We start from the raw sequence: 44,571 nt of genomic DNA on the forward strand, positions 1-44,571 counted from the left end.
GCCATGCCGATGCCGAAGCCGCCGATGATGCGCCACATGGCGAGGTCCCAGAGGGCGAACGGCAGGGCGGAGCCGATGGCGCTCGCGGTGAAGAGGACCGAGGCGATCTGCATGCAGCGGATCCGGCCGATCCGGTCGGCGATGCGGCCGGCCGTGGCCGCGCCGAAGGCGCAGCCGATCAGCGCTGCCGCGATCACCTGGGCGAGGACGGCGGACCCGACGTCGAAGCGGTCCCGGATCGCCTCGACCGCGCCGTTGATGACGGAGCTGTCGTATCCGAAGAGGAATCCGCCCATGGCCGCGGCCGCGGTGATGAAGATGACGTGCCCGAGGTGCTCGGGGTGCGAGGGGCTGGGCCCGCCGGGCGCCGGTGTCTTCGCTGTGCTGCTGGTCAAGGTGTGCTCCGTGGGGGTTTCGTCCGTTCTCCTAGTGGCGCACAGGTCAAGATCGGGCACCACCGGAAGACCGGGAGACAGCGGAGCGAGCCTATGCGTTCATTTCCTGAAGTCAATAGTTGGCGTGAAGGTCGCGTTAAGCGGCCTGCCGGGACCTTGATTTCACTTCTTGAAAACTGAAGGGGTTTAGCGCAGCCGCTGGCTGATCACCTTCGAGACGCCGTCGCCCTGCATCGAAACGCCGTAGAGCGCGTCCGCGACCTCCATCGTCCGCTTCTGGTGGGTGATGACGAGCAGCTGCGAGCTCTCCTGGAGCTCCACCATGATCCGGATCAGCCGCTGGAGGTTGGTGTCGTCCAGGGCCGCCTCGACCTCGTCCATCACGTAGAACGGACTGGGCCGGGCCTTGAAGATGGAGACCAGCAGCGCCACGGCCGTCAGCGAGCGCTCGCCGCCCGACAGCAGCGACAGCCGCTTGACCTTCTTGCCCGGCGGGCGGGCCTCGACGTCCACGCCGGTCGCCAGCATGTCGTCCGGGTCGGTGAGCACGAGCCGGCCCTCGCCGCCGGGGAACAGCCGTGAGAACACGCCCTCGAACTCGCGGGCGGTGTCGTGGTAGGCCTCGGTGAAGACCTGCTCCACCCGCAGGTCCACTTCCTTCACCACTTGAAGGAGGTCGGCCCGCGTCTTGCGCAGGTCGTCGAGCTGCTCGCTGAGGAACCGGTGCCGCTCCTCGAGCGCCGCGAACTCCTCCAGCGCGAGCGGATTGACCTTGCCGAGCTGCTGGTAGGCGCGCTCGGCCGCCTTCAGACGCTTCTCCTGCTCGGCCCGGACGAACGGACCGGGCCGGTTGCGGGGGTCCCGCGGGTCTTCCGGAAGGACCTCGCCCTCGGCCGGCGGGGACGGCGGGACCGGCTGCTCCGGCCCGTACTCCGCGAGCAGGGCCGTCGGCTCCACGCCCAGCTCCTCCAGCGCCCTGGTCTCCAACTGCTCGATCCGCAGCCGCTTCTCGGCGCCCAGCACCTCGCCCCGGTGCACGGAGTCGGTGAGCTTGTCGAGCTCGGCCTTCAGGTCACGGCCCCGGCCGCGGGCCTCGCCGAGCTCCCGCTCGCACAGCCCCTTGGCCCCCTCGGCCGCCGTACGCTCCCGGTCCGCGCGGCCGATCGACACCTCCAGGTGCGCCAGCAGCTGCCGCGCGCCCTCGGCGACGGCCCGGCCCACCTCGGCCTCGTGGCGCAGCCGCTGCCGGCGCCGTTCCGCCCGGGTCCGGGCATCGCGTTCCGCGCGGGCCGCGCGGTCCAGCCCGTCCGCGCGGCCGGCCAGTGCCTTGACCCGCTCCTCGTGGGTGCGCAGTTGCAGGCGGGCCTCCATCTCGGTCTGCCGGGCGTTCGCCCCGTCGGCCGCGAGCCGGTCCCGTGCCGAGGTGTCGGGTTCCCGCTCCACGGGCATCTCCTCCACCGCCGCGAGCCGCTCCGCGCACTCCTCCACCTCCACCCGGGCCCGTTCCAGCGCCTCCTCGGCCTTGGCCGCGGCCTGGGCGCTGCGTTCGGCTTCGCCGAGGGCCCCCTTCGCCTGCCCGGCCAGCCGCCCGAGCTGCTGCGCGACCCCGGCGCGGGCCTGCTCCCCGGCCCGGCGCCGCTCGGCGAGCTCCTCGACGAGGGCGGCTGCCGCCGCCCGGCGGGCCCGGGCCTCCGCCTCGGCCCCGGTCAGCTCCCGGCACTCCCCGTCCAGCCGCTCCAGCTCCGCCGCCGCCTCGTCGACGGCGGCCCGCACCTCGATCAGGCTGGGCGCGCCCGCGGAACCGCCGTGCGCGAGGTGCTCCCCGAGGACGTCCCCTTCGGTGGTCACCGCGACCAGGCCGGGGTGCCCGGCCACCACCGCTTCGGCCTCCTCCAGGGTCCCGACCACGACGTGGTCCCGCAGCACCCAGGCCACGGCCCGGCGCACCTCGGCGTCCCCGCCCACCAGCGCGGCGGCCTCCCGCCATGCGGGCCCGCCCGCGGTCAGGACCGGAGCCTGCGGCGCCCTCGCCCCGGGCTCGGCATCGCGGCCGACGGCAGCGGCGGGGGCCGGGTGGGGGACGTCGTGCGGACCCCGGTCCCGTACGGGCAGGGCGCCACCGCCGCCGAGCGCGGGAGCCGCGTCCGGGACCGCCGCGCCCGGAGCCTGACCCGGGACCGCCGCGTCCACGACGCGGCCCGGTGCGGGGATCGCTCCGCCGCGGGCCGGGCCCGGACCCGGGACCGCCGCCGGGGCCACCAGGAACGTGGCGCGGCCCGCGTCGGCGGCCCGCAGGTGGCGGATGGCCAGGGCCGCCGCCGCCGGGGAGGCCACGGCCACCGCGTCGGCGGCGGCCCCGAGCGCCGCCGCCACCGCCACCCCGTACCCGGGAGCCACCGTCACCCGCTCGGCGGCCGGCCCCAGCAGTCCGGCCAGACGTTCGCGCGCCGCGAGCAGCGCCCCCGTCCCGTCCTTGCGCCGCAGCCCCAGCGCGAGCGCCTCCCGCCGCGCCGACACGGCGGCCCGGGACCGTTCCGCCGAGGTCAGCGCCTCCCGGGCGGCGGCCAGCGCGGCCTCCGCCCCGGTCAGCGCGGCCCGCGCCGCGTCGTACTCGGCCTCCACCGCCGGGTCTTCGAGCCCGCCGACCTCCTCGGCCAGCGCCTCGTACTCCTCCCGGGCGGCCTCCGCCCGGACCCGTGCCTCGTCCCGGGCGGCCACGAGCCGGTCGATCTCGGCCTCGGCGGCTCCGGCCCGGGAGCGGGCCGCGCCCAGCCGCCCGGTCAGCCGGGCCAGTTCCTCCCGCCGGTCGGCGATGGCCCGAGCCGCGTCCCGCAGCCGCCGTTCCTCCTCGGCGAGGGCCCGCTCCAGCCCGGCCCGGTGCTCGGCGGTGTCCTCCAGCGCGCGCTCGGCGGCCTCCAGCGCGGCGGTGAGCTCCGCCTCCTGCTCCCGGATCCGGGCGGCCTCCCGTTCCAGTTCCTCCGGGTCGCGGCCGCGCCGTTCGTCCTCCACCGGGGCCGACGCGCTCTTGATCCGCGCCACCGCCAGGGACTCGGTCCCCCGCACCCGCTCGGCCAGCTGGGAGAGCTCGTGCCAGGTCTGCTGCGCCCGCTGGAGCCGGGGCGCGAGGCGGCGTACCGATTCCTCCAGCGCGGCCTCCTGCCGCAGCGCCCCGGCCAGGTCACGTTCGGCGGACTCCTTGCGCTCCTTGAGCGCGGCCTCGTCGGAGATCTCCGCGTCGAGGGCTCCCCGCAGCGCCACCAGGTCGTCGGCGAGCAGCCGCAGTCGCGCGTCGCGCAGGTCGGCCTGGATCACGGCCGCCCGCCGGGCCACCGCCGCCTGCCGGCCCAGGGGCTTGAGCTGGCGCCGCAGTTCGTCCGTCAGGTCCTGCACCCGCGCGAGGTTGGCCTGCATCGCGTCGAGTTTGCGCAGCGCCTTCTCCTTGCGCTTGCGATGTTTGAGTACCCCCGCGGCCTCCTCGATGAAGGCGCGCCGGCCCATCGGGTCGGCGTGCAGGACGGAGTCGAGCCGGCCCTGCCCGACGATGACGTGCATCTCGCGGCCGATGCCGGAGTCGGAGAGCAGCTCCTGGATGTCGAGGAGCCGGCAGGTGTCCCCGTTGATCTGGTACTCGCTGCTGCCGCCGCGGAACATGATCCGCGTGATGGTGACCTCGGCGTACTCGATCGGCAGCGCGCCGTCGGAGTTGTCGATGGTGAGGGAGACCTCGGCCCGCCCCAGCGGGGGGCGGCCCGTGGTCCCGGCGAAGATGACGTCCTCCATCTTCCCGCCGCGCAGGGATTTGGCTCCCTGCTCCCCCATGACCCAGGACAGCGCGTCCACCACGTTGGACTTGCCCGATCCGTTGGGCCCCACGACGCAGGTGATGCCCGGTTCGAAGCGGAGGGTGGTCGCGGAGGCAAAGGATTTGAAGCCACGCAGGGTCAGGGACTTGAGGTGCACGCCGCCGGACTCTACCTTTCACGTTCGGTTTCGCCCATGAAGGTGCAGGGCACATCAGACGTTAAAGGAATGGGCCCCCCACCTGGCCCCGTGCGGGCTCCCGGCGGGAAGGCGGCGGAGAAGGACGCGGAGCGGGACGGCGCGTCGGTGAAAGAAAGAAGGGACGCCGGAGCGTCCCTTGCAGATCATGCGGGGCTGGAGTGGAACGACGAATAGCGCGGATCAGGTGAGCGCAGGCTCCGCCTGGGGTACGTCGAGGTCAATGCTGTCCAGCAGCGAGTCTCCGTGCTGAGCGGCGGCAGCGTTCAGTGCGTCGTTCTCGGACTGGATCCGTCCGAGCTCGGACTCGAGGTCCTGGACGCGCTGCTGAAGCCGTCGCATCTCGGCGAGGAGTCGCGGGTCGGAACCGCCGACGTAACCGAGAAGCGCCTTTGCCATGATGGATGGTCCTCCACACTGAGTGACCGACCGAAGCGGTGTGGGTCGTGAGGGAATCGCACCCGCGGATGTCCGGCAGCGACCGTTAGTCACTGCGCTTACTACTGCCAGCACTGCCAAACAGCTCAGGTGCGCGGGGCTTCCAGCGTCTCACCAAAAAGTTTGACGGTCAACACGATCACGCCCCGTATCGGCGGGCGGTCCGGCCGGCTCGGGCGGCGGGGAGGTCGGCCTCGGTTCCGAGCCTTCCACGATTCGATCTCCCCGGCAACGGCTCGACGGCGAATGCGCAGTTCCGACCGTGTGTGGTCCATCCGGCGATGCGATCAGTCCATGATCGGTCGATCGGTCACCGGATCTCGAAGCCGTCGTAGCCGCCGCGCGGTGTGCCCCAGATCTCTGTCACCCCGTCCACCCGCCCGGGCGTGTCGGCGGAGCGGAGCCAGTCCAGCAGCCGGTGGCAATTCTCACGTTGACCTTCCGCCACCACCTGCACTCGGCCGTCGTCGAGATTGAGCGCGAAGCCGGCCATCCCTCCGATCTCCAGAGCATTGGCCCTGGTGAACCAGCGGAAGCCCACTCCCTGTACTCGGCCGCGTACCCAGGCGGTCAGCCGGACGTCTTCATTCATGCATGAACGCTAACGGGGCAAACGATTCCGGAGCACACCGCCCCCCTGGACATATCGGCTACAGTCCCCCACCAATGCTTCACCCGTTCGGGCGAGCAGGGTCGATCTTGCGAGGGAAGGCAAGCCGCCGATGGGACGCCACCGACTCCACGCCACGCCGCGCCGCGGCGTCCGGCGCCGCACCGTCGTGCTGGGCGGGGTGCTCGGCGTCTCCGTGGCGGTGGGTCTCGGCACGGCGGCCGTCACGACCGGTTTCGTACCGGTCGGCGGCTCCTTCCCCTACGTGGGCACGGACTCCGGGAGCCGGACGGAGGCCGGGGCGCAGCCGTCGGCGAGCCCCGAGCGGCAGGCGCCGGAGCAGCAGGGCGGCCTGGCCAACCTGTCCGGCCGCGCCTCCTCCGCCCCCGAGACGGGCGCCCCCTCGGCCACCCCCTCGGCCTCGGCCTCCCCTTCGGTCTCGGCCTCCCCGTCGGCCCAGCCCTCGACGGCCCAGCCCTCGACGGCGCCCTCCTCGTCGGCACCGACCGAGGAGCCGGAGAAGAGCGCCGCCCCGAAGACCACGAAGCCTGCGCCGCCGAAGACGGTCGCGCCGAAGCCCCCGGCTCCCAAGCCCTCCGCGACGACGCCCGACGACGGGCACTCCGCGGAGGAGGCAGCCGTCCTCGCGCTGGTGAACCAGGAGCGCGCTCAGGCCGGCTGCGTCGCGGTCCGCGCGAACCCGCCGCTGGCCGCGCTGGCCTCGGCCTTCAGCAAGGACATGGCCGTACGGGGCTTCTTCGACCACACCGACCCGGACGGGAACACCCCCTGGAACCGTGCCGAGAAGGCCGGGATCTCCGGCCTCGGCGGCGAGAACATCGCGCGCGGCCAGGGTGACGCCAAGTCCGTGATGGAGGCCTGGATGAAGAGCCCGGGCCACAAGGCGAACATCCTCAACTGCGAATACCGGACCCTGGGCGTGGGCGTCCACTTCGGGGCCGGCGGCCCCTGGTGGACCCAGGACTTCGGCTTCTGACGGTCCCGCCCGCCCGGATTCCGGGCGGGCCCGCGGGCCGACCGCCCCGGTGTCGGTCAGACGCCGGACGCCGCCAGCGCCGCCCGGCCGGCCAGGACCACGCGGGCGTGCTCCGCAACCCGGCGGCCGAGGTGCTCGGCGGTCGCGATGTCGGCCTTGTGCACGCCCTCCGGGCCCTCGTCGGAGTTGGTCTGGGCCGCCGCGCCGGAGGAGAAGCCGAGGCGGTTGAGGTCGAACTCGGTACCGGCGGTGGAGTTCCAGCCCGGCTTCAGACCCAGGTTGACCCAGCTCATGCCGTGCTGGGAGGCCAGCATCTGGAAGAACTGCAGGGTGTTCAGCTTGTCTCCGGCCTTGGAGGCGGAGTTGGTGAAGCCCGCGGCGATCTTGTCCTGCCACACATCGCCGAACCAGCGCTTCGAGGTGGCCTCGGCGAAGACGTGGAAGGCGCCGGAGGCGGTGCCCATGTAGGTCGGGGAGCCGAAGACGATCGCGTCGGAGCCGTCGAGCAGTTCCCACTCGGCGTCGGTGATCGCGTCGACCTTGATCAGGTGGACCGTGGCACCCGTGGCGGCGGCGCCCTCCCGCACGGCCTCGGCGACGACGGCGGTGTGCCCGTAGCCGGAGTGGTAGGCGATCGAGACGACGGGGGCGGACGCGGTGGTGGACATGACGGTTCTCCTCAAGAGCGGGTGCGGGTGCACCGCCGTGTGCCGGGCACGGGGCGGTGCGACGAGAGAAAGAGAACCACTAACTTTTCGAAAGCGCAAGCAGATGGTTAGCGCTGCCCGGGAGTAGGCTGTGCCCATGGAGAACCCTGTCTGTACCGACGCCACCACGGCCGACCTGCCGTTCGACGTCTTCGCGCGCGCCTGCCCGTCCCGGGAGACCCTGGAACACGTCACCGGCCGCTGGGGCAGCCTCACCGTCGGCGCCCTGCGCGACGGCCCCTGCCGCTTCAACGAGCTGCGCCGCCGGGTCGAGGGCGTGAGCGAGAAGATGCTCTCCCAGACCCTGCACGCCCTGGAGCGCGACGGCATCGTCCACCGCGAGGCCCAGCCCACCAACCCGCCCCGGGTCGACTACGAGCTCACCCCGCTCGGCCACGAGGTCGCCGACCGCCTGCTCTCCTTGATCCACTTCCTGGAGGGCAGCATGGACGAGGTCCTCACCTCCCGGCAGTCCTACGACACCGCCCGCGGCGGCCGCTGACAGCGCGGACAGAAGTAGCTCGACCGGTTCATCCAAGCCCGCCGCCGGATCGGTGTGCCGCAGCGCCGGCAGGGCTCGCCCTCGCGCCCGTACGCGTCGAGGGACCGGTCGAAGTACCCCGATTCGCCGTTCACGTTGACGTACAGGCTGTCGAAGCTGGTCCCGCCGACGTCCAGCGCGGCGTTCATGACCTCCCGCGCCCTGGCCAGGAGTTCCGCGCTCCGGGGGCGGGTGAGGGTGGCGGTGGGGCGCTCGTAGTGCAGCTTCGCGCGCCACAGGGCCTCGTCGGCGTAGATGTTGCCGACCCCGCTGATCAGGGACTGGTCCAGCAGCGCCCGCTTGAGCGTGGTGCGCTTGGCGCGCAGCGCCAGGTGGTAGGCCCCCTCGTCGAAGAGCGGGTCGAGCGGGTCGCGGGCGATGTGCGCGATGACGTCGGGCAGCCCCTCGGCACTGCCGGGGACGGTCTCGTGCAGCGAGAGCCCGCCGAAGGTCCGCTGGTCGACGAAGCGCAGCTCGGTCCCGGCGGCGTCGTCGAAGCGGATCCGGATCCGCAGGTGCTTCTCGTCGGGGGCGTCGGCCGGCTGGACCAGCAGCTGCCCGCTCATCCCCAGGTGACCGAGGACGGACAGGTCCCGCTCCTCCAGCGGCAGCCAGAGGTACTTGCCGCGCCGCCTCGGCACACCGATGGTCTGCCCTGCCAGGCGCGCCGCGAAGTCGGCCCCGCCCGCCGGATGCCGGCGTACGGCCCTGGGGTGGAGCACCTCCACGGAATCGACGGTCCGCCCGGCCACCCACCGCTCCAGACCGCGCCGTACCACTTCGACCTCGGGCAGCTCGGGCACGGTTCTCCTCCGGGTTCGACGCGGATCCGCTCGCTGCGGCCGAGCCTACCGGCCCCTCCCGGGCCCCCGGAAACGGGTCCGCCCCGCCCCCCGCCGGAGCGGGGGGCGGGGCGGGAACGTCCCGAAGGAAGGGTCAGGCGCCCGGCGCCGGGTCGACGGGCGTCGGCGCCCCGCCGGCCACGGCCTCGGTCCCGGCCGGAGCCGGGTCCTGCGCCGGAGCGGCAGCGGCCGCGGCGGCTGCCGCGATCCGCTCGTCCGCGGCGGCACGGATCCCGCGCCACGCGGACTCCGCCGCCTGCTGTTCCGCTTCCTTCTTGCTGCGGCCGGTGCCGGTGCCGTACGAGACACCACCGACGCGAGCGGCAGCGGTGAAGGTCTTCTCGTGGTCCGGTCCGGTCTCGGTGACCAGGTACTCGGGCACACCGAGCCCTTCGGCCGCCGTGAGCTCCTGGAGACTGGTCTTCCAGTCCAGGCCGGCCCCGAGGTTGGAGGACTTCTCGATGAGCGGGTCGAAGAGCCGGTGGACCAGCTCCGAGGCCGCGTCGAGGCCCTGGTCGAGGTAGACCGCGCCGATCACCGCTTCAAGGGTGTCGGCGAGGATGGAGGCCTTGTCCCGGCCACCCGTGCCCTCTTCGCCCCGGCCGAGCCGGATGAAGGAGCCGAGATCGAGGCCGCGCCCGACCTCCGCCAGTGCGCGAGAGTTGACCACCGCGGCCCGCAGTTTGGCCAGCTGGCCTTCCGGCAGATCGGGGTGGGTGGTGTACAGCGTGTCCGTGACCACCAGGCCCAGCACGGAGTCCCCGAGGAACTCCAGGCGTTCGTTGGTGGGCAGACCGCCGTTCTCGTACGCGTACGAACGGTGGGTCAGCGCACGCACCAGAAGGGCGGACTCGAGTCGATACCCGAGCCGCCCTTCCAGAAGCGTGTGGGACGAGGCCGCGTTGTTACTGTCTGCCTGCTTCTCAGCGTTGGACAGCTCAGACATTGCGCCTCTCACCAGCCGCTCAGACCTCGAGGACCTGGCGCTTGTTGTAGGTGCCGCAGCTCGGGCACGCAATGTGCTGGAGCTTCGGCTCCTGGCAACGCTCGCACGAAACCAGGGTGGGGACCGCAGCCTTCCACTGCGACCGGCGGTGGCGCGTGTTGCTGCGCGACATCTTCCGCTTCGGAACAGCCACGGCTACTTCTCCTGCTTCTCGGCGGCGCCCTGAACTCCGTCAGAGGCAGTGCCGCTCATGTTGTCCTTCTCATCGCCCTGATCGGTGACGAGTCCCTGCAATGCCGCCCAACGGATGTCGACGGCGTCATGGTGGTGGTCCGGGTCGTCGTTCAGGCTGGTCCCGCAATCGGGGCACAGTCCGAGACAGTCCTCCCGGCACACCGGCTGCATCGGCAGTGCGAGCACCACCGCGTCCCGCAGCACGGGTTCGAGGTCGAACAAGCCGTCCTCGAGGAAGAGCGTGTCCTCGTCGTCCTCGGCGTCGTCGGCCGGCTCCGCGTTGGAGCGGGTCCGGTCGTCGGCGTCAGGGTACGAGAACATCTCCTGGAAGTCCGCCTTGAGCTCACGCTCGACGGCCTCCAGACACCTTACGCACTCCCCCACGGCCGATGCACGGGCGGTGCCTGTGACAAGCACCCCTTCCATGACCGACTCCAGGCGGAGGTTGAGCTTCAGCGGGGCGCCTTCCGGCACTCCGATGACTCCGACGAGACCGAAGTCCGCCGGGGTCTCGACCTCACGGGAAAGCCGCTGCATGGCACCAGGACGCCGACCCAGCTCGTGCGTGTCGAACACGAGGGGGTTGCGGTGGTCGAGGCGGGTATTCAGGGCCGTTCCTGCTTTCACAGATCGCTGAAGATCGAGTTCCTGCCGCATGAGCGAGAAGACGCTTACGGGCAGCATGGATCGCGGTGCATACGCGCGACCGAAGAGCCAGGATACCCGGCGCTTCGCTCTGAGCCCAATCCGGGGCTAGCGCCCCTGTTCGTACTGGCGCAGCTGATCCAGGTTGATCATGCTCGTGTCGAAGAAGCTGGTCTCGTCCAGAGCGGCCTGCTGCGGCGCCTGCTGCGGGTGGCGGTCCTGGGGCTGCTGGTAGGCGCCGTACGGGTCGGACTGCTGTTGCTGCTGGTAGACCGCGTACGGGTCCTGCTGCTGCGGGACCCCGTAGGAGTGGCCCGTGTACGGGTCCTGGTAGGCGTAGGCGTCCTGCTGCTGGACCGCCGGCTGCTGCGGGTAGGGGTACGCGTCGTACTGCGCCGCGGGCTGCGCCTGCGGGGGGACCTGCGCCCGCACCGGGCCGGGGTCCGGCTCGGCCAGGCCGGCCAGGAAGTCCGCGTCGCTCGACGGGCGGGCCCCGGTGAGGCCGGCCGCGTCCTGGGCGGCCATGTGCGCGCCGAGGTCGTCCGTCGGGACACTGCCCAGCAGCTTCTGGCGCCCCCGGCCGACGGCTTCCAGGGTCTTGGCCAGCACCGCCTCGAAGGTCGCCAGCTTGGTGTCCACGTACGCGTCCGCCTGCCGGCGCTGCTCCTGCGGGTCGTGGCTGCGCTCGGGAGCGTCCGCGTCGGCGAAGCCCTGCTCGTCGAGGCCCGGCCCGCGTCCCAGGAGCTTCTCGCGGCCCCGGTCCACTGAGCCGATGGTCTTGCTGAGGACGACCTCGAAGTTGGCGAGCTTGCTGTCGACGTAGTCGTCCGCCTCGGCCCGGATCTCCTCGGCCTCGCGGCGCGCGTCCGCCAGGATCCGGTCCGCCTCGGCCTGCGAGCGGCGGGCGATCTCGGTGTCGGAGATCAGCGAACCCCGCTGGGCGTGCGCGGAATCGATGATCCGGTCCGCCTCCCGGCGGGCCTCCTCGACCATCTGCTCGCGCCCGCCGATCAGTTCGGCGGCCTGGGCGAGCGAGCCGGGCAGGGCCTGGCGCAGCTCTTCGAGCCGCTCCAGGAGCTCCGCACGGTTGATCACGCAGGACGCCGACATGGGCATGGACCGGGCGCCGCCGACGGCCGCGACGATCTCGTCGAGCTTCTTCTGTACGTCCATGGGGGCTCGCACTCTCTCTGGCTCAAGCGGGTCCTGAGACGGACGGGACCACTGACGAGACGACTGTAGGGCCACCGGACGCACGCGCGGCGCGGACCGGGGAAGCCCGGTCCGGCCGCCGTGGGGTCACTTCGCCCGCAGCCGTTCGGTCAGCGCCGCGTGGACGTGCGCGGGCAGCAGGTGGGCGACGTCGCCGCCCCAGGTCGCGACCTCCTTGACCAGGGAGGACGAGAGGAAGCTGTAGGTCGGGTTGGTCGGCACGAACAGCGTTTCGACGCCCGAGAGTCCCATGTTCATCTGGGCCATCTGCAGCTCGTAGTCGAAGTCGCTGACGGCGCGCAGGCCCTTGACGATGGCGGGGATGTCCCGCTGCTTGCAGAAGTCCACGAGCAGTCCGTGGAACGACTCCACCTCGACGTTGCCGTAGTCGGCGGTCGCCTCGCGGATCATCTCGATCCGCTCCTCGACCGTGAACAGCCCCTTCTTGGACTGGTTGATCATCACGGCGACGTGGACCACGTCGTAGAGCCGGGAGGCCCTGCCGATGATGTCGAGGTGTCCGTTGGTGATGGGGTCGAACGACCCCGGACAGACGGCGCGGCGCAACTGAATTCCCTCGCTCCCCGGTGCGGGCATCATGACTCTTCGCTGGTGTCGGCGGCGCGGCCGTACCACAAGGTGCCCTCGCCGTACTTGCGGGACCGCAGCCCCTCGAAGCCTCGGGGCCACGGGAACGCGCCGCTCCTCGTGCTCCGCTCCACGGTGACGAGCGCATCGTCGGTGAGCCAGCCATTGGAGCGGAGTGTGAGGAGGATCTCCCCAAGATCGCCGTGCTCGACGGCGTACGGCGGGTCCAGGAAGACGATGTCGTACGGGTCCCCCTGCGCGGTCGCCGCCACGACCTGCTCGGCCTTGCCGGCCCGGAATTCGGCGCCGGGCAGGCCCAGCGTCCTGATGTTGTCCCGGATGGCCTTGGCGGCCTTGGCGTCGGCCTCGACCAGCAGGGTGTGGGCCGCGCCCCGGGAGAGGGCCTCCAGGCCCACGGCGCCGGAGCCGCCGTAGAGGTCGAGCACCCGGGCGCCCTCCACCCCGTGCAGGGACTCCCACGTGGAGAAGAGCCCTTCGCGCATCCGGTCGGAGGTCGGGCGGGTGCCGGTGCCGGGCGGCACGGCCAGTCTCCGCCCGCCGGCGGTGCCGGCGATCACGCGGGTCATCTGGGGTCCTTCGGTGCTCGGGGGTTCGTTCGACGCTCCCCCATTGTCAGCCCTTCTCCAGGTACTGCTCCCGCTCGGTGTCCAGCAGGGCGTCCAGGGCGGTGCGCAGGCCGGGGAGGCCGGTCAGTTCGGGATCGTCGGCGACCACGCGGGTGGCCTCCTCCCGGGCCTGGGCGATGACCTCCTCGTCCTCGATGACGGCGAGCATGCGCAGCGAGGAACGCACGCCCGACTGGGCCTGGCCGAGGACGTCGCCCTCGCGGCGCTGCTCCAGGTCGATCCGGGAGAGTTCGAAGCCGTCGAGGGTGGCGGCGACGGCGGCGAGCCGGGCACGGGCCGGGCTCGCCTCGTGCATCTCGCTGACCAGCAGGCACAGGCCCGGGGCGGAGCCTCGGCCGACGCGGCCGCGCAGCTGGTGGAGCTGGGAGACGCCGAAGCGGTCGGCGTCCATGATCACCATGACCGTGGAGTTGGGGACGTTGACGCCGACCTCGATGACGGTGGTGGCGACGAGCACCTTGACCTCGCCGGCGGCGAAGCGGCGCATGACGTCGTCCTTGTCGGCGGGGTCCATGCGCCCGTGCAGGACCTCGACGCGGAGCCCGGCGAGGGGTCCCTTCGCGAGCTGCTCGGCGATCTCCAACACGGCGAGCGGGGGGCGCTTGTCGCCGTCCTCCTCGGCGGCCTTCTTCTTCTTGGGCTCGTCCTCGCCGTCCCCGATCCGGGGGCAGACCACATAGGCCTGGTGGCCGTTCTCCACTTCCTCGCGGACGCGTTCCCAGGCCCGGGTGAGGAAGTGGGGCTTGTCCTTGGCGGGCACGACGTGGGTGGCGATCGGGGAGCGGCCGGCGGGCAGCTGGTCGAGGACGGAGGTCTCCAGGTCGCCGAAGACGGTCATCGCGACGGTGCGCGGGATGGGGGTGGCGGTCATGACGAGCAGGTGCGGGGGCTGCTTGCCCTTCGACCGCAGGGCGTCGCGCTGTTCGACGCCGAAGCGGTGCTGTTCGTCGACCACGACGAGGCCGAGGTCGTGGAACTGGACCTTGTCCTCGATGAGCGCGTGGGTGCCGATGACGATGCCGGCCTCGCCGGTGACCAGGTCGAGCAGGGCCTGGCGGCGGGCGGGCATGCCCATGGAGCCGGTGAGCAGCACCACTTTGGTGCCCTGGTCGGAGCCGCCGAGCATGCCGCCCTCGGCGAGCTCGCCCATCATCTCGGTGATGGACCGGTGGTGCTGCTGGGCGAGCACTTCGGTGGGCGCGAGCATCGCGGCCTGCCCGCCGCTGTCGACCACGGCGAGCATGGCCCGCAGCGCGACCATCGTCTTGCCGCTGCCGACCTCGCCCTGGAGGAGGCGGTGCATGGGGTGGCTGGTGGCGAGGTCCTCGAAGATCTCCCGGGACACGTTCTGCTGACCGTCGGTGAGGGTGAAGGGGAGCTTCGCGTCGAAGGAGTCGAGGAGGCCGCCCGGGGCGGGGCGGCGGGGGACGGCGGGGAGCTGGGAGTCGGCGTGGCGGCGGCGGGCGAGGGCGACCTGGAGGACGAAGGCCTCGTCCCACTTGAGGCGTTGCCGGGCGTCCTCGATGTCGGCCTTGGTGGCGGGGCGGTGGATCTTGAGGAGGGCCTCGGTGAGCGGGACGAGCCCGCGGCCCTCGCGCAGGGTGGGCGGGAGGGGGTCCACGGTCTCCTGGGCGGCGGGCAGGACCGCGTCCACGCATTTGGCGATCTTCCAGGACTCCAGCTTCGCGCAGGCCGGGTAGATCGGGATGAGCCGGTTGGCGAAGGCGGTCGCCGCGTCCCGGTCGGAGGCGTCGGCGCCGAGGAGTTCGTAGGCGGGGTGCGAGAGCTGGAGCTTGCGGTTGAACATGCCGACCTTGCCCGCGAACATGGCGCGGGTGCCGGGCAGCAGGTCCTTGTGCGGTTTGTGGACGCCGGCTCCGAAGAAGACCAGCTGGAGCCGGCCGCTGCCGTCGGTGATGGTCACTTCGAGGCGTTTGCCGCGGCCGCCGTTGAAGGTCAGGACCCGGGCGTCGGCGACCTGGGCGACGACCGTCACGTGGTCGTCGAGCTGGTCGGCGAGCTCGGTCAGCGGGGTCAGCTCACCGCGCTCGGCGTACCGCCGGGGGTAGTGGTGGAGCAGGTCCAGGGCCGTGTGCAGGCCGAGCTGCTCGGCCAGCACCTTGGCGGTGGCGGGGCCGAGGGTCTTCTTGAGGTCTTCGTCGAGCGCGGGCACGTGTTCCATTGCACACCATCGCGCTGACAAGGCCGCTATTCCACCCCGATGAGCAGCGGCGCCGAGTACCGGCCGCCGCGGTAGGTGACCGTGTCGACGGCGAGGTGCCCGTGCTGCACGTACGCCTCCAGGCGCGCGGCGAGGGCGTCGGGCACCTCGGGGCCCAGGACGAGGGTGACCAGTTCGCCGCCGGAGCCGAGCATCCGAGCCAGGACCGCCTCGGCCGTCTCGGGCAGGCCGTCGCCGATGACGGCGACGTCGCCGTCGATCAGGCCGAGCACGTCGCCGGCCTGGCAGATGCCGGCGGAGGTGAAGGACTGCCGTTCGGCGACGGCCAGTTCTCCGTAGCGGGTGGCGCCGGCGGCGGCGGTCATGGCGACGACGTCCTCGTCGAAGCTGCCGTCCGGGTCGTGCACCGCGAGGGCGGCCAGCCCCTGGACCGCCGAGCGGGTGGGGATGACGGCGACCCGTACGCCGTCGGCGCGGGCCTGTTCGGCGGCGGCCGCGGCGGCGGCCCGCAGGTCGGCGGCGCCGGGCAGCAGGACCACCTCGCGGGCGTGGGCCCGGCGGATCGCGTCGAGCAGCACGGGGACGGCCGGGGGCTCGCCGGGGCGGGCCAGTACGGCGGTGGCGCCGGCCTCGCCGCACAGTCCGGCCAGCCCCTCGCCCTGGACGACGGCGACGACGGCCCGCTGGACGCGCGGGGCGCGCGCGAGGCGGCGCTCGTCGCCGAAGTGGGTGATGCGGATCCGGTACGGCCGCCCGGCGACCACGCCCGCCTCGACGGCCGCGCCGGGGTCGTCGACGTGGACGTGGACGTTCCACAGCTCGTCGCCGCCGACCACCACCAGGGAGTCGCCGAGCCCGTCGAGCGTCGCGCGCAGCTCCCCGACCGCTTCCTCGCCGGCCTCCAGCAGGTAGACCACCTCGTAGGCGGGTCCGCCCAGCTCCTCGGCGCACGGGCGGTCGTCCCGCGGTCCGGGCACGGCCCGGCCGCGTGCCGGTTCGGCCTCGGGTTCCTGTCCGGACAGCGCCTGCCACAGGGCCCCGAGTACGGCGACCAGCCCGCAGCCCCCGGCGTCGACGACTCCGGCCCGTCCCAGCGCGGCGAGCTGGCCCGGGGTCTCGGCGAGGGCCGCGCGGGCCCCCTCGTAGGCGGCCCGCGCCACGTCGGCGGCGGTCGCGGCGGCTGCTCCGGCGGTTGCCGCGGCCCGGGCTGCGGCTCCGGCGACGGTGAGCATGGTGCCCTCGACCGGGTGCGCGACGGCCTGGTAGGCCTCCTCTGAGGCCCGGGTCAGGGCGCGGGCCAGCAGCGGGCCGCCGCCCGGGCCGTCTGGCTCGGCGCCCAGGACGTCGGCGACCCCGCGCAGCAGCTGGGCGAGGATCGTCCCGGAGTTGCCCCTGGCGCCTATGAGCGCGCCGTACGCGTAGGCCCGTACCGCCTCGGGCAGGGAGGGCGTCCCGGGTGTGCCGTCGGTCACGGGGGTGGGGGGTTCGGCGAAGGCCTCGGTCAGGGCGCGGTCCGCGGACTCGGCCGTGAGGTAGAGGTTCGTGCCGGTGTCGGCGTCCGCGACCGGGTAGACGTTGATCGCGTCGATGTCCTCGCGGGCCCGGCCCAGTGCGGCCAGGGCCAGCGAGCTCCAGGTGCGCACCGCTTCGGCGTCGAGGGTGTGCGGGCCAGGCTCGTGCGCCACCGGGCGTTCCTCCTTGTGCGGGCCAGGGTTCACCGCAGGGTAACGAAGGACGGGCCCCGGCTCGGGACCCCGGGGCGGAGCCCGTCCCCGTCATGGTAGTTTTCTTGGACCCAAGCAGTCGTTGTATGCTGCTCAGGTTGCCCGTCGAGAGTCGGGTCATTCGTCCGGCAAGCCACTTCAGATCTCTGATTCCGGTGCGCCGGATTCCACCGTAATTGCATCTGAAGTCTTGGAGTGACCTGTGGCTGCCAACTGCGACGTTTGCGCCAAGGGGCCGAGCTTCGGCAACAACATCTCCCACTCGCACCGCCGCACCTCGCGTCGCTGGAACCCGAACATCCAGCGTGTCCGTGCCGTGGTCAATGGGACGCCGAAGCGCCTCAACGCCTGCACCTCGTGCATCAAGGCCGGCAAGGTCTCGCGCTGACGCCTCCCGTCGTCGTAGCGCAGCCCTTTCCGGTTGCCAAGAAGGCCGGTTCACCTCTGGTGAACCGGCCTTTTGTCATTCCCGGACGGTGCCGGGCCGAATGCGGGAGGGTGCGGGGAGGGCGCGGGCGCGCTCAGCGCCACCGCCAGGCGTGGTCGACGGGACCGATGCCCGCGCCGAGCGCGAAGCCGGCCGCGATGGCGCCCGTGACGTACTCCTTGGCGGCCGTGACCGCCTCCGGGACGGCGAGGCCCTTGGCCAGGCCCGCCGCGACGGCGCTGGCCAGGGTGCAGCCCGTGCCGTGCGTGTGGCGGTTGTCGAAGCGGGGCGCGCGCAGCCACAGCTCCTCGGAGCCGTCGGTGAGCAGGTCCACGGCCTCGCCGCCGTGGGCAGCCAGGTGGCCGCCCTTGATCAGCGCCCAGCGGGGTCCGTAGCCGAGGACGGCGTCGGCGGCCCGGCGCATGCCGTCCTCGTCGGTGACGGTCAGTCCCGTGAGCTGCGCCACCTCGTCCAGGTTCGGCGTCGCCACCGTGGCCCGGGGCAGCAGTTCCCGGCGCACCGCGTCCAGCGCGGACGCGGCGAGCAGGGCGTCCCCGTGCTTGGAGACCCCGACGGGATCGACCACCACCGGGGCGGCCGTCGTGGCCAGCAGCCCGGCCACCGTCTCCACGAGCACGGCGGAGGACAGCATCCCCGTCTTGACGGCCTGGACCCCGATGTCGTCCACCACGGCCCGGTACTGGGCGGTGACGGCCTCGGCGGGCAGCTCCCAGGCCCCCCGTACGCCGAGGGAGTTCTGCGCGGTCACCGCGGTGACGACGCTCATGCCGTGCACGCCGAGGGCGAGCATGGTCTTGAGGTCGGCCTGGATGCCCGCGCCGCCGCCGGAGTCGGATCCGGCGACGGTCAGGCACAGGGGCGGGTGCGGTACCGGCCGGGTCACTGGGAGGGTCCCTCGGCATCCGGATCGGCGCCGAAGTGGTCCCAGCCGCCGGTGCTGGTCCAGGGGGCGCCGTCCACGGTCACCTGGGGCAGCGCGGAGCGGTGCTGGACCTCCCCGATGACCTTCCAGCGGGCCGGGAGCTTCACGTCGGACGGGAAGGTCGCCACGATGGCGTGGTCCTCGCCCCCGGTCAGCACCCACTGGAGCGGGTCCACGCCGACGGCCTGGCCGATGTCGTGCATCTGGGTCGGGATGTCCACGGCCCCCGAGCGCACGTCGATGCGCACCTTGCTGGACTCGGCGATGTGGCCGAGGTCGGCGATCAGGCCGTCGCTGACGTCGGTCATGGCGGTGGCGCCGAGCCCGGCGGCCGCGGGGCCCGCGTGGTACGGGGGCTCGGGGCGCCGGTGCGCCTCGACGAAGGCCCGCGGGGAGCGGAAGCCGCGCGAGAGGACCGCGTAGCCGGCCGCGGACCAGCCGAGCCAGCCCGTGACGGCCACGACATCCCCGGGCCGGGCGCCGGAGCGCAGTACGGGCTCGTGGTTGCGCAGGTCGCCGAGGGCGGTGATGGAGACGGTGATGGTGTCGCCGCGCACGACGTCGCCGCCGACCACGGCCGCGCCCGCGACCTGGCATTCGTCACGGATGCCGTCCATCAGCTCGGTGGGCCAGGTGACCGGCAGTTCGGCCGGGACGACCAGGCCCAGGAGCAGCGCGGTCGGCACGGCTCCCATGGCGGCGATGTCGGCCAGGTTCTGCGCGGCGGCCTTGCGGCCGACGTCGTAGGCCGTGGACCAGTCGCGCCGGAAGTGCCTGCCCTCCAGCAGGATGTCCGTGCTCGCCACGACCCGCCGGTCGGGGGCCGACACCACCGCGGCGTCGTCGCCGGGTCCGAGTCGGACCGCCGGGGTGGTGGTGAGCCGTGAGGTGAGCTCCCGAATGAGCCCGAACTCCCCCAGCTCGCCCACAGTGCCCTTCATCGCTGTGCCCCTTCTTGGCAAGTCCGCTTGCGGTCGCGAGCCGTCACAGCTCTGGGTACCGTCAACAGATACGTCAACTTCTGCTCTCCGTGCGCCCCGCTGTGCGTGGCGCCGGGCCCACGGGTCTCCCCGCGGCGCACGGCGACGCGGTACCGTGGCGTCTCTTCCCCGGGCCCGCCCGATCTCCCTGGGCCCATCCGAAGGTTAGGGGAAATGATCCTCGTGGCCGCCCTGGAGGTTCCGTGGTACAGGCGTACATCCTCATCCAGACCGAGGTGGGCAAGGCGTCGTTCGTCGCCGAGTCCATCGGAAAGATCGCGGGGGTGATCCAGGCCGAGGACGTGACGGGTCCGTACGACGTGATCGTGCGCGCCCAGGCCGACACGGTCGACGATCTCGGCCGCATGGTGGTCGCCAAGGTCCAGCAGGTGGAGGGGATCACCCGCACCTTGACCTGCCCCGTGGTCCATCTGTAGCCCCCGTCTACTCTTGGCCGGTGATGTCACTCCACCGCCGGCCGTTCCGTCTAGCCGCCCCACTGGCCCTGCTGGCCCTCGCGGGCTGCGCCCCGGGGGATTCCGGAGCCCGGGTGGATCCGCCGCCCGCTCCGCCGGCCGACGTCGCGGGGCTCTGTGCGTCGCTGCACAAGGAGCTCCCGGAGACGGTGGCGGGTCTGGCCCGGACCGCCACCGAGCCGGTGTCGGATCTGACCGCCGCGTGGGGCGGCTCGGCGATCGTACTGCGGTGCGGTATCCCCAAGCCCCCCGCGATGGCCGATCCGAAGCAGGAGGGCGTCGAGGTCAACGGCGTCGGATGGCTGTTGGAGAAGATGTCCGACGGCGGCTTCCGGTTCACCACCGGGGCGCGGCTGGCGTACACGGAGGTCCGGGTCGACAAGGAGCATGCCACGGACGCGGGGATGCTGGTCGGTCTGTCCGCCGCCGTGGCCAAGTCGGTGCCGGTGGGCATCTCCTCCTACTGATCCCGCCGGGCCCGCCCCCGCTCACACCGCCGCCCGTCGGCCGCCCCTCTCGGGGCGGACGGCGGGCGGTCGGCTGTACGGGGCCGGGTGCGGCTAGCGCAGCCCGGTGGAGCGGCGCAGGGCCGCCTGGAGCAGGAGGTCCACCAGCTCCTGGTACTCGATGCCCGACTCCTGCCACATCCGCGGGTACATGGAGATCGGCGTGAACCCGGGCATGGTGTTGATCTCGTTGATGACGAAGGTGCCGTCCTCGGTGAGGAAGAAGTCGGCACGCACCAGGCCCTCGCAGGACGCGGCCTCGAAGGCCTCGATGGCGAGCCGCTGCACCTCGGCGGTCTGCTCCGGGGTGAGCGGGGCGGGCACGAGTCCGGTGGCGGAGTCGATGTACTTCGCCTCGAAGTCGTAGAAGTCGTGGCTGGAGACCGGCGGGATCTCGGCCGGGACGCTCGCGCGCGGCCCGTCCTCGAACTCCAGCACGCCGCACTCGATCTCGCGGCCGCGCAGCAGCGCCTCCACGATGATCTTCGGGTCGTGGCGGCGGGCCTCGTGGACGGCTGCTTCCAGACCGGAGGGGTCATCGACCTTGGTGATGCCGATGGAGGAGCCGGCGCGGGCGGGCTTGATGAACAGCGGCCAGCCGTGCTCGCCCGCGAAGTCCAGGATCTTCGCCGTGGCGGCGGCCGGGTCGGCCTCCCATTCACGGGGACGGACGGTCACGTACGGGCCGACCGCCAGCCCGAAGGAGGTGAACACCCGCTTCATGTAGTCCTTGTCCTGGCCGACGGCCGAGGCGAGGACGCCCGAGCCGACGTAGGGGATCCCGGACAGCTCCAGGAGGCCCTGGAGGGTGCCGTCCTCGCCGTAGGGGCCGTGCAGGACGGGGAAGACGACGTCCACCTCGCCCAGCGCCTTGGGGACGGCACCCGGCTCGGTGTAGACGACCTCGCGGCTGGCGGGGTCCACGGAGAGCACGACGGTGCCGTCCGGGGAGTCCGCCAGCGTGTCCACGCTCGGGAGGGCGCGGTCCGCGATGGCCATGCGCTCGGGGTCGTCGGCGGTCAGGGCCCACCGGCCGTCCGTGGTGATGCCGATGGGCAGCACCTCGTACTTGGTGCGGTCGATGGAGCGCAGCACCGCGCCCGCCGTGACGACCGAAATGGCGTGTTCCGAGCTGCGGCCGCCGAACACGACGGCCACGCGGGGCTTGCGGCCCTGCTGCTCAGGGGTCTGGGGGAGGTTCTCGCTGCTCATATCGCCACGAGGGTACCCGCTCACACGTCCGGAAAGGACTCAGCGGCGTTCCGGTTTCGCGCTGCGCCCCATCAGTTCCTTCAGTGCGACCAGCGGGGGCTTGCCGTGGTGCACGATGTCGACCACCGTGTCGGTGATCGGCATGTCCACCCCGTACCGGCCGGCCAGATCCGCCACCGACTGGCAGGACTTGACGCCCTCGGCGGTCTGCCGGGTGACCGCGATGGTCTCCTCCAGGGTCATCCCGCGGCCCAGGTTGGTGCCGAAGGTGTGGTTCCGGGAGAGCGGCGAGGAGCAGGTGGCGACCAGGTCGCCGAGGCCCGCGAGGCCGGAGAAGGTGAGCGGGTCGGCGCCCATGGCGAGGCCCAGGCGGGTGGCTTCGGCCAGGCCGCGGGTGATGAGGGAGCCCTTGGTGTTGTCGCCCAGGCCCATGCCGTCCGCGATGCCGACGGCGAGGCCGATGACGTTCTTGACGGCGCCGCCGAGCTCGCAGCCGATGACGTCGGTGCTCGTGTACGGGCGGAAGTACGCGGTGTGGCAGGCGGCCTGGAGGCGCCGGGCCACGGCCTCGTCCACGCAGGCGACGACCGAGGCGGCGGGCTGGCGGGCGACGATCTCGCGGGCCAGGTTCGGCCCGGTGACCACGGCGACGCGCTCGGCGGGGACCTTGGCCACCTCTTCGATGACCTCGCTCATCCGCTTGGCGGTGCCGAGTTCGATGCCCTTCATCAGGGAGACGAGCACGGCGTCGGCGGGCAGCAGCGGGGCCCACGCGGCGAGGTTGGCGCGAAGGGTCTGCGAGGGGATGGCCAGGACGGCGAAGTCGGCGTCGCGGGCGGCCTCGGCCGCGTCGGTGGTGGCGCGGAGGTTCGCGGGCAGTTCGACGCCGGGGAAGTAGTCCGGGTTGGTCCGGCCGGTGTTGATGGCATCGGCGAGCTCCTGGCGGCGGCCCCACAGGGTCACCTCGCAGCCGGCGTCGGCGAGCACCATGCCGAAGGCCGTGCCCCAGGAACCCGTTCCGAAGACGGCCGCCTTCACGGGACGTGTCACTTGTCGCCCTCCCCCGCGGCGTTGCGCCGCTGCTCCGCCCTGGCCTTGCGGTGGTCGTACGGCTGCGCGGGCGCCTTCTGCCCGCGCAGTTCCTCCAGGAGCTCGGTGATGTCGGCCATGATGGCCTCGGTGGCCCCCTTGAGGACCTCCGGAGTGGGTTCCCGGTCGTAGTAGGCCGAGAGGTCCACGGGCGGTCCCGCGAGCACCTGGAGGGTCTTGCGCGGGAACAGGCGGACCTTGTTCTCCTTGGCGTAGGGCGGCATCGCGAGGTTCGCGCCCCACTGGGCCACCGGAATGACCGGAGCCTTGGTGATCAGCGCCACGCGGGCGACACCGGTCTTGCCGGCCATCGGCCACATCTCGGGATCGCGGGTGAGGGTGCCCTCCGGGTAAAAGGCCACGCATTCACCGCGCTCGACGGCGTCGACGGCCGCCCGGAATGCGTCCAGGGCGTTCGTGGTCTCACGGTAGACGGGGATCTGCCCGGAGCCGCGGAAGATCATGCCGACAAAAGGCACCTTGAAGAGTCCGGCCTTGGCGAGCAATCGGGGCACCCGGCCGGTGTTGTACTGGAAGTGCGCGTAGGAGAGCGGGTCCAGATACGAGTTGTGATTGACGGCGGTGATAAATCCGCCATCAGCCGGAATGTGCTCCATTCCCCGCCAGTCCCGCTTGAAGAGCACTACCAGCGGCGGTTTTGCGATGACCGCCGCCAGGCGGTACCAGAAGCCGATTCTGCGGCGGGACACTCGGACACCTTCCTCTAGGACCGGTGCGTGGCTTGGGCACCTTGTGGGCCGGACAAGTGTCGCTTCGGGTCCGGTCCCTGTCGAGGACACCGTACGCCCCGCTCGCACCACCGGGCCCCCCTGCGGCCGGTCGGAGGCGACAATGGGCCGACCGGGGGCCGGGAGACGGCCCGCCGATGGCCGGGGCGGGTGCGGGAGCGCACCGGAGGGAAGGGGTCCGTCACGAACGCCGTGTGGAGTCTGGTGGTGCCGCTGAAGCCCTTGGCACTGGCCAAGAGCCGTCTGGCGGCGGCCGTCGGCGCGTCCCGTCCGGGGCTGGCGCTGGCCTTCGCCCAGGACACCGTGGCCGGGGCCCTGGCCTGCGCCTCCGTCGCGGATGTGGTGGTCGTCACGGACGACGCCCTGGCGGGTGCGGAACTGGCCAGGCTGGGTGCGCGGATCCTTCCCGACGCCCCCGGGGCCGGACTCAACGCCGCCCTGGACCACGGGGCGCGGGCGGTGCGCGCGGGGCGGCCCGGGAGCGCGGTGGCGGCGATCAACGCGGACCTGCCCGCCCTGCGGCCACCGGAATTGCTACGCGTGCTCGATACCGCCACGGCATTTCCCCGGGCATTTCTGGCGGATGCGGCCGGAATCGGTACGACGGTGCTTTGCGCCGGCCCCGGCGTGGAATTGGCACCCTCGTTCGGCGGCCCCTCCCGGGCCCGCCATTCGGCCTCGGGGGCGGTGGAAATCTCGCCGGCGGACGTCGAGAGCGTCCGCCGGGACGTGGACACCGCGGCGGACCTGCGTACGGCCCTCGCCCTCGGCGTGGGCCGGCACACGGCCCGATACAGTTCCCGTATGCAGGCGACCGCGTACACGTACGACTCCAGGACCCACAGCGGCAGTGTGCTGCTGGACGACGGCACCCCGGTGCCCTTCGAGGCCGCGGCCTTCGAGGCGGGCGGCCTGCTGCTGCTGCGCCCGGGGCAGCGCGTACGGATCGAGACGGACGGCGAGGGTCCGGCCCTGCGCATCACCCTGGTCACCCTGCAGACCTTCTGACCTGCACGAACCCCCGGCGTGCGGCCGGGGCAACGCACCGCGGGCCGGTTTCCCCCTGGTGGGGAAACCGGCCCGGCGTGTGTGACTCGTGCCCCTTACTTCTTGCGGGCGGTGGTCTTCTTCGCGGTGGTCTTGCGCGCCGTCGCCTTCTTGGTGGCGGGCGCCTTGGTCGCCGGGGTGGCCTTCTTGGCCGCCGGGGCGGTCTTCTTGGCGGCGGCCGTGGTCTTCTTCGCCGCGGTCGCCTTGACGGCGGTGGTCTTCTTGGCCGCCGGCGTGGCCTTCTTGGCCACCGCGGTCGTCTTCTTCGCCGTCGCGGTGGTCTTCTTGGCGACGGTCTTCTTCGCGACCGCCGTGGTCTTCTTCGCGACCGCGGTCTTGGCGGCGGCCTTCTTGGCGGTGGTGGCCCTCTTGGCCGCGGCCTTCTTGACCGTCGCGGACGCCGAGGCACCGCCGGACAGGCTGCCCTTCGGCGCCTTCTTCACGGACACCTCGCCACCCTTGGGGAGCTTCTTGGTGCCGCTGACCAGGTCCTTGAAGCCCTGGCCCGCACGGAAACGGGGAACCGAGGTCTTCTTGACCCGGACGCGCTCACCCGTCTGCGGGTTGCGGGCGTAGCGGGCGGGCCGCTCCACCTTCTCGAACGAGCCGAAGCCCGTGACCGAGACCCGGTCGCCCGCGACGACCGCGCGGACGATCGCGTCGAGTACCGCGTCGACAGCGTCCGCGGCCTGCTGGCGGCCGCCAACCTTGTCGGCAATCGCTTCTACGAGCTGCGCCTTGTTCACGTCTTCCCCTTCGGAGACTTCGCCAGAACGAATGTGTTCAAGCTTATTTCGCACGTTAGGCGGATATATACCGCAAATCAAACACGAAACGGGCTAATCACCCTAGTGCCGCAACGATGGAGGCCGTTACGGAGTTCCTTCGCATCAGTCGCCTTCAGGGAATCGACCCTCGTCGAGGTCCTTCATCAACCTGTCCAGGCGCCTTGCCGCATCGACGAGATCATGCTTCGACGCCGCAGTGACGACCAACAGCTTCCGGGACAGCGCCATCCTTACGCCCTCCGGGACTTGCAGTGTGCGCACCCTTGCGTGTGCTTCTTTCAACCGGTCCGCGACGAGTTCGTAGAGGTGCAGTTGACTGTCGCGTTCCATGCACAGATTGTGCCATCTGGGGCGAGTTGTCGCCTCACGGGGCCTCAACATACGGCTGTGCCCCCCGCCGGAAGGCGGGGGGCACAGTGTTGCCGATGTGATCACCCAAGAGTGAATAAGCGCTGATCAGGCAGGAATCAGGCCCGAATCGTGCGCGGCTTGAAGGCCGGGCGGGTGCTTTCGTAAGCGTCGATGTCCGCTTCGTTCTGAAGGGTGAGCGAGATGTCGTCCAGCCCCTCCAGCAGACGCCAGCGGGCGTTGTCGTCGAGTTCGAACTCCGCCTCGACGCCCTCGGCTCGGACCTTGCGGTCCACCAGGTCGACGGTGATTTCAGCGGTGGGGTCGGCCTCGGTCAGCTCCCAGAGCCGCTCGACGGTCTCCTGGGGCAGGACGACCGTCAGCAGACCGTTCTTCAGCGAGTTGCCGCGGAAGATGTCGGCGAAGCGCGCGGAGATGACGGTCTTGAAGCCGAAGTTCTGCAGGGCCCAGACGGCGTGCTCGCGCGAGGAACCGGTGCCGAAGTCGGGACCGGCGACCAGCACCGTGGCACCGGCGCGCTCCGGACGGTTCGTGACGAACTCCGGGTCCTTGCGCCAGGCCTCGAAGAGCCCGTCCTCGAACCCGTCGCGGGTGATCTTCTTCAGCCAGTGGGCCGGGATGATCTGGTCGGTGTCGACGTTGCTGCGGCGCAGCGGGACGGCCCGGCCGGTGTGGGTGGTGAAGGCTTCCATGGTTCAGACTCCGGCGGTCGCGGTGGCGTCGGACAGGTCGGCGGGCGAGGCCAGGTGGCCCAGTACCGCGGTGGCGGCGGCCACCTGCGGGGAGACCAGGTGGGTCCGTCCGCCCTTGCCCTGCCGGCCTTCGAAGTTGCGGTTGGAGGTGGACGCGGAACGCTCGCCCGGAGCCAGTTGGTCCGGGTTCATGCCCAGGCACATCGAGCAGCCCGCGTGCCGCCATTCGGCGCCGGCCTCCTTGAAGACCTTGTCCAGGCCCTCTTCCACGGCCTGGAGGGCGACCCGGACCGAGCCCGGGACGACCAGCATCCGTACGCCGTCGGCGACTTTGCGGCCCCCGATGATCCCGGCGACGGCCCGCAGGTCCTCGATGCGGCCGTTGGTGCAGGAACCTACGAAGACCGTGTCGACACGGATCTCGCGCAGCGGCTGCCCGGCGGTCAACCCCATGTACTCCAGGGCCTTTTCGGCGGCCAGGCGCTCCGAAGCGTCCTCGTACGAAGCCGGGTCGGGGACGTCGGCCGACAGCGGCGCGCCTTGGCCCGGGTTGGTGCCCCAGGTGACGAACGGGGACAGCGACGCGCCGTCGATGACGACCTCCGCGTCGAAGACCGCGTCGTCGTCGGTGCGCAGCGTCTTCCAGTACGCGACCGCCGCGTCCCAGTCCTCGCCCACGGGGGCGTGGTCGCGACCCTCCAGGTAGTCGAAGGTGGTCTGGTCGGGGGCGATCATGCCCGCGCGGGCGCCGGCCTCGATCGACATGTTGCAGATGGTCATGCGGGCTTCCATCGAGAGCTTCTCGACGGCCTCGCCGCGGTACTCCAGGATGTAGCCCTGGCCGCCGCCGGTGCCGATCCTGGCGATGATCGCCAGGATCAGGTCCTTCGCGGTGACGCCCTCGGCCAGCTCGCCGGTGACGGTGATGGCCATCGTCTTGGGGCGGGCCAGCGGCAGCGTCTGGGTGGCCAGCACGTGCTCGACCTGGCTGGTGCCGATGCCGAAGGCCAGCGCGCCGAAGGCGCCGTGCGTGGAGGTGTGCGAGTCACCGCAGACCACCGTGGTGCCGGGCTGGGTCAGGCCCAGCTGCGGTCCCACGACGTGGACGACACCCTGCTCCACGTCACCCAGCGAGTGCAGGCGGACGCCGAACTCGGCGCAGTTCGCCCGCAGCGTCTCCAGCTGGGCGCGGGAGACCGGGTCCGCGATCGGCTTGTCGATGTCGATCGTGGGGGTGTTGTGGTCCTCGGTCGCGATGGTGAGGTCGAGGCGTCGGACCTTGCGACCGGCCTGGCGCAGTCCTTCGAAGGCCTGCGGGCTGGTCACCTCGTGCAGCAGGTGGAGATCAATGAAGAGGAGATCGGGCTCGCCCTCGGCGCGCCGGACGACGTGGTCGTCCCAGACCTTCTCCGCGAGTGTCCTACCCATCGCTTTCCCTCCGGCTCACCGTCCCGGATCCAGTGGTTCGTGGACCCGTACATACAGACTCGCTGGTTCTTGGAAAAATTGAACTTGCGTTTCACAGTGTGAGACGTGAATATCGTTTCATGGACAACTCTAGCGGCGTCGGCGTTCTCGACAAGGCAGCTCTGGTATTGAGCGCACTGGAGTCCGGTCCGGCCACCCTCGCCGGGCTGGTCGCGGCGACAGGGCTCGCACGACCCACGGCACATCGCCTTGCCGTGGCACTGGAACACCACCGGATGGTGGCGAGGGACATGCAGGGCCGGTTCATCCTCGGTCCGCGGCTGGCAGAGCTTGCCGCCGCGGCCGGCGAGGACCGCCTGCTGGCGACGGCCGGACCGGTGCTCACGCACCTCCGTGACGTGACGGGCGAGAGCGCGCAGCTCTACCGTCGTCAGGGCGACATGCGCATCTGCGTGGCGGCCGCCGAGCGGCTGTCGGGCCTGCGGGACACCGTCCCGGTGGGCTCCACGCTCCCCATGAAGGCCGGATCGGCCGCGCAGATCCTGATGGCCTGGGAGGAGCCCGAGCGGCTCCACCGCGGCCTGCAGGGCGCGCGCTTCACGGCCACGGCCCTGTCCGGCGTACGGCGCCGCGGCTGGGCCCAGTCGATCGGCGAGCGGGAGCCCGGCGTGGCCTCCGTCTCGGCACCGGTGCGCGGGCCGTCGAACCGCGTGGTGGCCTCCGTATCGGTCTCCGGGCCGATCGAGCGCCTGACCCGGCACCCCGGGCGCATGCACGCCCAGGCCGTCATCGACGCGGCCGCCCGTCTGACGGAGGCCCTGCGCCGCTCCGGCTGAGCACCTCCCCGGTCGCCGGACCTCCACACCCCCACCACCCCCGGGTCCGGGGGCGCGAACGACGCCGCACACGTCCGAACTCGCGCCTCCGGGCCCGTACTTGCATCCCGGGCCGGCCCTCTCGGACCCTCGGCCCCAAACAGCGAAGAGGCCCTCCGCGATGAACGCGGAGGGCCTCTCCTTTACGTACCCCCGACCGGATTCGAACCGGCGCTACCGCCTTGAGAGGGCGGCGTGCTAGGCCGCTACACAACGGGGGCTAGCTTTACTGCGGTACTGCGCTGGGCTACCAGGACTCGAACCTAGAATAAGGGAACCAGAAACCCTCGTGTTGCCAATTACACTATAGCCCAAAGGTCTAGACCAGCTAGACACAGTACCCCCGACCGGATTCGAACCGGCGCTACCGCCTTGAGAGGGCGGCGTGCTAGGCCGCTACACAACGGGGGCCCTAGCGATCCTGCATCAAGACGTCCGGGTGCGACCCTGGAGATCTCGCGGGAAGGATCTGTACCCCCGACCGGATTCGAACCGGCGCTACCGCCTTGAGAGGGCGGCGTGCTAGGCCGCTACACAACGGGGGCAAAGCACTGCGTTACTACTGCACTGCGCTGGGCTACCAGGACTCGAACCTAGAATAAGGGAACCAGAAACCCTCGTGTTGCCAATTACACTATAGCCCACCGAACTTCAACCCCCTGGGGGGCTTTCGTTTGGTTAGCGCCTCCGTTCCGGCCTTTCGGCCCGCTCCGGCGGCGCAGAAAGAACATTACCGGATGCCTGACCGTGCTCCAAAACGGGTATCAGCGGCCAGCAACTCCGGCAGCCGGTCGAGTCCGGCGATCCGGTGCACACCGGCCGGACCGGGCCCCCGCCCCCCGTCCCGGTCGAGCCAGACCGCCGTCAGACCCGCGTCACGGGCGCCCCGCGCGTCGATCTCCGGCTGGTCTCCCACGTACGCCACCTCGCCCGCGGGCAGCCCCAGGGCCGCGCAGGCGGCGAGGAAGGCGGCGGCGTCGGGCTTGCTGACGCCCAGCTCGGCGGCGCAGACGAGCACCTCGAAGCGGTCGCGCACCCCGAGGTGGCGCAGCTTGGGGTCCTGGTTGGCGGAGGAGGAGTTGGAGAGCACCCCGTGCCGGTAGTCACCGGCCAGGGCGTCCAGTACGGGCACGACGTCCGGGAACAGCACCCAGGCGGCCTTGTAGTGCTCGACGTAGCGGTCGAACCAGGCGTCGGCCCGCTCGTCGCTCAGGCCGGGGGAATCGAGGAAGTCCCGTACCCGGTCCTGGCGCTGTCCCTGGAAGGTGACCTCGCCGGCCGCGAAGCGCGCCCAGTGCACCTCCGTGAGCCGCCGCCACAGGGCCAGGGCCTCCTCGGGGGTTCCGTAGCGCTCCCCCAGCCCCTCGTCGACGAGGTGCCGTGCCAGGCCCGCCGAATCGGCACCCGTGTAGTCGAAGAGGGTGTCGTCGATGTCCCACAGCACGGCGCGGATCGGCATGGGAGCGAGCCTACGCCGCGGCGTCCTCCCGCGTGGGCACGACGAAGAAGTCCGTCACGAAACAGGTGACCTCGCCGTCGGCGTCCCGGCCGATCCAGGTCGGGTAGTGGCCGTCGCCCCAGCCGGAGCCGAAGGCCACGATGTTGTGACCGCCCTCACCCCCGACGAGGTACGGGCCGGGGGCGTGGCCCGCGCCTTCGAAGGCGTCCCAGAGCGGGCCCTCGTCGCCCTCGCAGTCCGGGAAGGAATCGTCGGCGGCCTTGTCGTAGAAGCAGCCGGCGCCCGCGTCCACCCCGTACCCGAAGAACTCGCCGTCGCCGAGCCCCGACACGTCCTGGCCCTCGGTCACGGCGTGCTCCCAGCTCACCGTCGCCGTGTCCCGGATCACCAGCCGGGCGGCCGCCGTGCGCAGGTGCGGGCGGCCGCCGGGGTCGGCGCCGGGCGTGACGAGGGTGGCTATCGCCGTCTCGGCGCGGTAGCGGCCGGGAGCCACCCGGGTGGTGAACGGCTTGGTCCATCCCCCGCCGAGGCCGATGAAGGGGTCGCAGGCGATCACCTCGCCGCTCGGGAGCCACAGCTCTCCGGCGACGGCCACCGCGAGGGTTCCGCTCTCCCCGCTCTCGTAGACGAAGGAGTGGCCCGGGGTGAAGTAGAGGTCGAAGTCGGGAGCGGTCATCGGCATGGTGCGGCCTTCCGGGAAGTGCGTGATCGACTGCACGCACCTTAGGGCCGCTCGCCGACAACGCCGAAAGGGGCGGCGGCCGGAAGGCCACCGCCCCTTTCACGGGACGCGGATCAGGCGGCGAGCTTCGCCAGCGCCGCGTCGATGCGCGCCAGCGAGCGCTCCTTGCCCAGGATCTCCAGGGACTCGAAGAGCGGCAGGCCGACCGTGCGGCCGGTGACGGCCACGCGGACGGGGGCCTGCGCCTTGCCGAGCTTGAGGCCGTGGGCCTCGCCGGCGGTCAGGACGGCCTGCTTGAGGGACTCCGGGTCCGACCAGTCGGCGCCGGCCAGGTTCTCGCGGGCGGTGGTCAGCAGGGCCGCCGGCTCGCCCTTCATGGCCTTGTCCCACGACGCCTGGTCCTCGACCGGGTCCTTCAGGAACAGGAAGTCGACGTTCGCGGTGATGTCCGACAGGACGGTCACGCGGGTCTGGGCGTGCGGGGCGATCCGCGCCCAGGCCTCGGCGTCGAAGTCCTCGGGGGCCCAGTTGGCGTGCGGGGCCCGGAGCCACGGCTCGCAGGCGTCCGCGAAGGCCTTGGGGTCCATGCGGCGGATGTGGTCGGCGTTGATCGCCTCGCACTTCTTGAGGTCGAAGCGCGCCGGGTTGGCGTTCACGCCGTCGATGTCGAACTTCGCCACCATCTCCTCGATGGAGAAGATGTCCTGGTCCTTGGAGAAGGACCAGCCCAGGAGCGAGAGGTAGTTCAGCAGGCCCTCGGGCAGGAAGCCGCGCTCGCGGTAGAGGTTGAGCGAGGACTCCGGGTCGCGCTTGGAGAGCTTCTTGTTGCCCTCGCCCATGACGTACGGCAGGTGGCCGAACTGCGGGGTGGCCTTGGCGACGCCCAGCTCGGTCAGCGCCTTGTAGAGGGCGATCTGGCGGGGGGTGGAGGACAGCAGGTCCTCGCCGCGCAGGACGTGCGTGATCTCCATCAGCGCGTCGTCGACCGGGTTGACCAGCGTGTACAGCGGGGCGCCGTTCGCGCGGACGATGCCGAAGTCCGGCACGTTCTCCGGGGTGAAGGAGAGCTCGCCGCGGACCAGGTCCGTGAAGGTGATGGTCTCGTCGGGCATCCGGAAGCGGACGATCGAGCTGCGGCCCTCGGCCTCGTACGCGGCCTTCTGCTCGGCCGTGAGGTCGCGGCACTGGCCGTCGTAGCCGGAGGGCTTGCCGGCCGCACGGGCGGCGTCGCGGCGCGCGTCGAGCTCCTCGGTGGTGCAGTAGCAGTGGTAGGCGTAGCCGCCGTCCTGGAGCTTCTGCGCGACGTCGGCGTAGACGTCCATGCGCTGGGACTGGCGGTACGGGGCGTGCGGGCCGCCCACCTCGGGACCCTCGTCCCAGGTGAAGCCGAGCCAGCGCAGCGAGTCGAGCAGCTGGACGTACGACTCCTCGGAGTCGCGCGCCGCGTCGGTGTCCTCGATGCGGAAGACGAACGTACCGCCGTGGTGGCGGGCGAACGCCCAGTTGAAGAGAGCCGTCCGGACCAGGCCGACGTGGGGGTTGCCGGTCGGGGAGGGACAGAAACGGACGCGGACGGGTGCGTTAGCCACGCTTGATCACCTTGTTGGTGAGAGTGCCGATGCCTTCGATGGTGACGGCGACCTCGTCGCCGACGTTGAGGGGGCCGACTCCGGCCGGGGTCCCCGTGAGGATGACGTCGCCCGGGAGCAGGGTCATGGCCTCGCTGATGTGCACGATCAGGTCCTCGACGGAGCGGACCATGTCGCTGGTGCTGCCGAGCTGGCGCTGTTCGCCGTTGACGGTGCACTGGACGGCCAGGCCCGCGGCGATCGCCGCCGGGTCGAGGCCGGTCTCGATCCAGGGGCCGAGGGGGCAGGCGCTGTCGAAGCCCTTGGCCCGGGCCCACTGCTTCTCCCGCTGCTGGACGTCGCGCGCGGTGACGTCGTTGGCGCAGGTGTAGCCGAGGATCACGTCCTTGACGCGCTCCCTGGGGACCTCCCGGCACATGCGGCCGATGACCACGGCGAGCTCCGCCTCGTGGTGGAGGTCCTGGGAGAAGGAGGGGTACGTGATCGGGTCGCCCGGCCCGACCACCGAGGTGGAGGGCTTGAAGAAGGTGATCGGAGCCTCGGGCACCTCGTTGCCCAGCTCCGCCGCGTGCTCCGCGTAGTTGCGGCCGACGGCCACGACCTTGTTCGGGAGCACGGGCGGCAGCAGCCGGACCTTGCTCAGCGGGACCTTCGTGCCCGAGAGCTCGAAGTCCGCGAAGGGGATGCCCTTGATGATGTCGAGGACGAGCTCCGACCCGTCGCCGGGGGCGGCGTCGCCCTCGACCGCGCCGAAGGCGACGTTGCCGTCGATCGAGAACCTGGCGATGCGCACGTGTTGCGTCTGCCCCTCTTGTATTTCCGCTGGCTGGAGTCTGCGGACTCCAGGCTAACGCGGTGGGCGGCGGCGCTCCGCGTCCTCGCGCGGGGCCGCTACTGCGCGGCGGCGACCGGCGCGTCCATCAGGACGGTGCGGCGGGGGTTCGCGGTCTGGCCCGGCAGCTCGACGGAGTGCTCCGGGGTGGCCGGGGCCGCCTGCAGTTCCTCGGCGTCCTTGAGGTGCGCGAGGGTCGTGCGGCGGGGGTTGGCTATGTTGCGGAACATCATCGTCGTCTTCATCGGAGTTTCGGGCCCTCGGCTCGCTCGTGGGGTGAGGGTTGTCGGATGCGCCGGGTGGGGCGCCAACCCTTTAAAGGGCAAGGCTAAACATCTGAATCCCCGACCGAACCGGGAAGTAATGGCCACCGACGTGTGAGTTTCCTCACCAACGAAGGGGCATTCCGGGCATAATGGTCAGTCAATTCTGCCTGACGAAACGGACATTGCGCCACTGAATCTGCCATTCCGCTCCTGATCATCAGGACTGGGACACCTTGCCAGAGGCAAGCTTTGATTGGCGTAAGTCCGATTCATCCCGATAGCTGTTGTACGTCGCGTAGCACGTCCATCACGTGCCGTGACCGGCTCGCCGGGGCGACACGCGCACCTTGTTGGAGATCCCCCACTGTGCTGGAATTCGCGGGACCGCCGCGGGTATCAGCCGGCGCGCAGGTGGCGCGAGAGAGCGCCGAGCGCGGTGGCAAGAGAAGGAGACGCGCCGGTCACCGACGACCACCATGGGGCCGTCAGTGCCCCACGACTCGACACCGTCCCACCGCTCATCCGGCGGGACGCCTGGTCCAGAGGTTGCGACGCTAGTGCAGGGACGATTCAAGAGGGATGGCAGCGCTGCGGCGGAGCAGGAGCCGCGCGGCGGGACCGACCGTGGCTCCTCGCCCCAGCACGCCCAGAACCGCGGGCCGGCTGTCGAAGGAGCGGGCCCCGATGCCCCGGCTTCGGTGAAGGCGAAGGGCCGCGGCAAGTCCGGGAAGGCCGGCAAGGTCGCCAAGGCCGGCCGGGCCAAGGGCAAGAGCGAGTCCGCCGAGCCCGACGAGGCGATACCGAAGGCCCCTCCCGGGCCCGGTTCCCGTCTGGCCATGCAGAACTGGCGCATCAGCACGCGACTGGTGTCGCTGCTGACGCTGCCCGTCGTCGCCGCCACCACGCTCGGTGGTTTCCGCATCAACGACTCGCTCAACGACATCGCGCAGCTGGAACACATGCAGCTGCTGACGACGATGACCCGGCAGGCCACCAACCTGGCCGCCATGCTCCAGGAGGAGCGCGACAAGTCGGCCGGTCCGCTGTCGCAGACCAAGGACGGCAAGGCCAACAGCCTCGTCCAGGGCGTCCGCGACCAGACCGACGCCGCCGCCAAGGCCTTCGCCTCCGCGACCGACAAGGTCGACAACGCGCAGGACAAGGACGAGACCCTCAAGTCGATCCGCAACAACATCCTGCAGATCGGCCGCCAGCTCACCGGCATCGAGGACATCCGCAAGAAGGCGTACGTCAACGGCGCCCAGCAGACCGTCACCGAGTACAACTCGCTGATCGTCTCGCTGCTCTCGCTCTCGCAGGACATGGCCCAGGCCACCTCCAGCCCCGAGATGATCAAGCGCACCCGCGCCCTGGCGGCGTTCTCCGCCGCCAAGGAGTACGCCTCCATCCAGCGCGCGATCATCGCCGCCTCGCTCCCCGAGAGCGGCGACAAGCCGGGCAAGCTGGAGGAGAACGACCGCCTCTACGCCCTCTCCGCGCTGCGCGGCGAGAGCCAGCAGAAGAAGACCTTCGAACTCGTCTACCAGGGCAAGCCCGAGGAACTCCTCGCGGCGCTCGGCGACGGCAACACGGAGATCGGCACCGCCGACCACTACGCCCGCCGCGTGCTGAGCACCCAGGGGCAGTTCGGCAAGGAGAAGAACCGGTCCTGGATGGACTGGTACGACGCCGACGACACCAAGCTCCAGGCCATGAAGGTCATCGAGCTCACCCTGCTCGAAGACATGGAGCAGAAGGCCCGCGAGCTCAAGAACTCGTCGCAGCAGGACGCCATCATCAACGGTGCCCTGATCCTCCTCGTCCTCGGCGTCTCGCTCGTCGGCGCGTTCATCATGGCCCGGTCCATGATCCGCTCGCTGCGCCGTCTGCAGGACACCGCGACGCGCGTCGCCCAGGACCGTCTGCCCGAGCTCGTCAAGCAGCTCTCGGAGTCGGACCCGCAGGACGTGGACACCTCCGTGGAGTCCGTCGGTCTGCACACGCGCGACGAGATCGGCCAGGTGGCCGCGGCCTTCGACGACGTGCACCGCGAGGCCGTCCGCCTCGCCGCCGAGCAGGCCCTCCTGCGGGGCAACGTCAACGCGATGTTCACCAACCTCTCGCGCCGCTCCCAGGGCCTCATCCAGCGTCAGCTCTCGCTCATCTCCGAACTGGAGTCGCGCGAGGCCGACCCGGACCAGCTGTCCTCCCTCTTCAAGCTCGACCACCTCGCGACCCGCATGCGCCGTAACGGCGAAAACCTCCTCGTCCTCGCGGGCGAGGAGCCGGGCCGCCGGTGGACCCGCCCCGTCCCGCTCGTCGACGTGCTCCGCGCCGCGGCGTCCGAGGTGGAGCAGTACGAGCGCATCGAACTCGCGTCGGTGCCCGGCACCGACGTCGCCGGCCGCGTCGTCAACGACCTCGTGCACCTCCTCGCCGAGCTGCTGGAGAACGCCACCTCGTTCTCCTCCCCGCAGACCAAGGTCAAGGTCACCGGTCACGCGCTGCCCGACGGGCGCGTGCTCGTCGAGATCCACGACACCGGCATCGGCCTCTCCCCCGAGGACCTCGCCGCGATCAACGAGCGGCTCGCGTCGCCGCCGACCGTGGACGTCTCCGTCTCCCGCCGCATGGGCCTGTTCGTGGTCGGCCGCCTGTCCCTGCGACACGGCATCCGCATCCAGCTGCGCCCCTCCGACTCGGGCGGTACGACGGCCCTCGTCATGCTCCCGGTGGACGTCGCCCAGGGCGGCAAGAAGCCGGGTCCGATGCCGGGTCAGGGCGGCCAGGGCGGCCCCGCGGGCGCTCAGGGCGGTCCCGCGGTCGGCCAGGGCGGTCAGGGCGCTCCCGGTGGGCAGGCTTCCGTGCCCGGCGCGGGCGCACGTCCCCCGGTGGGCGCCGGCCAGCAGCGCGGCCAGGTCCAGGGCGGCGGCCAGCGTGCCGCCCTGCCCGGACGCGACGGCGCGCCGGGCCAGCAGCAGCGTCCGCAGCAGGGCGGCCCGGGGCAGCGTCCCGGCGCCGCGACGGGTCAGGGCCAGGGTGCCTTCGGCTCCGGGGCTCCGCTGCCCGCCCGCGGTCAGGGCGGCAACCAGGGCGGCGGCCTCCTCTCGGGCGGCCCGCAGGCCCGTCCGGCCGGCATGCCGCAGCAGCCCGCGCCCGGCGGGTTCCCGCAGGGCAACGGCTTCGAGCGGCCGCAGCAGCCCCAGTCCCAGCAGCCCGGTCAGTACGGCCAGCAGCCCCAGCAGGGCCAGGGTCAGCAGGCCGGTCAGTTCGGTCAGCAGGGTCAGCAGGGTCAGCAGCAGCCTGGGCAGCAGCCGGCCCAGAAGGCTCCGGTCCAGCGCCGGCGTCCGCAGCTGCCGCCGCGCGGCGGCGCCCCCCGCCCGGAGCTTCCGGGTGCCGGAGCCGCTCCGGCCGGGCTCCCGCAGACCACCAGTTGGGGTGCGGGGCAGAACGGCCAGGAGGTCCCGCGCGGCCACGACGAGCTGTCGGGCCCCGGCTCCACGGCCGAGTTCGCCCGTCCGGACTTCAACGCCCCGCGCCCGCAGGACGCCGGCCCGAGCCAGACCGGCCAGTTCGAGCGCCCGCAGCAGGGCGGTCCGCTGGACCCGGCCTCGACCGGACAGTTCGCCCGGCCCGGCGGCCCCGGTGCCGGCGGCTACGCCCCGGCCCCGCGCGCCGAGGCTCCGCAGCTGCCGCAGGCCCACCAGCCGGAGGCGCTGCCGCCGGCCCCCTCGCAGAACACCGGCGAGCTGCGCAGCCCGATCTTCGACACGCTGGAGTCGAACTGGTTCCCGCAGGAGGACGCGCAGTCCTCCGGGCAGGCGCCGGCCGTACCCCAGCAGCCGCAGCAGTCCGGGCCGCAGCGGTCCGCCGCCCCGGCCGCCCCGCAGCAGCCGCTGCCGCAGCGCGGCCAGGAGCACGCGGCCGAGCCCGCCACGACGGTCACCGGCAGCACGCCGACGGTCAGCTGGCGGTCCTCCCCCAACGACGAGCTGATGCGTCAGGCGGAGCGGGTGCGTCAGCCCGCCGCCGGCGGCATCACCACCTCGGGGCTGCCCCGCCGGGTGCCGCGGGCGAACCTCGTGGCCGGTACCGCCCAGCAGCAGGCCGAGGCCCAGGCGGGCCCGCAGGTCTCGCGTGCCCCGGACGACGTCCGCGGGCGCCTCACCAACCTCCGACGCGGTATCCAGCAGGGGCGTCAGGCCGGCACCTCCGGCCCCGCGACCGGCAGTTACCACATCGACCCCACTTACCAGCAGGAGCGATAGTTGAGTTCGATGAGCCAGGCGGCACAGAACCTGAACTGGTTGATCACCAACTTCGTGGACAACACCCCTGGGGTGTCCCACACCGTGGTGGTCTCCGCCGACGGACTCCTTCTGGCGATGTCCGAAGGATTCCCCCGTGACCGCGCCGACCAGCTGGCGGCCGTGGCCTCCGGTCTGACCTCGCTGACCGCCGGGGCCTCCCGGATCTTCGAGGGCGGCGCCGTCAACCAGACCGTGGTCGAGATGGACCGGGGATTCCTCTTCCTCATGTCCGTCTCCGACGGATCCTCGCTGGCCGTGCTCGCGCACCCCGAATGCGACATCGGCCTCGTGGGCTACGAGATGGCCCTCCTCGTGGACCGCGCGGGCAGCGTCCTCACCCCGGACCTGCGCGCGGAGCTCCAGGGAAGCCTGCTCATCTGACTCGCACACTCCCGGCCGGACGGTACTTCCGGCCGGGGGACCGGGACTCCGCTCCCGGAAACCAGTACCCCCGTCAGGCCGTCATCACGTCCCCCCACCGGCCGCCCCGTCAGACGGCACGCTGACCACTGCTGTCCAGCCCGGAGGATCAATGACCCCGCCCCCCGCCTATCCCGACGCGTACGGAGATTCGTACTCGGAAGGCGACCAGCCGCTGGTGCGTCCGTACGCGATGACCGGCGGCCGTACCCGGCCGCGCTACCAGCTCGCCATCGAGGCGCTGGTCAGCACCACGGCCGATCCGATGCACCTCTCCACCCTGCTCCCGGAGCACCAGCGCATCTGCACCTTGTGCCGCGAGGTGAAGTCGGTCGCGGAGGTCTCCGCACTGCTGTCGATGCCGCTCGGTGTCGCCCGGATCCTCGTGGCCGACCTGGCCGAGGCCGGAATGGTGGCCATCCACCAGCCGGGCAATGGAGAGGCCGGCGGAACGCCGGATGTAACGCTGCTCGAGAGGGTTCTCAGTGGACTTCGCAAGCTCTGACGCCGGAGCGGCTCCCCGCTCCACCACCTCCGCGAAGATCGTGGTGGCGGGCGGCTTCGGCGTGGGCAAGACCACGTTCGTCGGCGCGGTCTCCGAGATCAACCCGCTGCGCACCGAGGCCGTGATGACGTCCGCGAGCGCGGGCATCGACGACCTCACGCACACCGGTGACAAGACGACCACCACGGTCGCCATGGACTTCGGCCGCATCACCCTGGACCAGGACCTGATCCTGTACCTCTTCGGTACGCCGGGTCAGGACCGCTTCTGGTTCATGTGGGACGACCTGGTCCGCGGCGCGATCGGCGCCATCGTCCTGGTCGACACCCGCCGTCTCGCCGACTGCTTCCCCGCCGTCGACTACTTCGAGAACAGCGGCCTGCCGTTCGTCGTGGCGCTCAACGGCTTCGAGGGGCACCAGCCCTACACGCCGGAGGAGGTCCGCGAGGCCCTCCAGATCGGGCCCGACGCCCCGATCATCACCACCGACGCCCGCCACCGCGCGGACGCCAAGAGCGCGCTCATCACGCTCGTCGAGCACGCGCTGATGGCCCGGCTCAAGTAACACGGCTTCCAGGTCGATTCGCAGAGGCGGGCTGTGTCATCCGACACGGCCCGCCCCTGTCGTTCATAACGTTTCGACAGAGAATTGCCGCCAGCCGGGCACAGCGCGCGTTCGGCTGGTATCACTGCGCGCACAACTGTCCCGGTTTTTGCCGTAGCTCGCTCTTTATGTCCGGTTTATGCGGGACATAAGGCTCTGGGAATGGCGGATTTCAACTGTTTGGAACACGGCCGTTCAACATGCTGCAATTCAACGAACCAGCTAGTAGCACCGCCGAGAGGTTGTTGGTCGAGTGAGGCGAAGCAACTCGAGCCCCGCGGATGAACCCGCGCGCGGCAACTTCACCCCGCCGCCGCGCGCGGCCGCGTCTCCCGTCGACGTACCCGTGGAACCACCCACCGGTGGCGGCGGCAGCACCAGCAAGTTCTCCCCCCGCAACTGGCGCGTGCCGACCCGTCTGAACGCCATCCTCCTCGTACCGGCCCTCGTGGGACTGGTCATGGGCGGCTTCCAGGTCAAGGGTTCGGTCGACAGCTGGAACGAGGCCAAGGACGCCGAGCAGACCGCGCGGATCGTCCAGGCGGCGGCCGAATACGGCCAGGCCCTCCTCAACGAGCGTGACCTCACCGCCGAGCCCCTCCTCAAGGGCGACCGCGCCAACCAGGCCGTGACGAAGGCCTACGCGGCCACCGACGCGGCCAAGGCCAAGTTCGCCGAGGCCGCCAAGAACCTGCCGCAGAAGCAGGGTCTGGAACGGCGCCTGGAGCTCTTCCGCCAGGAGGAGCCCAAGCTGGAGCAGGTCCGCAAGACGGCCTACGCCGTCCCCGAGACCCCCAAGAAGAACCTCCCCGCCGCGGCCGGCCCCATCCCGACCGAAGAGGGGTACGTGCTGGTCCAGCACTACCTCATGCAGTTCTCCAACGAACTGGGCCTGGGCACCGGCAACGTCACCAGCTACGGCCGCATGGTCTACGCGGTCGAGCTGGCCAAGGCCGCGAACTCGCTCCAGCGCTCCGTCGGTACGCACCTGCTGGTGCGCCCGAGCGAGGACGAGAACGTCCGCAAGGCCCAGCTCGTCGCCTTCTCCTCCTACGCCTACCTCGAAGAGATCGCCATCGGTGAGTACGTCGCCGCCGGCACCGACGAGGACACGAACCGGCTGAAGGAGGTCATGGGCAAGAAGTCCCAGGAGGGCGCCGCCAAGCTCGCGCAGGCCAAGCAGGCCGCCGAGCAGTCCGGCAGCACCACCTTCAAGGCTCCGCCCGTGGTCAACGGCTCCGCGCTCACCGGTATGACCGAGGCGATAGCCAGCGGCGACAAGCCCGCCAAGCTCGCGCTGAACGGCACCACCGCCCCCGCCTGGCAGGCCGCCGCCACCGCCAAGTTCGACGCCTACGCCGAGATCGAGAAGGACCTCCTCGACAAGGCCGTCAAGGACGCCGTCGCGGTCTCCGACAAGTCGCAGAGCGACGCCATCCTCACCGGCGCGATCGTGGTCGTGGCCATGCTCGCCGCGTTCATCCTGGCCGGCATGATGGCCCGCCAGATGAGCCGCGCGATGCTCCGCCTGCGCAGCTCCGCCTTCGACGTCGCCGAGCAGCGCCTGCCGATGCTCGTCGACCAGCTCTCGCGCACGGACCCGGGCAAGGTCGACACCCGCGTCCAGCCGATCCCGATCAACTCCCAGGACGAGATCGGCGAGGTCGCGCGCGCCTTCGACCAGGTCCACCGGGAAGCGGTCCGGCTCGCCGCCGAGCAGGCGCTCCTGCGAGGGAACGTCAACGCGATCTTCACGAACCTCTCCATGCGCAACCAGTCGCTGATCGAGGGCCAGCTGACCCTCATCACCGACCTGGAGAACAACGAGGCCGACCCGGACCAGCTGGAGAACCTCTTCCGCCTGGACCACCTGGCCACCCGTATGCGCCGCAACGGCGAGAACCTCCTCATCCTCGCGGGTGAGAACCCGGGCCGCCGCTGGGACCAGCCGGTCCCCCTCGTCGACGTGCTGCGCGCCGCCTCCTCCGAGGTGGAGCAGTACGAGCGCATCGAGCTCTCGGGCGTCTCCGAGGCCGAGATCCACGGCCAGGCCGTGACCGACCTCGTGCACCTGCTCGCCGAGCTGCTGGAGAACGCCACCACGTTCTCCTCCCCGCAGACCAAGGTCCGCGTCAACGCCACGCGTCTGCCCGACGGCCGCGTGATGGTCGAGATCCACGACAAGGGCATCGGCCTCACCGCCGAGGACTTCGCGGACATCAACCACAAGCTCGCCAACCCGCCGACCGTGGACGCCGCGATCTCGCAGCGCATGGGTCTGTTCGTGGTCGGCCGGCTGGCGGACCGTCACAGCATCCGCGTGCAGCTGCGCCCCTCGGGCGAGGCCGCAGGCACCACCTCGCTGGTCATGCTCCCCGACGCCATCACCCACGGTGGCGGTGGCGAGGGCATCCCGGACGACGACTTCACCGTCTCCTCGATCATTCCGGAGCAGCAGAGCCAGCAGGCCGCCCCGCTGCGCACCGCCGCCGAGCTCGGCTTCGACGACTCGCGCTACGACGCCCAGGGCGGGCAGGGCGGGCAGGGCCCCGACGGGGCGCCGGTCGACCCGGTCGTGCGGTCCCTGGGCCGCGAGGAGCGCCGGGCCCAGCTGGAGGCGCAGGTCGGCTTCCCGCAGGAGCAGCAGTCGCCGCCGCCGCATCCGCAGCAGCAGCAGCAGCAGCAGCCGGAAGGTGCCGGACAGCAGTATCCGGAACCCCAGCCGGAGCACGCGTACCAGCCGTACCAGGGCTACGAGCAGCCGGCCGCGCCGGCCTACGAGGCCCCGTACGAGAACGCGCAGCAGCCCCAGTCCTACGAGGCGTACCCCGACCAGGGATATGCCTATACGGAAGACGGCTACCCGGAGCAGCAGCAGCCCGCTCAGGCGTACGACGGCGGTTACGAAGAGCAGTCACCGCAGGCGGTGTGGCCTGAGCAGAACGCCTTCCCGGCCTCCTACCAGCAGGACTACGGGATCGAATCGGAATCCCGGCCCGCTCCCGAACCGGCCCGGGAACGCGTAGGCTTCGACCGTCCGGGCGCCGCTGCCGACACCGGTCACGAAATGACCGGAGCGGGCCTGCCGCGACGCGGCAGCCAGCAGCAGTGGCAGCCGGCACAGCAGGAAGCGGAGTCCTCCGGATCCCTCTTCGAGCAGCGCCCGCAGCGTCAGCAGCAGGCCGCCGCCGCGGAGAAGGCCCCGGCGGAGGAGACGGAAGACGGCGCCGCGTGGCGTTCGCGCAACGACGAGCGCTGGCAGCAGGCCGGCAAGCTCCGTGAGCCGAAGGCGGGCGGGGTCACCTCGTCCGGTCTCCCTCGGCGGGTTCCCAAGGCCAACCTGGTCGAGGGCGCCGCGGAGACGACCCCGCAGGGCGGCCCGCAGGTCTCCCGCGCACCGGAGGACGTCCGTGGCAGGTTGAGCAACCTGCGACGCGGTGTCCAGCAGGGACGCAGCGCGGGTTCCGAGCAGTCAAGTAACAGCTATGACCAGGAGCGTTAGTGTGAGCCCGATGAGCCAGGCGGCACAGAACCTGAACTGGTTGATCACCAACTTCGTGGACAACACCCCTGGGGTGTCCCACACCGTGGTGGTCTCCGCCGACGGCCTTCTTCTGGCGATGTCCGACGGGTTCCCGCGTGACCGCGCCGATCAGCTGGCGGCCGTGGCCTCCGGTCTGACGTCGCTGACCGCGGGAGCCTCCCGGATCTTCGAGGGCGGCGCCGTCAACCAGACCGTGGTCGAGATGGACCGGGGATTCCTCTTCCTCATGTCCGTCTCCGACGGATCGTCCCTCGCGGTGCTCGCGCACCCCGAGTGCGACATCGGCCTCGTGGGCTACGAGATGGCCCTTCTTGTCGATCGCGCGGGCAGTGTCCTGACTCCGGATCTGCGTGCCGAGCTGCAGGGAAGTCTTCTCAACTAACAGACAGGCAGTGTGTTTCGCGTCATCGCACCGTAGGGTGCGGTGGCGCGGTTCCACAGGGAGTACTGCGTTCTTGGAGTCGGAGGAGGAAACGTGACAACACCCGGAGGACATCCTTATGGCGGCGCGCAGCAGCCGCAGGGTGGGCACGACCAGAACCGCTTCAACTTCCCCTCGGCTCCCAGCCGGCCCGTGCCGGAGCAGAACCCCTACCAGCACCAGCAGTACGGCCAGCCCCAGCAACCCCCGTATTCCCAGCGCCCTTCGCAGCAGCCGTTGCGCGGCTCCCAGCCGCAGGCTCCGAAGGCGCACAACCCGCTGGTGCGTCCGTACGCGATGACCGGCGGCCGTACCCGGCCGCGCTACCAGCTCGCCATCGAGGCGCTGGTCAGTACCACGGCGGATCCCGCACGGCTGCAAGGGCAGTTGCCCGAGCACCAGCGCATCTGCCGCCTGTGCCAGGAGATCAAATCCGTAGCGGAGATCTCGGCACTTCTCTCCATTCCTCTTGGTGTCGCCCGCATCCTCGTAGCCGACCTGGCGGAGGCGGGCCTTGTCGCCATTCACCAGCCCGGCGGCGACGAGTCCGCCGGCGGCCAGCCAGATGTGACACTGCTCGAAAGGGTGCTCAGTGGACTTCGCAAGCTCTAACGGCGGAGCGGCTCCCCGCTCCACCACCTCCGCGAAGATCGTGGTGGCGGGCGGCTTCGGCGTGGGCAAGACCACGTTCGTCGGCGCGGTCTCCGAGATCAACCCCCTGCGCACCGAAGCCGTGATGACCAGCGCCTCGGCCGGCATCGACGACCTCACCCACACCGGTGACAAGACGACCACCACGGTCGCCATGGACTTCGGCCGCATCACCCTGGACCAGGACCTGATCCTGTACCTCTTCGGTACGCCCGGTCAGGACCGCTTCTGGTTCATGTGGGACGACCTGGTCCGCGGCGCGATCGGCGCCGTGGTCCTCGTCGACACGCGCCGTCTCGCGGACTGCTTCCCCGCCGTCGACTACTTCGAGAACAGCGGCCTGCCGTTCGTGATCGCGCTCAACGGCTTCGACGGCCACCAGCCGTACACGCCGGAGGAGGTCCGCGAGGCCCTCCAGATCGGGCCCGACGCCCCGATCATCACCACCGACGCCCGCCACCGCGGGGACGCCAAGAGCGCGCTCATCACGCTCGTGGAGCACGCCCTGATGGCCCGCCTGCGGTAGCCGTCCCCCTCGTACGCCGGAGCGCCGGGATCCTCCAGAGGATCCCGGCGCTCCGTCTTTTCCACCCCGCGCGCGGCACGCCGAACGGCCGCCCGCCGCACCCCGACCCGGTGGGTCGAGGGCGGCGGACGGCCGTCGGGCGAAGCGGTGGCGCGTGTCGGCTAGCCCTGCCAGCTGTGCGGGGCCTGGAAGCCCCGGCTGCGCTCCAGGCGGCGCCAGCCGGCCTGGGAGCGGCGGGTGGTGGCGGCCTCCTCGGGCGTGGCGGCGGCGCGGGCGAGCAGGATCGCGGTGATCGCGGCCAGCTCCTCGGGCGCGGCGTGGCCCTTCTCGACCTTCAGCAGGGTGTCGGTGGCGGTGCTCATCGGTGGCAGGTCTCCTTCGCTCGTTACTGCGGCGGGTTGCCGTGCTTGCGGGACGGCAGGTCGGCGTGCTTGGTGCGGAGCATCGCGAGGGCGCTCACGAGCACCTCGCGGG

43 protein-coding genes, 5 tRNA genes and 1 pseudogene are annotated in these 44,571 nt (G+C 71.4%); 15 read left to right on the plus strand and 34 right to left on the minus strand.

Annotated features, from left to right (window positions below; all coding sequences use genetic code 11):
- From ABZW32_RS29705 to ABZW32_RS29720, 4 genes are all read right to left on the minus strand, one after another.
- Positions 1 to 395, minus strand: a 395-nt coding sequence (locus ABZW32_RS29705) for an MFS transporter (protein ID WP_356221621.1), incomplete at its 3' end; no start/stop codon positions are given.
- A 186-nt stretch (positions 396 to 581) separates the two neighbouring features.
- Complete coding sequence (locus tag ABZW32_RS29710) at positions 582 to 4,355, minus strand: AAA family ATPase (RefSeq protein ID WP_356221624.1); 3,774 nt, start codon at positions 4,353 to 4,355, stop codon at positions 582 to 584.
- A gap of 222 nt (positions 4,356 to 4,577) precedes the next feature.
- The gene (locus tag ABZW32_RS29715; protein WP_030227372.1) at positions 4,578 to 4,793 is read right to left on the minus strand and encodes a hypothetical protein; all 216 of its coding nucleotides are present in this window, start codon (positions 4,791 to 4,793) and stop codon (positions 4,578 to 4,580) included.
- 349 nt (positions 4,794 to 5,142) lie between these two features.
- Positions 5,143 to 5,424 (minus strand): acylphosphatase, encoded by a 282-nt coding sequence (locus ABZW32_RS29720; RefSeq protein WP_356221627.1) that lies wholly within the window; start codon positions 5,422 to 5,424, stop codon positions 5,143 to 5,145.
- Between the two features lie 130 nt (positions 5,425 to 5,554).
- Between ABZW32_RS29720 and ABZW32_RS29725 the strand changes: the two genes are divergently transcribed.
- Complete coding sequence (locus tag ABZW32_RS29725; protein WP_356221629.1) at positions 5,555 to 6,439, plus strand: CAP domain-containing protein; 885 nt, start codon at positions 5,555 to 5,557, stop codon at positions 6,437 to 6,439.
- Between the two features lie 56 nt (positions 6,440 to 6,495).
- Here ABZW32_RS29725 and ABZW32_RS29730 read toward each other — a convergent pair whose 3' ends face one another.
- The gene (locus ABZW32_RS29730) at positions 6,496 to 7,107 is read right to left on the minus strand and encodes a flavodoxin family protein (protein WP_356221632.1); all 612 of its coding nucleotides are present in this window, start codon (positions 7,105 to 7,107) and stop codon (positions 6,496 to 6,498) included.
- Positions 7,108 to 7,243: 136 nt separating this feature from the next.
- On the opposite strand from ABZW32_RS29730, the gene ABZW32_RS29735 reads away from it, so the two are divergent.
- Positions 7,244 to 7,648: a helix-turn-helix domain-containing protein gene (locus ABZW32_RS29735; RefSeq protein ID WP_356221635.1), complete on the plus strand. Its 405-nt coding sequence runs from the start codon at positions 7,244 to 7,246 to the stop codon at positions 7,646 to 7,648.
- Here ABZW32_RS29735 and mutM read toward each other — a convergent pair.
- The 9 genes from mutM to ABZW32_RS29780 all read right to left on the minus strand — a co-directional run bounded on the left by mutM (position 7,621) and on the right by ABZW32_RS29780 (position 16,668).
- The gene (gene mutM / locus ABZW32_RS29740) at positions 7,621 to 8,490 is read right to left on the minus strand and encodes a bifunctional DNA-formamidopyrimidine glycosylase/DNA-(apurinic or apyrimidinic site) lyase (protein WP_356221638.1); all 870 of its coding nucleotides are present in this window, start codon (positions 8,488 to 8,490) and stop codon (positions 7,621 to 7,623) included. The genes ABZW32_RS29735 and mutM overlap by 28 nt on opposite strands.
- Before the next feature lie 133 nt (positions 8,491 to 8,623).
- A complete protein-coding gene (gene rnc / locus ABZW32_RS29745) occupies positions 8,624 to 9,475 on the minus strand; it encodes a ribonuclease III (protein WP_356221641.1) in 852 nt (283 codons plus the stop codon).
- A 19-nt stretch (positions 9,476 to 9,494) separates the two neighbouring features.
- On the minus strand, positions 9,495 to 9,668 hold the full coding sequence (gene rpmF, locus ABZW32_RS29750; RefSeq protein ID WP_003965982.1) for a 50S ribosomal protein L32: 174 nt from the start codon (positions 9,666 to 9,668) through the stop codon (positions 9,495 to 9,497).
- 2 nt (positions 9,669 to 9,670) lie between these two features.
- Entirely contained in the window at positions 9,671 to 10,366 is a 696-nt protein-coding gene (locus tag ABZW32_RS29755; protein ID WP_356221644.1) for a DUF177 domain-containing protein, read from the minus strand.
- Between the two features lie 96 nt (positions 10,367 to 10,462).
- Positions 10,463 to 11,527 carry a cell division initiation protein gene (locus ABZW32_RS29760; RefSeq protein WP_356221647.1) on the minus strand — a complete coding sequence of 355 codons (1,065 nt, stop codon included), beginning with the start codon at positions 11,525 to 11,527 and terminating at the stop codon, positions 10,463 to 10,465.
- Positions 11,528 to 11,653: 126 nt separating this feature from the next.
- Complete coding sequence (gene coaD, locus ABZW32_RS29765; protein WP_351829746.1) at positions 11,654 to 12,133, minus strand: pantetheine-phosphate adenylyltransferase; 480 nt, start codon at positions 12,131 to 12,133, stop codon at positions 11,654 to 11,656.
- Positions 12,134 to 12,162: 29 nt separating this feature from the next.
- On the minus strand, positions 12,163 to 12,741 hold the full coding sequence (rsmD, locus tag ABZW32_RS29770) for a 16S rRNA (guanine(966)-N(2))-methyltransferase RsmD (RefSeq protein WP_356221650.1): 579 nt from the start codon (positions 12,739 to 12,741) through the stop codon (positions 12,163 to 12,165).
- 46 nt (positions 12,742 to 12,787) lie between these two features.
- Complete coding sequence (recG, locus tag ABZW32_RS29775) at positions 12,788 to 14,983, minus strand: ATP-dependent DNA helicase RecG (RefSeq protein WP_356221653.1); 2,196 nt, start codon at positions 14,981 to 14,983, stop codon at positions 12,788 to 12,790.
- A 26-nt stretch (positions 14,984 to 15,009) separates the two neighbouring features.
- Entirely contained in the window at positions 15,010 to 16,668 is a 1,659-nt protein-coding gene (locus ABZW32_RS29780) for a DAK2 domain-containing protein (RefSeq protein WP_356221655.1), read from the minus strand.
- 241 nt (positions 16,669 to 16,909) lie between these two features.
- On the opposite strand from ABZW32_RS29780, the gene rpmB reads away from it, so the two are divergent.
- Positions 16,910 to 17,095, plus strand: a complete 186-nt coding sequence (rpmB, locus tag ABZW32_RS29785; protein ID WP_007266795.1) for a 50S ribosomal protein L28 — start codon at positions 16,910 to 16,912, stop codon at positions 17,093 to 17,095.
- Between the two features lie 133 nt (positions 17,096 to 17,228).
- Here rpmB and thiD read toward each other — a convergent pair whose 3' ends face one another.
- Complete coding sequence (gene thiD / locus ABZW32_RS29790) at positions 17,229 to 18,038, minus strand: bifunctional hydroxymethylpyrimidine kinase/phosphomethylpyrimidine kinase (protein ID WP_356221658.1); 810 nt, start codon at positions 18,036 to 18,038, stop codon at positions 17,229 to 17,231.
- Positions 18,035 to 19,018 carry a thiamine-phosphate kinase gene (locus ABZW32_RS29795; protein ID WP_356221661.1) on the minus strand — a complete coding sequence of 328 codons (984 nt, stop codon included), beginning with the start codon at positions 19,016 to 19,018 and terminating at the stop codon, positions 18,035 to 18,037. The genes thiD and ABZW32_RS29795 overlap by 4 nt, the downstream gene beginning before the upstream one ends.
- Positions 19,019 to 19,260: 242 nt before the next feature.
- Between ABZW32_RS29795 and ABZW32_RS29800 the strand changes: the two genes are divergently transcribed.
- Both ABZW32_RS29800 and ABZW32_RS29805 read left to right on the plus strand, forming a co-directional pair.
- Positions 19,261 to 19,494, plus strand: a complete 234-nt coding sequence (locus ABZW32_RS29800) for an Lrp/AsnC ligand binding domain-containing protein (protein WP_030227340.1) — start codon at positions 19,261 to 19,263, stop codon at positions 19,492 to 19,494.
- Positions 19,495 to 19,517: 23 nt separating this feature from the next.
- Positions 19,518 to 20,000, plus strand: a complete 483-nt coding sequence (locus ABZW32_RS29805) for a DUF3515 domain-containing protein (protein WP_356221698.1) — start codon at positions 19,518 to 19,520, stop codon at positions 19,998 to 20,000.
- A 93-nt stretch (positions 20,001 to 20,093) separates the two neighbouring features.
- Here the strand turns inward: ABZW32_RS29805 and ABZW32_RS29810 are convergent, their stop codons facing one another.
- From ABZW32_RS29810 to ABZW32_RS29820, 3 genes are read right to left on the minus strand one after another with little or no spacing between them, the layout of a single operon-like run.
- Positions 20,094 to 21,251 carry a D-alanine--D-alanine ligase family protein gene (locus ABZW32_RS29810; protein WP_356221663.1) on the minus strand — a complete coding sequence of 386 codons (1,158 nt, stop codon included), beginning with the start codon at positions 21,249 to 21,251 and terminating at the stop codon, positions 20,094 to 20,096.
- 39 nt (positions 21,252 to 21,290) lie between these two features.
- A complete protein-coding gene (locus ABZW32_RS29815; RefSeq protein WP_356221665.1) occupies positions 21,291 to 22,301 on the minus strand; it encodes an NAD(P)H-dependent glycerol-3-phosphate dehydrogenase in 1,011 nt (336 codons plus the stop codon).
- Entirely contained in the window at positions 22,298 to 23,050 is a 753-nt protein-coding gene (locus ABZW32_RS29820; RefSeq protein ID WP_356221668.1) for a lysophospholipid acyltransferase family protein, read from the minus strand. The genes ABZW32_RS29815 and ABZW32_RS29820 overlap by 4 nt, the downstream gene beginning before the upstream one ends.
- A gap of 189 nt (positions 23,051 to 23,239) precedes the next feature.
- Between ABZW32_RS29820 and cofC the strand changes: the two are divergent.
- A pseudogene (gene cofC, locus ABZW32_RS29825) lies at positions 23,240 to 23,890 on the plus strand (2-phospho-L-lactate guanylyltransferase); the annotation flags it as partial.
- A gap of 302 nt (positions 23,891 to 24,192) precedes the next feature.
- Here the strand turns inward: cofC and ABZW32_RS29830 are convergent.
- The 4 genes from ABZW32_RS29830 to leuC form a co-directional block, all read right to left on the minus strand.
- Positions 24,193 to 24,882 (minus strand): HU family DNA-binding protein, encoded by a 690-nt coding sequence (locus ABZW32_RS29830; RefSeq protein WP_356221671.1) that lies wholly within the window; start codon positions 24,880 to 24,882, stop codon positions 24,193 to 24,195.
- 144 nt (positions 24,883 to 25,026) lie between these two features.
- Positions 25,027 to 25,254, minus strand: coding sequence for a hypothetical protein (locus tag ABZW32_RS29835; RefSeq protein ID WP_030227330.1), 228 nt, complete (start codon positions 25,252 to 25,254; stop codon positions 25,027 to 25,029).
- A 137-nt stretch (positions 25,255 to 25,391) separates the two neighbouring features.
- Positions 25,392 to 25,985, minus strand: a complete 594-nt coding sequence (gene leuD / locus ABZW32_RS29840) for a 3-isopropylmalate dehydratase small subunit (RefSeq protein WP_356221673.1) — start codon at positions 25,983 to 25,985, stop codon at positions 25,392 to 25,394.
- A 3-nt stretch (positions 25,986 to 25,988) separates the two neighbouring features.
- A complete protein-coding gene (gene leuC, locus ABZW32_RS29845) occupies positions 25,989 to 27,413 on the minus strand; it encodes a 3-isopropylmalate dehydratase large subunit (RefSeq protein WP_356221676.1) in 1,425 nt (474 codons plus the stop codon).
- Between the two features lie 119 nt (positions 27,414 to 27,532).
- Between leuC and ndgR the strand changes: the two genes are divergently transcribed.
- A complete protein-coding gene (gene ndgR, locus ABZW32_RS29850; protein ID WP_007266782.1) occupies positions 27,533 to 28,249 on the plus strand; it encodes an IclR family transcriptional regulator NdgR in 717 nt (238 codons plus the stop codon).
- A 187-nt stretch (positions 28,250 to 28,436) separates the two neighbouring features.
- Here ndgR and ABZW32_RS29855 read toward each other — a convergent pair.
- From ABZW32_RS29855 to ABZW32_RS29900, 10 genes are all read right to left on the minus strand, one after another.
- Positions 28,437 to 28,509: transfer RNA gene (locus ABZW32_RS29855), tRNA-Glu, on the minus strand.
- Positions 28,510 to 28,530: 21 nt separating this feature from the next.
- A tRNA-Gln gene (locus ABZW32_RS29860) sits at positions 28,531 to 28,602 on the minus strand.
- 24 nt (positions 28,603 to 28,626) lie between these two features.
- Positions 28,627 to 28,699: transfer RNA gene (locus ABZW32_RS29865), tRNA-Glu, on the minus strand.
- A 61-nt stretch (positions 28,700 to 28,760) separates the two neighbouring features.
- Positions 28,761 to 28,833: transfer RNA gene (locus ABZW32_RS29870), tRNA-Glu, on the minus strand.
- Positions 28,834 to 28,860: 27 nt separating this feature from the next.
- Positions 28,861 to 28,932, minus strand: a tRNA-Gln gene (locus tag ABZW32_RS29875).
- An 86-nt stretch (positions 28,933 to 29,018) separates the two neighbouring features.
- Positions 29,019 to 29,747, minus strand: coding sequence for an HAD family hydrolase (locus ABZW32_RS29880; protein WP_356221678.1), 729 nt, complete (start codon positions 29,745 to 29,747; stop codon positions 29,019 to 29,021).
- Positions 29,748 to 29,757: 10 nt separating this feature from the next.
- Positions 29,758 to 30,429 (minus strand): DUF4241 domain-containing protein, encoded by a 672-nt coding sequence (locus ABZW32_RS29885; protein WP_356221700.1) that lies wholly within the window; start codon positions 30,427 to 30,429, stop codon positions 29,758 to 29,760.
- A gap of 113 nt (positions 30,430 to 30,542) precedes the next feature.
- Positions 30,543 to 32,018: a glutamate--tRNA ligase gene (gltX, locus tag ABZW32_RS29890; RefSeq protein ID WP_356221680.1), complete on the minus strand. Its 1,476-nt coding sequence runs from the start codon at positions 32,016 to 32,018 to the stop codon at positions 30,543 to 30,545.
- Positions 32,011 to 32,811, minus strand: coding sequence for a fumarylacetoacetate hydrolase family protein (locus tag ABZW32_RS29895; RefSeq protein ID WP_280916314.1), 801 nt, complete (start codon positions 32,809 to 32,811; stop codon positions 32,011 to 32,013). The genes gltX and ABZW32_RS29895 overlap by 8 nt, the downstream gene beginning before the upstream one ends.
- A 98-nt stretch (positions 32,812 to 32,909) precedes the next feature.
- Positions 32,910 to 33,095, minus strand: a complete 186-nt coding sequence (locus ABZW32_RS29900; RefSeq protein WP_356221683.1) for a hypothetical protein — start codon at positions 33,093 to 33,095, stop codon at positions 32,910 to 32,912.
- A 578-nt stretch (positions 33,096 to 33,673) separates the two neighbouring features.
- Between ABZW32_RS29900 and ABZW32_RS29905 the strand changes: the two genes are divergently transcribed.
- The 8 genes from ABZW32_RS29905 to ABZW32_RS29940 all read left to right on the plus strand — a co-directional run bounded on the left by ABZW32_RS29905 (position 33,674) and on the right by ABZW32_RS29940 (position 44,097).
- Positions 33,674 to 37,384: a nitrate- and nitrite sensing domain-containing protein gene (locus ABZW32_RS29905; RefSeq protein ID WP_356221686.1), complete on the plus strand. Its 3,711-nt coding sequence runs from the start codon at positions 33,674 to 33,676 to the stop codon at positions 37,382 to 37,384.
- Positions 37,385 to 37,393: 9 nt separating this feature from the next.
- Complete coding sequence (locus ABZW32_RS29910) at positions 37,394 to 37,807, plus strand: roadblock/LC7 domain-containing protein (protein WP_008739864.1); 414 nt, start codon at positions 37,394 to 37,396, stop codon at positions 37,805 to 37,807.
- A 151-nt stretch (positions 37,808 to 37,958) separates the two neighbouring features.
- Entirely contained in the window at positions 37,959 to 38,351 is a 393-nt protein-coding gene (locus ABZW32_RS29915; protein ID WP_030227311.1) for a DUF742 domain-containing protein, read from the plus strand.
- Entirely contained in the window at positions 38,332 to 38,916 is a 585-nt protein-coding gene (locus ABZW32_RS29920; protein WP_100660867.1) for an ATP/GTP-binding protein, read from the plus strand. The genes ABZW32_RS29915 and ABZW32_RS29920 overlap by 20 nt, the downstream gene beginning before the upstream one ends.
- 292 nt (positions 38,917 to 39,208) lie before the next feature.
- The gene (locus tag ABZW32_RS29925; protein WP_356221690.1) at positions 39,209 to 42,457 is read left to right on the plus strand and encodes a nitrate- and nitrite sensing domain-containing protein; all 3,249 of its coding nucleotides are present in this window, start codon (positions 39,209 to 39,211) and stop codon (positions 42,455 to 42,457) included.
- Between the two features lie 10 nt (positions 42,458 to 42,467).
- Positions 42,468 to 42,881, plus strand: coding sequence for a roadblock/LC7 domain-containing protein (locus ABZW32_RS29930; protein WP_030037347.1), 414 nt, complete (start codon positions 42,468 to 42,470; stop codon positions 42,879 to 42,881).
- 93 nt (positions 42,882 to 42,974) lie between these two features.
- Positions 42,975 to 43,532 (plus strand): DUF742 domain-containing protein, encoded by a 558-nt coding sequence (locus ABZW32_RS29935; RefSeq protein ID WP_100660868.1) that lies wholly within the window; start codon positions 42,975 to 42,977, stop codon positions 43,530 to 43,532.
- Positions 43,513 to 44,097 (plus strand): ATP/GTP-binding protein, encoded by a 585-nt coding sequence (locus ABZW32_RS29940; RefSeq protein ID WP_136214583.1) that lies wholly within the window; start codon positions 43,513 to 43,515, stop codon positions 44,095 to 44,097. The genes ABZW32_RS29935 and ABZW32_RS29940 overlap by 20 nt, the downstream gene beginning before the upstream one ends.
- A 161-nt stretch (positions 44,098 to 44,258) precedes the next feature.
- Here ABZW32_RS29940 and ABZW32_RS29945 read toward each other — a convergent pair whose 3' ends face one another.
- On the minus strand, positions 44,259 to 44,459 hold the full coding sequence (locus ABZW32_RS29945; protein WP_356221695.1) for an acyl-CoA carboxylase subunit epsilon: 201 nt from the start codon (positions 44,457 to 44,459) through the stop codon (positions 44,259 to 44,261).
- Positions 44,460 to 44,571 lie beyond the last annotated feature (112 nt).

Origin of the sequence: Streptomyces sp. NPDC004667, from assembly GCF_040609475.1 — a bacterium.
Classification (GTDB): domain Bacteria; phylum Actinomycetota; class Actinomycetes; order Streptomycetales; family Streptomycetaceae; genus Streptomyces.

Excerpts from the sequence above, each read along its gene's own strand:
- ABZW32_RS29715 (WP_030227372.1), bottom strand. The coding sequence starts at position 4,793 with ATGGCAAAGGCGCTTCTCGGTTACGTCGGCGGTTCCGACCCGCGACTC.
- ABZW32_RS29720 (WP_356221627.1), bottom strand. The coding sequence starts at position 5,424 with ATGAATGAAGACGTCCGGCTGACCGCCTGGGTACGCGGCCGAGTACAG.
- ABZW32_RS29725 (WP_356221629.1), top strand. The coding sequence starts at position 5,555 with ATGGGACGCCACCGACTCCACGCCACGCCGCGCCGCGGCGTCCGGCGC.
- ABZW32_RS29730 (WP_356221632.1), bottom strand. The coding sequence starts at position 7,107 with ATGTCCACCACCGCGTCCGCCCCCGTCGTCTCGATCGCCTACCACTCC.
- ABZW32_RS29735 (WP_356221635.1), top strand. The coding sequence starts at position 7,244 with ATGGAGAACCCTGTCTGTACCGACGCCACCACGGCCGACCTGCCGTTC.
- rnc (WP_356221641.1), bottom strand. The coding sequence starts at position 9,475 with ATGTCTGAGCTGTCCAACGCTGAGAAGCAGGCAGACAGTAACAACGCG.
- ABZW32_RS29755 (WP_356221644.1), bottom strand. The coding sequence starts at position 10,366 with ATGCGGCAGGAACTCGATCTTCAGCGATCTGTGAAAGCAGGAACGGCC.
- ABZW32_RS29760 (WP_356221647.1), bottom strand. The coding sequence starts at position 11,527 with ATGGACGTACAGAAGAAGCTCGACGAGATCGTCGCGGCCGTCGGCGGC.
- rsmD (WP_356221650.1), bottom strand. The coding sequence starts at position 12,741 with ATGACCCGCGTGATCGCCGGCACCGCCGGCGGGCGGAGACTGGCCGTG.
- recG (WP_356221653.1), bottom strand. The coding sequence starts at position 14,983 with ATGGAACACGTGCCCGCGCTCGACGAAGACCTCAAGAAGACCCTCGGC.
- ABZW32_RS29795 (WP_356221661.1), bottom strand. The coding sequence starts at position 19,018 with ATGAAGGGCACTGTGGGCGAGCTGGGGGAGTTCGGGCTCATTCGGGAG.
- ABZW32_RS29805 (WP_356221698.1), top strand. The coding sequence starts at position 19,518 with ATGTCACTCCACCGCCGGCCGTTCCGTCTAGCCGCCCCACTGGCCCTG.
- ABZW32_RS29810 (WP_356221663.1), bottom strand. The coding sequence starts at position 21,251 with ATGAGCAGCGAGAACCTCCCCCAGACCCCTGAGCAGCAGGGCCGCAAG.
- ABZW32_RS29835 (WP_030227330.1), bottom strand. The coding sequence starts at position 25,254 with ATGGAACGCGACAGTCAACTGCACCTCTACGAACTCGTCGCGGACCGG.
- leuD (WP_356221673.1), bottom strand. The coding sequence starts at position 25,985 with ATGGAAGCCTTCACCACCCACACCGGCCGGGCCGTCCCGCTGCGCCGC.
- leuC (WP_356221676.1), bottom strand. The coding sequence starts at position 27,413 with ATGGGTAGGACACTCGCGGAGAAGGTCTGGGACGACCACGTCGTCCGG.
- ndgR (WP_007266782.1), top strand. The coding sequence starts at position 27,533 with ATGGACAACTCTAGCGGCGTCGGCGTTCTCGACAAGGCAGCTCTGGTA.
- ABZW32_RS29880 (WP_356221678.1), bottom strand. The coding sequence starts at position 29,747 with ATGCCGATCCGCGCCGTGCTGTGGGACATCGACGACACCCTCTTCGAC.
- ABZW32_RS29885 (WP_356221700.1), bottom strand. The coding sequence starts at position 30,429 with ATGCCGATGACCGCTCCCGACTTCGACCTCTACTTCACCCCGGGCCAC.
- ABZW32_RS29900 (WP_356221683.1), bottom strand. The coding sequence starts at position 33,095 with ATGAAGACGACGATGATGTTCCGCAACATAGCCAACCCCCGCCGCACG.
- ABZW32_RS29910 (WP_008739864.1), top strand. The coding sequence starts at position 37,394 with ATGAGCCAGGCGGCACAGAACCTGAACTGGTTGATCACCAACTTCGTG.
- ABZW32_RS29915 (WP_030227311.1), top strand. The coding sequence starts at position 37,959 with ATGACCCCGCCCCCCGCCTATCCCGACGCGTACGGAGATTCGTACTCG.
- ABZW32_RS29930 (WP_030037347.1), top strand. The coding sequence starts at position 42,468 with ATGAGCCAGGCGGCACAGAACCTGAACTGGTTGATCACCAACTTCGTG.
- ABZW32_RS29945 (WP_356221695.1), bottom strand. The coding sequence starts at position 44,459 with ATGAGCACCGCCACCGACACCCTGCTGAAGGTCGAGAAGGGCCACGCC.